This window comes from Allobosea sp. Leaf344 (genome assembly GCF_001426225.1).
GTDB lineage: Bacteria > Pseudomonadota > Alphaproteobacteria > Rhizobiales > Beijerinckiaceae > Allobosea.
This window is the reverse complement of sequence record NZ_LMRT01000001.1, coordinates 445,576-499,190: the sequence shown is the minus strand read 5'-3', so window position 1 is coordinate 499,190 and position 53,615 is coordinate 445,576. Positions and strand designations below refer to the sequence as shown.

Here is a 53,615-nt window from a genome sequence, read left to right as displayed (position 1 = left end):
CGCGGGCCGCGCCCTTCTTCGTCCCGCGCATGCCCGGCACCGGCAAGCCCTTCTCGGTGCGCATGACCAATTGCGGCGCGCTGGGCTGGGTGTCCGACGAGCGCGGCTATCGCTACCAGCCCGCCCATCCGCAGACCGGGCAGCCCTGGCCCGCCATGCCGCCCATCCTGATGCAGGCCTGGCGGGAGCTGTCGGGCTACCCACATCCGCCCGAGGCCTGCCTGGTGAATTTCTACGAGGCGAGCGCCCGGATGGGCCTGCATCAGGACAGGGACGAGCAGGATTTCGAGGCGCCGGTGCTGTCGCTGTCGCTCGGCGACACCGCCCTGTTTCGCATCGGCGGCACGCAGCGCGGCGGCCGCACGGTCTCGCTCAAATTGGCCTCGGGCGATGCGCTCTCGTTCGGCGGCGCGGCGCGCCTCGCCTATCACGGCATCGACCGCATTCTCGCCGGCTCATCGGCGCTGTTGCCGCAGGGCGGACGCCTGAACCTGACCCTGCGCCGCGTGACGCCGCCGCCTCAGCTGCCGTGACCCGGCAGCGGCGGGAACGACCAGCCGAACAGGATCGATCCCGCGCGCAGGCCGAAGCCGACTAGGAGCCCGCCCAGCATCACCACCGCGGGATGCACGCCGAAGCCGGCGAGCAGCGCCGTCGCGGCTGCGCCGGCGGCGGCGGCGGTGACGTAGAAATCCCGGCTCCACAGCACCATCGGCCGGTCGCCGGCCAGGATGTCGCGCAGGATGCCGCCGAAAGTGGCCGTCATCGCGCCCAGGGCCGTCGCCGACAGCATGGGCACGCCGCTGTCCAGGGCTTTCAGCGTGCCGATCACCGCAAACAGCGCCATCCCCGCGGCATCGGCCCAGACCAGCAGGCGCTTGCCCGCCCAGCCATCCATCAGCCCCGGCCTGGCATAGGAGAAGCACCAGGCCGCCAAGGCGACGCCGGAGCAGAGCAGCACGTCCGTCGGATCCTGCACCCAGAAGACGGTGCGGCCGAGCACGAGGTCACGGAGCGTCCCGCCGCCCACCCCCGTGACGATGCCGAGCAGGATGAAGCCGAACGGGTCCATGCCCTTGCGGGCCGCCACCAGCGCGCCGGTCAGGGCAAAGACGGCGACGCCCGCGGCCTCGACCACCGGTCAGTGACCGGCCGCGCCGTCGCCGGCCTCGCCGGTCGGAGCGGCTTCGCTGGGCTTCGGCGCGCCGGCGGAAACCCCCACCAGCGCCGGGCGCAGCACCCGCTCGCCGATCTTGTAGCCGCTCTGCACCACCTTCGAGACCATGCCCTTGGGGATCTCGGCATCCGGCGCCTCGAACATCGCCTGATGCATGTTGGGGTCGAATTTCTCGCCCTGCGGCTCGAGCTTCTTCACCCCGTGCCGCTCCAGGGTCTTCAGCAGGTCGCGCTCGGTCAGCTCGACGCCTTCGATCAGCGCCTTCAGCGCCGCCTCATTGCCGGCGCGCGCCGCATCCGGCACGCTTTCCAAAGCACGGCGCAGATTATCCGCCGAGCCCAGCATGTCCCGGGCGAAGCTGGTGACCGCATAGGCCTTGGCGTCGGAGACCTCGCGCTCGGTCCGCCGGCGAAGATTTTCCATATCGGCCAGCGTGCGCAGCAGCTTGTCCTTGAGGTCGTCGCGCTCGGCCTCGACGCGGGTCAGCTCCCCCGCCAGGAAAGCCTCGGGAGAGGCGGCCTGGCCGTCCTGCAGCTCGGGCGTGGGTTCGTCGGTCGCAGGGTTCTGCGTCATCGCATCATCCAATTCAAACTGTGTCGTGCCATCGCCAGTGGGGCCGCCCGCCTGCGGCATGCGGCGCCATTCGAGGCCGATATCGGACTTGTCGGCCGCGAAATCAAGCGCGGGCGGCAGCCTTGGCCCGCGCGGCGACGGTCCGCTCGGCATCCAGCGTGAAGACCTCGAGCAGCGCCTTGCGGATGGCGAGATGGCGCGCCGTGCTCACCACCTTCGCATTGGTCAGGTCGGTGACGTAGAACACGTCGACCGCCTTCTCGCCGAAGGTCGCGATATGGGCGGAGGCGATGTTGAGGTTGAGCTTGCCGATCGCGGTGGTCAGATCATAGAGCAGCCCCGGCCTGTCGAGGCCCGAGACCTCCAGCACCGTGTGCCGCGCCGACAGGACATTGTCGATGATCACCTCCGGCGCGAGCTGGAAGGTCTGCCCGCGCGGCGGCGGCGCCCGTCTCTGTGCGACCAGATCGGCGATCTTGATCTCGCCCTTCAGAGCCCGCTCGATGGCGGCGGCGATGCGTTCGGCCCGGCGCAGCTCGTCATCATCCTGCTCGAAGGCGCGCGAGACATAGATCGTGTCGAGCACCAGCCCGTCGGTGGTGGTGAAGATCTGCGCATCGACGATGTTGCCGCCGGCCGCGGCGCAGGCGCCGGTGACGATGGCGAGCAGGCGCGGATGGTCGGGGGCGAGGATGGTCAGCTCGGTCACGCCGCGGAACTGGTCGGTCTCGACGAGCGTCGCGGTGCTGCGGCCCTCGGTCTCGGCCTGGCGCAGGAAACGCGCATGCTTCTCCTGGCGCGGCAGATCGGTCTTGATCCAATAGGCGGGGTAATGCCTGGCGAGATAGGCCTTGCGTTCGGCCGCGCTCCAATCGGACAGCGTCGCCTTCAGCGCATCCTGCTTCTTCTCGACCCGCGCCTTGCGCTCGATGGCGGAATGCCCGCCCGCCAGCACCACTTCCGTCTCGTAATAGAGCGTGCGCAGCAGCTGACCCTTCCAGCCGTTCCAGACCCCGGGCCCCACCGCCTTGATGTCGGCGACCGTCAGGATCAGCAGCAGCTTCAGCCGCTCCAGCGTCTGCACCGTCGCCGCGAAGGTCTCGATCGTCTTGGGGTCGCCGAGATCGCGGCTCTGCGCCACGGTCGACATGTCGAGATGATGCTCGACCAGCCAGGCCACGGTCTCCGTCTGCGCGTCGCTCAGCCCCAGCCGCGGGCAGAGCTTGCGGGCGATGCGGGCGCCGGCCAGCGAGTGATCCTCCGGCCGGCCCTTGGCGATGTCGTGCAGGAACAGCGCGACATAGAGCGCGCGGCGGTTGGCGATGGTCGGCAGGACGACATTGGCGAGCGGATGCTCGGCCTCGAGCGCGCCGGCATCGATCTCGGCGAGCACGCCGATCGAGCGGATCAGATGCTCGTCGACCGTATAGTGATGATACATGTTGAACTGCATCATCGCCACGACCCGCCCGAAATCCGGGATGAAGCGGCCGAGCAGCCCGGATTCGTTCATCCGGCGCAGCACCACCTCCGGCGAGCGCCGCGCCGTGAGGATCTCGAGGAAGATCTTGTTGGCCTCGGCATCGTTGCGCATCTGCGTCGTCACCAGCCGCAGCGACTGCGTCACCAGCCGGCTGGTGTCGGGATGGATGGCGAGGTCGTCGCGGCTGGCGATCTCGTAGAGCCGGAGCAGGTTCACCGGGTCGCGCTCGAAAGCGTCGTCGTCGATCATGCTGAGCCGCTGACTCTTCAGGGTGAAATCGGGATGGCCGAGCTTGCGAACCCGGCTGCGCTTGGAAAACGAGCCGAGCAGCCGGCTGAGGCTGGCGCGCGGCTTCTGCTGGCGCGCTTCCAACGCCGCGCAGACGATGGCGGTGAGGTCGCCGACATCCTTGGCCACGAGGAAATAGGCCTTCATGAAGCGCTCGACCGGCGCCTGGCCGCTGCGCCCGGCATAGCCGATGGCCGCCGCCACCTGGCGCTGCAGATCGAAGGACAGCCGTTCCTCGGCGCGGCCGGTGATGAAATGCATCCAGCAGCGCACCCGCCAGAGAAACTCCTCCGAACGCTGGAACATCTGCAGTTCCTTGCGGTCGAACAGGCCGGCGCTGACCAGGGCGCGCACATCCTCGACGCGGTAGGCGTATTTCGCGATCCAGAACAGGGTGTTCAGGTCGCGCAGGCCGCCCTTGCCGTCCTTGACGTTCGGCTCCACCAGATAGCGCGAGGTGCCGGCCCGGCGCACGCGTGTCTCGCGCTCGGCGAGCTTCGCCTCGGTGAAGGCCTGGGCGCTGCCCTCCACCACCTCGGCCTGGTAGCGCCGCACCATCTCGCTGAACAGGGCGCGGTCGCCCGAGAGGAAGCGCGCCTCCAGCAGCGCCGTGCGGATCGTCATGTCGGCGCGCGCCTCGCGCACGCAATCCTCGATCGAGCGGACGGAATGGCCGACCTTCAGCTTCAGATCCCAGAGCGGGTAGAGCATCGCTTCCACCACGCTTTCTCCCCAGGCCGTCTGCTTGTGCGGGAACAGGAAGAGCAGATCGACATCCGAACCGGGGGCGAGCGTCCCGCGGCCATAGCCGCCGACCGCGATCACAGCGATGCGCTCGGAGGCCGAGGGGTTCTGCACTGGATAGAACTGGGTCACCGCGGCATGGTGCAGGCAGGAGACCACCGCATCCATCACCGCCGAAATTCGGATCGCGCAGGCCAGCCCGTTGCGCGGACCCTTCAGGATCTCCTTCGCCGTGGCATGGCCTTCGTCGAGCATGCCGCGCAGGACGCCGACAAGCGCCGGCCGCAGTTCCTCGCGCGGCTGCTCCGCCACCGCCTCGACCACGCGCTCGACCGCCAGCGCCGGCTTTTCCAGGAACAACGCCAGCGGGATCGGCGGCAAGGCAGCGGCGAGGGACACGAGGCGACACCTTATCCGAAGCTGGACGATCCGGTGCTCCTAGCACGGGGCCGATGCCGAGGAACGGGGAAAATTATACGCACCACAGCGTGAAATATATGATTGCCCGGAGATCGATGTGTTGTTTGACATACAGAACGGATCGACCTATAAGAAGGATACGCGCCGATTTGAGCAACAGCTTGCGGGCGCGAAACAAGTGCAGCTAAAGCGGGGGTGCGGCAGCGTCCGGTCCCTTGCGGATCAAGGATCGTCGGCCATGAAGATCATCACACGTCGCTTTGCCCTCGCCGCGCTGGCGGCCGGCTCTCTCGCCCTCACGACCGGCCCCGCGCCGGCCCAGGCGCCACGCGAAATCCGCGTCGATTTCGCGACCTACAACCCGATCAGCCTGGTGCTGAAGGAGCAGGGCCTTCTGGAAAAGGCGCTCGCGCCCTCCGGCGTCAAGGTCCGCTGGGTGCAGTCGGCCGGCTCCAACAAGGCTCTGGAATTCCTGAACGCCGGCTCTCTCGACATCGGCTCCACGGCCGGGGCGGCCGCCCTGATCGGCAAGATCAACGGCAACCCGATCAAGTCGATCTATGTCTATTCCCGCCCGGAATGGACGGCGCTGGTCACCGGCGCCAAGAGCGAGATCGGCAAGGTCGCCGATCTCAAGGGCAAGCGCGTCGCCGTGACCCGCGGTACCGATCCGCATATCTTCCTCGTCCGGGCGCTGGCCGAGGCGGGGCTGACGGAGAAGGACGTCAAGCTCGTCCTGCTGCAGCATGCCGATGGGCGCACGGCGCTGGAGCGCGGCGACGTCGATGCCTGGGCGGGGCTCGACCCGCTGATGGCCGCCGCCGAGATCGAGAGCGGCGCCAGGCTGTTCCACCGCAAGGCGGAGGACAATACCTGGGGCATCCTGAATGTCCGCGAGGCGTTCGCCGCCGCCAATCCCGAGCTCGTCCGCACGGTGATCGGCGCCTATGAGGAGGCGCGCCGCTTCGCTCTCGCCAATCCCGAGGAACTGAAGAAGGTTCTGGTCGGCTACACCAAACTCTCCGAAGCGGTCATCGAGCGGCAATTGACCCGCACCGAGCTGACCCATTCCGGCATCGGCCAGGCGCAGGCCGACACCATCCTCGCCGCCGGGCTGGCGCTGAAGCAGGCCGGGGTGCTGCCGGCCGAGACCGATGTGAAGGCGGCCGTCGACGCGCTGCTCGACCGCCGCTTCGCCGCCGCCTCGAACTGAGCGGGCGCGGGCTGGCAGCAGTGACGATGGGCAGCGATGCCGCTGACCGGGCCGCGCCGGCCGGGCCGGGCCGCTGGGGCCGGCTCGGCCTCGCCGGCCTGTTGCTGCCGATCGCCCTCGCGGCGCTCTGGGAAGGGGTGGCGCGGGCGGGCCTGGCCAATACCAGGCTGATGCCGCCGCCCAGCGCGGTCTTCCAGACGCTCTGGAGCCTTGCCGTCTCGGGCGAATTGCTCACCCACAGCGTCGCGACCCTGTCGCGCGTCGCCGCCGGCTTCGGCATCGGCGCCGGCATCGGCACCGCGCTCGGCGCCCTGACCGGCGCCCTGCCGGTGGCGCGCGGCCTGCTCGACCCGACGCTGCAGGCGTTGCGTGCCATTCCCTCGATCGCCTGGGTGCCGCTCTTCATCCTCTGGTTCGGGATCTTCGAGGCCTCGAAGGTCGCCCTGATCGCGGTGGGCGTGTTCTTCCCGGTCTATCTCGGGGTCGCCGCCGCGATCCACGACATCGACCGCAAGATCATCGAGGTCGGCCGTGTCTTCAGGCTGTCGCGGCTGCAGATGGTCCGGCGGGTCCTGCTGCCGGCCATCCTGCCGGCCTGGTTCACGGCCCTGCGCTCCGGCCTCGGCCTCGGCTTCATGTTCGTGGTCGCGGCCGAGATCATGGGGGCCAGCGAGGGGCTGGGCTATCTCCTCGTCGACGGCCAGCAGCTCGGACGCCCCGACACGATCATCGCCGCCATCATCGCCTTCGCCGTCCTCGGAAAACTGGCGGACGGCCTGCTCCTCGCCCTGACGCGTCCCTTCCTGGCCTGGCAGGATCTGGGCCGCGGCAAGCTCTGAAAGCCGTCTCATGCTGCGCTTCGACACGCTGTCCAAGACCTATGCCGATGGCACCCAGGCGCTCGCCGAGATCAGCGTGCGGGTCGGCACCGGCGAGATCCTCGCACTGCTCGGCGGCTCGGGCTGCGGCAAGACCACGCTGCTGCGCCTGATCGCGGGGCTCGACCAGGCCAGCGCCGGGCGGATCGTCCTGGAGGGCGAGGAGATCCGCGAGCCGCGTGCCGATGTCGGCGTGATCTTCCAGGAGCCGCGCCTGTTTCCCTGGCTCAGCGTCGCCGACAACGTCGCCTTCGGCCTGGCCCATCTCGGCGCCTTCGCCCGCGAGGGGCTGGTCGCCAACGCCCTGGTCCGCGTCGGGCTCGGCGGATATGAGAAGCGCTGGCCGCGGGAGCTCTCGGGAGGCCAGCAGCAGCGTGTCGCCATCGCCCGCGCCCTGGTGACCCGGCCGAAGCTGCTGCTGATGGACGAGCCGTTTTCGGCGCTGGACGCCACCAGCCGCACCAGCCTGCACGGGCATCTCCTGTCGCTCTGGGAGGAGAGCCGCCCGACCGTGGTGATGGTGACCCATGATGTCGAGGAGGCGGTGACGCTGGCGGACCGCATTTTGGTGATGCAGCCCAGGCCCGGGCGGATCTTCGACGAGATCGACAACCCGCTCGCCCGCCCGCGCGACCCGCTCTCGCCGGCCTTCGAGGCGTTGAAGCGCGAGGCGCTGCGCAGCCTGGGCGCATCGCTGCGCAAGGAGGCGCCGAACCAGCACAAGGCGGCGGAGACCGCCGGCATGTGGTGGTAGCCGGCCGCCGCCGCGTCACACCGGGCTGCCCGCTTCCCGAATGCCGGCGCCGCGGCTATCACCCCCCTGATTTCCCCTGTCACGTCGAACCGAGGTTTCTGCCATGGATGTCACCGCCCTCCGCGCCCTCCAGGCCCCGCTCAAGGAGCAGTACCGCGAGACGCCCGATGCGGCGGTGATCACGCTGAAGGCGCAGGGCGAGCTGGACGACCAGCACATCGCCTGCAAGGTCGAGACCGGCCGCGCCATCGCGCTGGCCGGGCTGCATCCGGCCACGGGCGGCTCCGGTGCGGAGCTCTGCTCCGGCGACATGCTGCTGGAGGCGCTGGTCGCCTGCGCCGGCGTGACGCTGAAGGCCGTGGCCACCGCGCTCGAGATCGAGCTGAAGAAGGGTGTCGTACGGGCCGAGGGCGATCTCGATTTCCGTGGCACGCTCGGCGTCGCCAAGGATGCGCCCGTCGGCTTCAGGGCGATCCGCCTGTCCTTCGAGGTCGAAACGGATGCGCCGCAGGACAAGCTCGACACGCTGCTGAAGCTGACCGAGCGCTATTGCGTGGTGTTCCAGACGCTGAACGTGAAGCCGGAGCTGTCCTCGGCGCTGGCCCGCGGCTAAGCCTCACTCGGCCGCCTTCTTCAGCGCCAGCCCCTTCTCGAAGGGCAGGGCCGGCTCGGATTTGGCGTCCTCGAAATCGAGCGCGCCGATCCGCTCGCCGCGGCTCATCACCTTGCCGGCGGAGGTGCGGATGCCCGAGACATCCTCCTGCGCCTGGCGGAAATGCGTCTCCAGTTTTTCGGCGCGATCGCTCAGCCGGCGGACATCGGCGAGCAGCTTGCCGACCTCGGACTGGATGACCTGCGCCTCCTCGCGCATCCGCGCGTCGCGCACCAGCGACTGCATCAGCTGGATCGCCAGAGCGAGCAGCGAGGGCGAGACGATCATGATCCGGGCGCGATGCGCCTTCTGGATCACATCGTCGAAATGCTCGTGCAGATCGGCATAGATCGATTCCGAGGGGACGAAGAGCAGGGCGAGGTCCTGCGTCTCGCCCGGCAGGAAATAGCGCTCGGCGATGTCCTTCACATGGACGCCGACATCGTTGCGCACCCGCGTCATCGCCGCCTTGCGCAGCTCCTCGCTGCGCGCCTCGCGCAGGAGGGTGAAGCTCTCCAGCGGGAATTTCGCGTCGATCACCAGGCCGCGCCCGTCTCCCGGCAGCGTCACCAGGCAATCCGGCCGCTTGCCGTTCGACAATTGCGGCTGGAACAGGAAGAAGGCGGCGGGCAGCCCGTCGCGGATGATCGCCTCCATCCGGCCCTGGCCATAGGCACCGCGCGCCTGCTTGTTCGACAGCACGTCCTTCAGCGTCACCACTTCCGAGGTCAGGTCGGTCAGGTTCTTCTGGGCGCTGTCGATCACGGCGAGGCGCTCCTGAAGCCTTCCCAGGCTCTCCGTGGTCTGCCGGACGTTCTGCTCCAGCCCCTGGCCGACCTTGTGGCTCAGCCCGTCCATGCGCTCCGCCACCAGCCGCGCGAGATCCCCCTGCCGCGTCGACAGGATCTCCGCCATGGATTGCAGCCGCCCGGCCAGCTCCGCCTGCGCCCGGTTCATCTCCGCCACCTTGTCGTCCATCTCGCGGGCCCGCTCGACGGCCAGCGCCTCGGTCAGGGCGCGCCGCGACGCGCCTCGCCAGATCGCGACGGTGGTGGTCAGCAGCAGCAGCAGGCTCAGCCCGGCGAAGGCGAGCGCGGCCTCGGCGAAGCTGAACGGGCGGTCGAGCAGGGTGAAGGCGATCTCGTTCATCGCCCCACGCTAGCCGATTCGCGCCGGGGAATCGAACGAAAGCGGAACGGTTTGACCCGCTGCCCACAAATGCTTATGTCCCGCCATCAATCCAGCATCCTGCAGAGCCCCCATGGCCATTCGCCCCCTCGTCATCCTGCCCGACGCCGTGCTGCGCCAGGTCTCCTCTCCCGTGGATTCGGTCACGCCCGAGATCCGGGCGCTGGCCGACGACATGCTGCAGACGATGTATGATGCCCCCGGCATCGGGCTGGCGGCCATCCAGATCGGCGTTCCCCGCCGGGTCGTCACCATCGACCTCGCCAAGGCCGAGGAGGAGAAATCGCCGATGGTCTTCATCAATCCGGAGGTCGTCTGGTCCTCCGAGGCGCTGAACGTCCATGAGGAGGGCTGCCTGTCGATCCCGGAATATTACGAGGAGGTCGAGCGCCCGGCTTCGGTCAAGGTGCGCTACCTCACCCTCGACGGGAAGACCGCCGAGATCGAGGCCGAGGGCCTGCTCGCCACCTGCCTGCAGCATGAGATCGATCATCTCAACGGCGTCCTCTTTATCGATTACCTCTCGCGGCTGAAGCGCGAGCGCGTGACCAAGCGGTTCGCCAAGCAGGCCAGACGCGAGAGCGCCGCGTGAGCGCGCCGCGACGCCATTCGGCCGGACGCTGCGCATGAGCCTGCGCGTCGTCTTCATGGGCACGCCGGATTTCGCGGTGCCGACGCTGACCGAGATCATCGGCCAGGGGCACGAGGTCGTGGCCTGCTACACCCGCGCCCCGGCCCAGGCCGGCCGCGGCCTCGACCTCAGGCCCTCCCCGGTGCAGAGCGCGGCCGAGCGCTTCGGCATTCCGGTGCTGACGCCCGCCTCGCTGCGATCGCCCGATGCCGCCGCGGCCTTCGCGGCGCATGATGCCGATGTCGCGGTGGTCGTCGCCTATGGCATGATCCTGCCCCAGGCGATCCTCGATCTGCCCGAGCTCGGCTGCCTGAATCTTCATGCCTCGCTGCTGCCGCGCTGGCGCGGCGCCGCGCCGATCCAGCGGGCGGTGATGGCGGGCGATGGCGAGAGCGGCGTCTGCGTCATGAAGATGGAGGCCGGCCTCGATACCGGCCCGGTCGGCATGGTCGAGAGACTGGCGATCGGGCCCGACATGACTGCGGGCGAGCTGCATGACCGGCTGGCCCCGCTCGGAGCGGATCTGATGGTGCGGGCGCTCGCGGCGCTGGGGCGCGGCGCCCTGCGCTTCACGCCGCAGCCGGAGGAGGGCGTCACCTACGCCGCCAAGATCGGCAATGCCGAATGCAAGGTGAACTGGGCGCGGCCGGCGAAGCAGGTCCATGACCTCGTGCGCGGGCTGTCGCCCTTTCCCGGCGCCTTCGCCGAGATCGATCTCGGCAAGGGGCCGGAGCGGCTGAAGATCCTGCGCACGGCCCTCGCCGGGGGGGCCGCCGAACCGGGCACCCTGCTCGACGGCGAAGGCAGCGTCGCCTGCCTCGAAGGCGCGGTGAAGCTGCTCCAGGTCCAGCGCGCCGGCCGAAGCCCGATGAGCGGCGGCGAATTCCTGCGCGGGTCCCGGCTCAGCCCCGGCTCCAGGCTCTGATGCCGCGCTTCAAGCTCGTCATCGAATATGACGGCACGCCCTTCTCCGGATGGCAGCGCCAGATCAACGGTCCCTCGGTGCAGCAGAGCGTCGAGGAATCGATCGAGGCCTTTTGCGGTCACCCGGTGCGGCTGCATTGCGCCGGGCGCACCGATGCCGGGGTGCATGCCACGCATCAGGTCGTCCATGTCGATCTCGACAAGGACTGGCGCACCGACGTCGTACGCGACGCGACCAATGCCAGGCTCAAGGCCCTGCCGGTCGCGGTGATCAGCGCCCATGCGGTCACCGACGCGTTCGACGCCCGCATCTCCGCGCGCCGGCGCTATTACATCTACCGCATCCTCGACCGGCGGGCCCAGCCAACGCTCGAGCGGGACCGTGTCTGGCACGTGCCGGTGAAGCTCGACCACGAGGCGATGGACCGCGCCGCCAAGGCGCTGCTCGGCCATCACGACTTCACCACCTTCCGTGCGGCGGAATGCCAGGCGAACAGCCCTTTGCGCACGCTCGACCGCTGCGACGTGGCGCGCGAGGGCGCGGAGATCGTGGTCTATGTCCATGCGCGGTCCTTCCTGCACCATCAGGTCCGCTCGATCGTCGGCTGCCTTAAGATGGTCGGCATGGGACGCTGGCCGGAGAACAAGATCGGCAAGGTCCTGGCCGCCAGGGACCGCTCGCAATGCGCGGCGCTGGCACCACCCTGCGGCCTCTACCTCGCCGGGGTGGACTACTGAATAATTCACCTTCAGGTTGCAATGACGTTTAGGAAATGCAACCATGACTCATTGCCTCAGGGGGGATAGGTCATGGGTTTGCAGATCGCGCGGATCGGCTGTTGCATCATACTCGGCCTGGGGCTCGCCGGGTGCCAGTCCAGCGACAAGACCCTGACGGATGTCGTCGCCTCCTATGGCTTCAGCCGCAACATCCCGCCGAACACCCTGTACGGGCCGGGCAGCCTGGTGCATCTCGTCCGATACGATCCCGCTGACAGGCGCCTGGCAGAGGTGCAGCTCGGCTATCTCTGCACCGATCGCTATTCCGTCGCGCTCTACCCGAACCCGCCGAGCAGCAGCGAGACCGAACGGCAGGGCATCAGCAGCCCGAAAGGCGGCAGCGTGTCGCTCGATATCCCGGCCTTGCAGAAGCTCTTCAATGTCAACCTCTCCGCCAGTGCCGCCGGCAGCGTCGTCGCGACGATCGCCGATACGAAGATCCTGGCCTATGCGCCCGACGAGCTGGCCGAGATCCGCGGCCTGCTGCGCTCGAAATGCCGGTCGCTGGTCCGCGACAACATCAGCACGGGCAATGCCTGGCAGGTCGAGCAGGTGCTGCAGGCGACGGTGGATCTCACCGTCACGCTGAAGGCCGGCGCATCGGCCGGCGTCAAGGCCGAGGCGGGACGGCAGCTCGTCAATGCCGGCTTCAACGCCGAGGCGGGCGAAACCTTCACCAGCAAGGGCAAGTCGCTCTATTACGGCGTCAAGCTTCGTCCCCTCACCGGGCTCTGAGCGATCGCGGGCAGCGGCGCCGAGGCCGGTCGCCGGGGTATCAGCCCGCCTCAGTGAAATACCGGCCGAGCAGCCGCTCGGTGATGCGCTGCAGCGCGATGAGGTCCGCGACCGCGACCCGCTCGTCGATCTGATGCATGGTCTGCCCCACGACACCATATTCCACCACGGGGCAGTAGCTCTTGATGAAGCGGGCATCGGAGGTGCCGCCGGTGGTCGAGAGCACGGGACGCGTCCCGGTTTCGGCCTCCACCGCATCGGCCACCATCGCCACGAAGGGCCCGGGCTCGGTGAGGAAGGCCACGGCGTTGGTGGCCCGGCAAATCAGCTCGTAGCGCACCGTATTGCCGGCGGCCTCGCGCAGGCGGCGCTCCAGCTCGGCCGCGAGCGTCTCCGGCGTCCAGATGTCGTTGAAGCGGATGTTGAAGACGGCCCGCGCCTGGGCCGGGACGACGTTGCTGGCGGCATTGCCGACATCGACGGTCGTCACTTCGAGATTGCTCGGATCGAAATAGGCCGTGCCGCTGTCCAGCGGGGTCGCATCGAGCGCGGCCAGCAGGCGCACCATGCCCCGGATCGGGTTGTCCGCCAGATGCGGATAGCCGACATGGCCCTGCTTGCCCTTGACCAGCAATTCGCCGGTCAGCGAGCCGCGCCGCCCGATCTTGATCATGTCGCTCATCGTCGCCGGATTGGTCGGCTCGCCCAGCAGGCAATGGTCGAAGCGTTCGCCACGGCGATGCGCCCAATCCAGCAGCTTCACCGTGCCGTTCACCGCCGGCCCTTCCTCGTCGCCGGTGACCAGAAAGGCGATCGAGCCCGGCGCATCGGGATTGTCGCGGCGGTAGCGCAGCGCGCCGGCGATCATCGCGGCGAGCCCGCCCTTCATGTCGCAGGCGCCGCGGCCGAACAGCGCGCCGTCGACGATCTCGCCGCCGAACGGGTCCCGCGTCCAGGAAGCGGCATCGCCGACCGGCACGACGTCGCTATGGCCGGCGATCACGAAGACCGGCGCCTGCGTCCCGATCCGCGCATAGAGATTCTCGACCGGCGGCGTATCGGCCTCGGTGAAGATCGGACGCTCGACCCGGTAGCCATGCGCGCCCAGCACCCGCGCCAGCAGATCGAGCGCCCCGCCTTCCTCCGGCGTCACCGAGGGGCAGCGCACCAGCGCCTGTGTCAGCGCTACGGGATCGAGCGGGTCGAAGGCGAGGGGAGGAGCGGCTGTGTCGGTCATCCCGCCCGTTTAGCATCGGGCGGCGGCTCTGCAACCGCTTCCTGGCGGCGGCTGCCCGGCAGCAGGCCGAGATCGACCAGCGCCACCAGCCAGAGCAGCGACGAGGCCGCCCCCAGCATTTGCCGCCGATCCGGCGCCACCACCGTCTCCGCCAGGTCGAGCAGCACGATCGCGCTGACCAGGACGATGCCGTAGAGCCGCGGACGCCCGCGATCCGCCGCGCGCTTGGCGGCGAGCGCGGCCCAGGGAAACAGGGCAAAGGCGCCGGCGAAGGCGCCGAGCCGGTCCCCCTCCAGCCCGCCGATCGCGGCCCCGACCTGCTGCAGGGCGAGCACGCCGAGCACGACCAGCACATTGCCCAGCCAGAAGGCGTTGAGTCCGATGCGGCCGTCGACATCGGTGAGGAGGCGGAACAGGGTCATGGTCGCTTGTCCCATATCCGTGCCGGCCGTTGAAGAACATGGTCAATGAAAGGTTAACGGCGGCGCGGCGGCCCGCGCGGCAGAAAGTGCTTGAATGCGTGAAAGCGGCCCGCTAGCTGCGGGAGAGGCGCTTGCGCCATTGAGGCGAGGGCCGAGACATGACCATCCGATTCCACCGCGGCGACCTGCCCGACGGATTCGATGCGGGCGCCAGCATCGCGATCGACACCGAGACGCTGGGGCTCAACCCGCATCGCGACCGGCTCTGCGTCGTCCAGCTCTCCCGCGGCGACGGCTCGGCCGATATCGTGCAGATCCTCAAGGACGGGCCGCGCCCCGAGCGGCTGATCCGTCTCCTGGCCGATCCGGCCGTGCTCAAGCTCTTCCATTTCGCGCGGTTCGACGTCGCCGTGCTGAAACACGCTTTCGGCGTCGTCACCGGCCCGGTCTACTGCACCAAGATCGCCTCGAAGCTGACCCGGACCTATACCGATCGCCACGGGCTGAAGGATCTGGTGCGCGAGCTGCTCGGGATCGATCTTTCCAAGCAGCAGCAATCCTCGGATTGGGGCGCCGAGACCTTGAGCGAGGCGCAGCTCGCCTACGCCGCCTCGGATGTGCTGCATCTCCACGCGCTGCATGCCCGGCTGGAATCGATGCTGGCGCGGGAAGGCCGGACGCATCTGGCAAAAGCCTGTTTCGCCTTCCTGCCCTTCCGCTCGGAACTCGATCTCGCGGGCTGGGCCGAGACGGACATCTTCGCCCACACTTGACAAATTTCGAACTGTCTTGCGTCAGTCTGCACATCAGCCGAAGGCGCAGGGTGTTCGCAGCGACGCCCGACATGAAAAAGCCGTCTGCGACTGGCATTGCGCGGGACATGACTGTGGCGATGACGGCAAATGACTGGACCGCGCCGAGCGCGCGCGATGGGCGACGGCAGAAGGCCTTCCGGGCGGCCCGGCGGCACACGCTGCTCGTGCGCGTCCTGCGCAAGGCGATCCCGATCACGGCCGTCGCCGCCGTGGCCGTGCTGATCGTCACGCCCTTCCTCAGCCCGATGCAGCGCCTCGCCAATGTCTCGATCGACGCCGTCGGCATCTCCAACGGCAAGGTCAGGATGGAGACGCCGCGGCTCTCGGGCTATCGCAAGGATAATCGCCCCTATGAGGTGACGGCCGAGAACGCCCTGCAGGACATCCGCAACCCGACCCAGGTCGAACTCGTCGCGCTGCGCGCGCGGCTGCAGGTGGAGCGGGAGGGCGAGGTCACGGTCTCGGCCAAGACCGGGCTGTTCGACACGCAGAAGGAGAAGCTGCGTCTGGTCGATTCCGTCGAGGTGAAGACGCAGACCGGCTATGTCGCCTCGATGAAGACGGCCGATGTCGACTTCAAGGGCGGCACAGTTCAGTCCAAGGAACCCGTCAAGGTCAGCCTCGGCACGACGACGATCGATGCCGATTCGCTGAACGTCACCGAAAACGGCGCCCTCATCGTCTTCCAGGGGCGGGTGCGCGCCTATATCCCCAATGCGCCGGCGCGGACGATCGCGGGGCCCGAGCGCGAAGGCAGCACCCCGGCTCCGGAACTGCTGGCGCCACGTCCCGTTGTCCCGCAGGATAAGGCGGCCGACTCGCGCAGCGACCCCGCGGGTCCCAGATTATAGGATGCGTCACGTGATCCCGCCCCTCGTCATCTCGCTCTCGCGCTCGGCCCGTCGCCTGGCCTGGCTCGGCGTCTCGGCGGCTGCCATCGCTTTGGCGATGCCGCAGGCGCAGGCCCAGCAGCCGGCACCGGGCGTCACCAAGCTCGCCCAGGCGGCGCCGGCGGCCCGCAAGCCGCGCGGCGGCAGCGGCGATGCGCTCGGCGGGCTCGGCGGCGACAGCAAGGAGCCGATCAAGATCGACGCCGACAAGCTCGACGTGCTCGACAAGGAGAACAAGGCCGTGTTCAGCGGCAATGTCGTCGCCGTCCAGGGCGAGACGACGGTGCGCTGCTCGAAGATGACGGTGTTCTACGAGGGCCGCGGCGGCCAGGGTGGCGGCGCCGCCACGGCGCGCGCCGCGGCGCCCGCGCCGCAGCCGGGCGCTCAGCCGGGGCAGGGCAACGACAGCAGCATCAAGCGCATCGAATGCGCCGGCCCCGTCACCATCGTCTCGAAGACGCAGGCCGCCACCTCCGACAATGCGGTGTTCGACCGGGCCAACAACGTCGTGATCATGACCGGCAACGTCGCCCTGAACGACGGTCCCAACATCACGCGCGGCGAGCGGCTGGTCTATAATACGGTCACTGGCGTCGCCAATGTCGAGAACAACAAGGGCCGCGTCCAGGGCTTTTTCGTCCCGAATTCCGGCGACGCCAACAAGCCCGCCGCGGGGACGCCCGCCCGTCCTGCCGCCCCGACCAACTGATCGAAGCGCTCGCAGTGTCTCTGGCCGATCCGACCCCCGCGATGACCGCGCCCCCGCGTGAGCCCGCCGCCCCGTCTTCCCGCCGCAGCGGCCTGTTCGGCTGGTTCAGCACGGCCCGCAGCCGCAGCGACGACGCCACCGCCGCCGCCATTGGCGGGCCGGGCGTGCTCGCCGTCAGCGGGCTGCGCAAGAGCTATGGCGGCCGGACGGTGGTGTCCGAAGCGAGCCTGAATGTCCGGCAGGGCGAGGCGGTGGGGCTGCTCGGCCCCAATGGCGCGGGCAAGACGACGATCTTCTACATGATCACCGGGCTGGTCGCGGCCGATCTCGGCGTGATCTCGCTGGAAGGCAACGACATCACCGGCCTGCCCATGTACCAGCGGGCGCGGCTCGGCATCGGCTACCTCCCGCAGGAGGCCTCGATCTTTCGCGGCCTCTCGGTCGAGGACAATATCCGCTCGGTGCTCGAGGTGGTCGAGCCCAACCGCAAGGCGCGCGAGCGGCAGCTCGACACGCTGCTCGACGAGTTCAACATTTCCCGCCTGCGCAAGGCGCCGTCCATCGCCCTGTCGGGCGGCGAGCGGCGGCGCTGCGAAATCGCCCGCGCTCTCGCCGGCAAACCCTCCTTCATCCTGCTCGACGAGCCTTTCGCGGGCATCGATCCGATCGCCGTCGGCGACATCCAGGCCCTGGTCCGGCAGCTGACGGATCGCGGCATCGGCGTGCTGATCACCGACCACAATGTCCGCGAGACGCTGGGCCTGGTCGACCGCGCCTACATCATCCATTCCGGACGGGTGCTGACCGAGGGCTCGCCGGCCGAGATCATCGCCAATGCCGATGTGCGCCGGGTCTATCTCGGCGAGGATTTCCGGCTCTGAGCAGCCGGCCGCGGCGGATCCGCGGCCCATTGCTGCACTGCATTAACTTCGCGGCCAGACGGGCGCCTCTCCCCTTTGACGGGGGGCTCCAGCAGGGTTAGGCTTCGCTTCGAAGGCAAGAACTGTGCCGAACCGGCACGCTTGCGCGAAGGGAGTCGAGAGCGCAATGGCGATGATGCCGCGCATGGAGCTGCGCCAGGGCCAGTCCCTGGTGATGACGCCGCAGCTGCTGCAGGCGATCAAGCTCCTGCAGTTGTCGCATCTGGAGCTGCAAAGCTTTGTCGAGACCGAGCTGGAGCGCAATCCGCTGCTGGAGCGCGACGACGCCTCGGACGGCCCGCTCCAGCTCAACGGCGCCGGCGACGGCCCGCTCGCGGCCGATCCCGAGAGCTATGCGCGGGCCGAGAGCCTGAACACGCAAGAGGGGATGGAGAACCGGCTCGGCACCGGGCTCGACAATGTCTTTCAGGGCGAGCAGCCGAGCGTGGCGCGGCTCGATACGCGAGGCGCCGACAGCCTGCCGATCGTCGGCGGCTCCTATGGCGGCGCCGGCGGCTCCTTCGAGGACGGACCCGACGGGTTCGAGAGCGGGCTCACCGCCGAGACCTCCCTTCACGAACATCTCAGCCAGCAGCTCGACCTAGCGGTGACGGAGCCGGTCGACCGCATCATCGGCCGGCACCTGATCGATGCGGTCGACGATGCCGGCTACCTCTCCGAACCCATCACCGACATCGCGGAGAGGCTCGGCATCGGGCTGGACAGGGTCGAGCAGGTGCTGCGCGTCATCCAGGGCTTCGATCCCTCGGGCGTCGCGGCCCGCGACGTCCGCGAATGCCTGTCGATCCAGCTGCGCGACCGCGACCGCTTCGACCCGGCCATGCAGGCGCTGGTCGCCAATCTCCACCTCGTCGCCAAGCGGGATTTCGCCGGGTTGAAGCGGATCTGCGGCGTCGATGACGAGGATATCGCCGATATGGTCGCCGAGATCCGGCGGCTCGATCCCAAGCCCGGCCGCGGCTTCGGCGGCGCCATGGCGGAGACGGTGGTGCCGGACGTCTTCATCCGCGCCGCGCCTGACGGATCCTGGCTCGTCGATCTCAACCCCGACACCCTGCCGCGCGTGCTGGTCAACCAGACCTATCATGCGCGGGTGTCGCGCGCGGCGCGCAACGACGAGGACAAGGCCTTCATCGCGGAATGCCTGCAGACGGCGAATTGGCTGACGCGCTCGCTGGAGCAGCGGGCCCGCACCATCCTGAAGGTCGCCAGCGAGATCGTGCGCCAGCAGGACGGTTTCTTCGCCCATGGCGTCGAGCATCTGCGCCCGCTCAACCTGAAGACCGTGGCCGACGCGATCGGCATGCATGAATCCACGGTCTCGCGGGTGACGTCGAACAAATACCTGACCTGCGCGCGCGGCGTCTTCGAGATGAAATATTTCTTTTCGGCCGCCATCGCCGCCACCGGCTATGGCGAGGCCCATTCGGCCGAGGCGGTGCGCTTCCGCATCAAGCAGATGATCGACGAGGAGGCACCGAGCGAGGTGCTCTCCGACGACGCGATCGTCGCCCGGCTGAAATCGAGCGGCATCGAGATCGCGCGCCGCACCGTCGCCAAATATCGGGAATCCCTGCGCATTCCCTCATCGATGGAGCGGCGCCGGGAGAAGGTGGCGATGGCCATGGGCCGAGGCTGAAGCGCTCCTCCATCCGCCGCGCGACCGCCCAGCATCGAACCGCAATGTGTCCGAACGAGGGCCCGATGACCTTGGGGCAATCGGCCTGCCGCGCTGCGCCGGGCGGCCGCCCGAAGGAATGTCGGCAGCGTCATTGACAGGGCGGGGGACCAGTTCTTAGCTCCGATACATGGCCGTTCACTGGCCATGGCAAATGAGGGGTCACACTCCATGAGCTTGCGGATTTCCGGCAAGAACCTCGATGTCGGCGAGGCCCTGCGGGGCCAGGCCGAAGCCCGCGTCGCAGCCGCCCTGAGCAAATATTACGAAGGCGGCTATCAGGGCCACGTCACGGTCGGGAAGGACGGAACGGCGTTCAAGACCGATGGTGTGCTGCATCTCTCCTCGGGAATCACCCTGGAAGCATCCGGCACCGCCCATGACGCCTATGCCAGCCTGGACAAGATGGCCGAGCGCATCGAGAAGCGCCTCAGGCGCTACAAGCGCCGGCTGAAGGACCGTTCCGCCGCCAATGGCCGCGAGCCGGGCATCGAAATCCCCAGCTATGTCATTGCCGCTCCGGATGACGATATCGAGGAGATCGAGGCGACGGGCGAGGGCGACAACCCGGTTATCGTGGCCGAATCCACCAAATCCCTGCATAATCTGACCGTCAGCGACGCTGTCGCGGAGCTCGACCTGACGGGCGCGCCGGTGATCGTTTTCCGTCACGCTGGCCATGGGCGGGTGAACATCGTATACCGCCGGCGCGACGGGAATATCGGCTGGATCGATCCGCCGGCGTCGCTTTCGTAAGACGGGCGCCGCTATTGCCCGGTCACCACGGTTGACTCGTGCCGGACGCTTCCGGCCGGCACGGGACATGCATGGACTGGCGCATGACGCTGATCGATCTCCTGACGCCGGCCGCGGTCATCTCGCCGCTGCGGGCCAACAGCAAGAAGCAGGCGCTGCACGAGCTGGCCCAGCATGCCGCGCTCCTGACGGGTCTGCCGGAGCGCGAGCTCTTCGAGGCGCTGCTGCAGCGCGAGCGGCTGGGTTCCACCGGCATCGGCGACGGCATCGCCATTCCCCATGGGCGCATGCTCGGCATCGATCGGTTGGTCGGGCTGTTCGCGCGGGCGGAGAAGCCGATCGAGTTCGAGGCGCTCGACGGCCAGCCGGTCGACATCATCTTCGTGCTGATCGCGCCCGAGGGGGCCGGCGCCGATCACCTCAAGGCGCTGGCTCGTGTCGCGCGCGTGCTGCGCAACCAGTCCGTGCTCGATCAGGTGCGCCATACGCGCGACCCCGAGGCGATCTACGCCATCCTCGCCGAATCCGCCGCCAAGGCCGCCTGACGCCTCGGCTGGAACCTTTCCAGCCTGGGCTTGGATGCGGCTCCACGAGCGGCTATGACGCCCGCGACGGCGCCGTCCGCCTCGTGCGGGACAGGCGCGCTTTCTGCTCCGGAGCCTGACTTCCATGGCCTATCAGCATGTCGAACTCTTCCCGCTCGGCGAGGACACGACGCCTTACCGCAAGCTCGGGACGGAGGGCGTCTCGGTCACGATGCTCGGCGACCAGGAGGTGCTGAGCGTCTCGCGCGAGGCGATCCGCCGCCTCAGCGAACAGGCCTTCATCGACATCAACCATCTGCTGCGCCCGGGCCATCTCGCGCAGCTGGCGAAAATCCTCGACGACCCCGAGGCGACCTCGAACGACAAATTCGTCGCCTATGACCTGTTGAAGAACGCCAATATCGCCGCCGGCGGCGTGCTGCCGATGTGCCAGGACACCGGCACCGCCATCATCATGGGCAAGAAGGGCCGCAAGGTCTGGACGCAAGGCGATGACGAGGCCGCGCTCGGCCAGGGCGTCGCCGATGCCTATTACAAGCGCAATCTGCGCTATTCCCAGGTGGCGCCGCTCTCGATGTTCGAGGAGAAGAACACCGCCACCAACCTGCCGGCGCAGATCGACATCTATGCCGAGGGCGAGGACGCCTATAAATTCCTGTTCGTCGCCAAGGGAGGCGGCTCGGCCAACAAGACCTTCCTGTTCCAGGCGACGCCCTCGCTGCTCAGCAGGGAGCGCATGATGGCGTTCCTGAAGGAGAAGATCCTGACGCTCGGCACCGCCGCCTGCCCGCCCTACCATCTCGCCATCGTCATCGGCGGCACCTCGGCCGAGCAGAATCTGAAGACGGTGAAGCTCGCCTCGACCCGCTATCTCGACGCGCTGCCGACGCAGGGCTCGGAAAGCGGCCATGCCTTCCGCGATCTCGAGATGGAGGCGGAGGTCCACAAAATGACGCAGGCGCTGGGCGTCGGCGCGCAATTCGGCGGCAAGTATTTCTGCCATGACGTGCGCGTCATCCGCCTGCCGCGCCATGGCGCCTCGCTGCCGATCGGCCTCGGCGTCTCCTGCTCGGCCGACCGCCAGGCCAAGGGCAAGATCACGCGCGACGGCATCTATCTCGAGGCGCTGGAGACCAATCCGGCGACCTATCTGCCGGAGGTCGAGGACGCGTCGCTCGGCGGGGCTGTGGTCGAGATCGACCTCAACCGGCCGATGAGCGAGGTTCTCGCGACCCTCTCGCAATATCCGGTGAAGACGCGGCTGTCGCTGACCGGCACCATCATCGTCGCCCGCGACGCGGCCCATGCCAAGATCCGTGAGCGGCTGGAAGCGGGGCAGGGGATGCCCGATTATTTCAAGAACCATCCGGTCTATTACGCCGGCCCGGCCAAGACCCCGGACGGCATGGCGTCGGGCTCCTTCGGACCGACCACGGCCGGGCGGATGGATTCCTTCGTCGATCAGTTCCAGTCCTTCGGCGGCTCGATGATCATGCTCGCCAAGGGCAACCGCTCCTCGGCGGTGCGCGATGCCTGCGCCCGCCATGGCGGCTTCTATCTCGGCTCGATCGGCGGGCCGGCTGCGAGGCTGGCGCAGGATTGCATCAGGAAGGTCGAGGTGCTGGAGTATCCGGAGCTCGGCATGGAAGCCGTCTGGCGCATCGAGGTCGTCGATTTCCCGGCCTTCATCGTCATCGACGACAAGGGCAATGATTTCTTCAAGGAGCTGAACCTCGGATGAAGCATGTCTCGCTGATGCTGCTCGGCCTGCTGCTGGCCGCCGGCCCCGCCGCTGGCCAGGCGCGGCCGGTCACCTGCTCGCGCGACCTGCTGCAGAACGAGGCTGGCATGAACCGCCAGCTCCGCCTGCTGCGCGACGGCGGCACGGCCGATCAGCCGACGCAATGCCGGCTGTGGCGCGAGCATGTCGGCTTCCTGCAACAGGCCCGCTCGGTCTTCGCCAGCTGCCAGAGCGGCGCCGAGCGCGAGCGCAACGTGGCGCAGATGGATGCGGAGCTCGCGGAATTTCGCGGCCTCGTCGCCAATCGCTGCAGGCGCTGACCCCGAGGGAATAAACCGATGTCCGACCAGACAAAGCCGCCGCTCGGCATCGCCGTCGTGCCGGTGACGCCCTTCCAGCAGAACTGCTCCATCGTCTGGTGCACGCGCACGATGCAGGCGGCGATCGTCGACCCCGGCGGGGATCTCCCGCTGATCATGGGTGCGCTGAAAGAGATCGGCGTCACGGGAGCCGCGATCTGGCTCACCCATGGCCATTTCGATCATGCGGGGGGAGCGTCCGAGCTGGCCGAGACCCTCGGCCTGCCGATCATCGGCCCGCACGAGGCCGACCGGTTCCTTCTCGACGACCTGCCGGCCTCGGGGATGCGCTTCGACATCAGAGGCATGCGCCCGGTCACGCCGACGCGCTGGCTCGCCGAAGGCGACGAGGTCGCGATCGGGGATATCCGGTTTTCCGTGCAGCACGTGCCCGGCCACACCCCCGGCCATGTCACCTTCTTCCAGAAGGATCTGCGCTTTCTGCTGGCCGGCGACACGCTGTTCGCCGGATCCGTCGGCCGCACCGATTTTCCCTATGGCAGCCATGACCAGCTGATCGCCGGTATCAGGACGAAGCTCCTGCCGCTCGGCGACGATGTCCAGTTCCTGCCCGGCCATGGCCCCGCCGGCACGCTGGGCGAGGAGCGGCTGAACAACCAGTTCCTGGCCGGCTGAGGGCAGAAGCCGCCATGTGATCGCTGGCCCTGTGATCGCCGGCCGGCGAAGTCCGAATACGAAAAGACCCGCAGCGAGTGATCGCTACGGGCCTCGGAAGAACCAACGGCCAAGGCCCTGAACGGTGCGCGTACATCCGGCGTCACAGTTCGGCCAAGGCCGTCTTCTCGACGGTGGAGGACAGTGGAACGCCCTCGACATCGCCGTGACCCTGATATGGGGGGCCGCGCGGCGCTTACAAGGGCCGCCGTTCAGCTATCGAGCACGCCCAGCAGAAAATCCTGCTTGCCGATCTGGATGCCGTTCTCGCGCAGGATCGCATAGGCGGTCGTTGCGTGGAAATAGAAGTTCGGCACGGCGAACAGCGTCAGATATTTCTCTCCCCGCATCGTCACCGTGGCGCTGGGGCCGCGCGGGAAGGTGACGTCGCGGGTCAGCCCCGCCTCGAAGCTCGCATCGTCCACCGCGCCGATGAAGGCCAGCACCTTGGCGATGCGCGCCTTCAGCTCGTCGAAGCTCGTCTCCTCATCCGCATGGCGGGGGTTCTCGCCGCCGGACAGCCGCGCGGCGGCGTTCTTGGCGAAATCGCAGGCGAGCTGGATCTGCCGGGTGAAGGGCAGCATGTCGGGCGCGAGCCGGGCGTCCAGCAACACCTCGGGCTGGATCTTGCGGGAAGCGGCCTGTTCGACCGTCTTGTCGAGAATGGCGTCGAGCGCCTTGAGCGTCTGGACGAAGCCGGCGAGTGCGGCGGAGCGGGCTGAGATGGGCATTGTGCGAGTTCCCTCAACGGAAAACGGGCCCGGTCGGGCCCGCTTGCGTTGCCGATATAGGCGCTCCCGCGCCGATTGCAGCAGGGACGTCCTCAGTCCTTGGCGCGCTCGACATAGGAGCCGTCGGCGGTCATCACCACGATGCGGACGCCGGGGCCGATATGCGGCGGCACGGCGGTGCGCACGCCGTTGACCAGGATGGCGGGCTTGTAGGAGGAGGAGGCGGTCTGGCCCTTGGTCACGGGCTCGGTCTCGGCGACCTCGACGGTCACCCGCTGCGGCAGCTCGATCGCGACGGCCTTGTCCTCGAACACCGAGAGCGAAACCTTCATGCCTTCCTGGAGATAGGGCGCCATGTCGCCGACCACGTCGCCATCGACATTGATCTGGTCGAAGGTCTCGGGGTTCATGAACACGTATTGCTCGCCATCCTGGTAGAGATAGGTGAAGTCGCGATCCTCGACATAGGCGCGCTCGACCTGCTCCGTCGTCTTGTAGCGCTGGGTCATCTTCACGCCGTCGGAGATGCGGCGCATGTCGATCTGCGTCGTCGGCGTGCCCTTTCCGGGGAAGAAGCTTTCGGCGGAGAGGACCGAGCAGAGATGCCCGTCGAGCTCGAGCACATTGCCCTTTCGGACGGAGGAGGCGATGACCTTGACCACGGCGATGTCTTCCTTGCTGCTGCGCGGCATCCGCGCGATCGAATTCATTGCCGCGCCACTACCGCATCGGGGCCGAAAACGGAAGCGTTTCGCGCGCGGGCCCTGCATCGAGCGCCCGGAGCGCGCTCTCCGATCATCGCCCGCTGGACCCTGCGGCGCTTCCCCTTCATCTTGCGCGCGGCGCTGCCCGGGAGTGCGCCGGCTGAAGGACGCGACATGGCCGAACGGAGACCGCCCTTCTGGCGGCCGGATATCCACGCCGACCGGCGGCCGGCGCTGCTGGCCCGCAACCGGATCAGGAGGGCGCTGCGGCACTGGTTCGAGGCGCGCGATTTCATCGAGGTCGAGGCGGCGATCCTGCAGGTCTCGCCGGGCAACGAGACGCATCTGCACGGTTTCGCCACCAGCCTGATCGACGATGCAGGGCTTTCCCACCCCTATTATCTCCACACCTCGCCGGAATTCGCGGCCAAGAAGCTCTTGGCGGCGGGCGAGCCGCGGCTCTTCGAATTCGCCCGCGTCTTCCGCAATCGCGAGCGCACGGCGCTGCATCATCCGGAATTCACCATGCTCGAATGGTACCGGGCGGGCGAGAGCTATACGGCGCTGATGCAGGATTGCGCGGCCCTTCTCGCCGAGGCGGCAGAGGCTGCCGGCGCGTCGCGTCTGACATGGCGCGGCCGCAGCGTCGATCCGTTTGCGCAGCCCGAGCGCCTCACTCTGCAGGAGGCCTTCCTCCGCCATGCCGGCATCGATCTCCTGCGCACGGTGACGGCCGATCACGATGTCGATCGCGACGGGCTGGCGGCGGATGCGGTGCAGGCCGGCATCCGCGTCGCCGCCGATGACAGCTGGTCCGATATTTTCAGCCGCATCCTGTCGGAGCGGATCGAGCCGCATCTCGGACAGGACCGCGCCACGATCCTGATGGAGTATCCGATCTCGGAAGCCGCCTTGGCGCGGCCGAAGCCGGGGGATCCGCGTGTCGCCGAGCGCTTCGAACTCTATGCTTGCGGCGTCGAACTGGCCAATGCCTTCGGCGAATTGACCGACCCGGCCGAGCAGCGCCGCCGCTTCGAGGCCGATATGGACGAGAAGGCCCGGATCTATGGCGAGCGCTATCCGATCGACGAGGATTTCCTGGCGGCGCTGGCGCTGATGCCGCAGGCCTGCGGCATCGCTCTCGGCTTCGACCGCCTGGTGATGCTCTGCACCGGCGCGCGCCGCATCGACGATGTGCTCTGGACGCCGGTGGCGGAACCGGGCAGGGAACCGCCATGACCGCTCATACCCCGCTACGCAGCATCGACGCCCTGATCGCCCGGGGCCTGGCCGATCCGGCCGGGCGCGCGGCGCTCGACGCCGTCGCCGCGCGTTACGCCGTCGCCGTGACGCCGGCCATGGCCGGGCTGATCGACCCTGCCGATCCGGCCGACCCGATCGCGCGCCAATTCGTCCCGACCGCCCGCGAACTGGAGGCCGCGCCGCAGGAACGTGCCGACCCGATCGGCGACGCGGCGCATTCCCCGGTCGAGGGCGTGGTGCATCGCTACCCCGACCGTGCCCTGCTGAAGCTCGTCCATGCCTGCCCGGTCTATTGCCGCTTCTGCTTCCGCCGCGAGATGGTCGGGCCGGGCGGCGATGCGCTGACCGGCGACAGGCTCGAGGCGGCGCTGGCCTATCTCGCGGCGCATCCCGAGATCTGGGAGGTGATCATGACCGGCGGCGACCCGCTGATCCTGTCGCCACGGCGCATCCGCGCGGTCACGGCGCGGCTCGCCGCCATCGCGCATATCAAGGTGGCGCGCTGGCACAGCCGCGTCCCGATGGTCCAGCCCGAGCGGATCACGGCGGAATTCGCCCGGGCGCTGCGCGTGCCGGGCAAGGCGAGCTATATCGCCATCCACGCCAACCACCCGCGCGAGTTCACCGGCGAGGCCCGCCTGGCGCTGGCGCGGCTGGCCGATGCCGGCCATGTGCTGATCAGCCAGAGCGTTTTGCTCAAGGGCGTCAATGCCGATCCCGACACGCTCGCGGCGCTGATGCGGGCCTTCGTCGAGAACCGGGTCAAGCCCTATTACCTGCATCACCCGGATCTCGCCCCCGGCACCGGCCATTTCCGGCTGTCGCTGGACGAGGGGCAGGCGCTGGTCAAAAGCCTGCGCGGCCATCTTTCGGGGCTGTGCCAGCCCACCTATATCCTCGATATCCCCGGCGGCGCCGGCAAGGTGCCCGTCGGGCCCTCCTACCTGTCCGGCTGCGAGATGCCCGGTGCCGAGGCGGCCGTCGAGGACAGGCTAGGCGTCAGCCATGCCTATCCGCCCCCCGGCGGCGAGACGCCCCGGTGACGGAGGACGTCCCGACCGGGACGCTTCCGATAGCAAGGTCGGGCTCCGGCCCCTCGAACACGCAGCGCGGCACCAGCAGAACGAAAGCCCATCATGCAGGACAAACTCCCGATCGCCATCGTCTCCGACATCGTCTGCCCCTGGTGCTTCATCGGCAAGGCGAGGCTCGAGGCGGCGCTGCGCGCCCATGGCCTGACCGACCGCGTCGCCATCACCTGGCTGCCCTATGAGCTCAATCCGGACATGCCCGAGGAAGGCATGGACCGGACGGCCTATCTCGACGCCAAATTCGGCCCCGGGAAACGCAAGGAGATCGAGCTGCGCCTCTCGGAGGCGGCGCTGGAGAGCGGGGTCACCTTCAACTGGGGCAGGGTGACCAAGAGCGTGAACACCCGCCGCGCCCATATGCTGGTCGCCGCCGCCTCCACCGTGCAGCAGGGCAGCGAGATGACCGCGGCGCTGTTCCGTGCCTATTTCCAGGAGGGCCGCGACATCGGCGATCTCGAAACCCTGGTCGCGATCGCCGTGGAGCAGGGTTTCGACGAGCAATCCGCTCGCGACGAGCTCGACAACGAGGAATTGCGCGAGACCATCATCGGGCTGGAAGCCCATGCCCAGAAGGTCGGCGTCACCGGCGTGCCCTTCTTCATCATCGACGGCAAGCTCGCCGTCTCGGGCGCGCAGACCGGCGATGTCTGGGCGCAGGTCTTCCAGCAGGTGCTGGGGCAGGGCGGCGGGACCTGAAGCCGCGCTCGCGCCGGTCGAGCGCCCGTTCCTGCGACCCGTCTTGCATCCCTTCTCGAATCATGGCCCATCGCGGCAGCCGCCGGAGGGATGCCGATGACCCGCAAGATCAACGACATGCGCGACAGGATGATCGTCGCGCTCGACGTCCCCACCATCTGGGACGCCTATCGCATCGTCTCGACGCTGGGGGACGGGGCGAGCTTCTACAAGATCGGCTATCGCCTGGCCTTCGCCGGCGGGCTCGACCTGTCGCGCCAGCTGGTCGCCGAGGGCAAGAAGGTCTTCCTCGATCTCAAGCTGCACGATATCGGCAACACCGTCACCGAGGGCGTGGATTCGCTCACCAAGCTCGGTGTCACCTTCCTGACCGTGCACGCCTATCCCCAGACCATGCGCGGCGCGGTCGAGGGCCGAGCCGACAGCGATTTGAAGCTGCTCGCGGTCACCGCCTTGACCTCCTATGACGATGGCGACCTCAGGGATGCCGGCTATGGCCTGGCGATCCGCGATCTCGTGCGCCTGCGGGCCGAGCAGGCCCGCACCACCGGCATCGACGGCATCGTCTGCTCCGCGGCCGAAACCGAGATCGTGCGGGATGTCGTCGGCGCCGACATGGTGATCGTCACCCCCGGCATACGGCCGGCCGGCGCCGATGTCGGCGACCAGAAGCGCACGCTGACGCCGGGCGAGGCGATCCGGGCCGGCGTCGACCATCTCGTGGTCGGGCGTCCCATCATCCGCGCCCCGGACCCGCGTGGCGCGGCCGCCGCGATCATGGACGAGATCGCCGCCGCCTCCTAAGCTCGCTGTCCCATCGGAATCAGGAAACGACCATGCCCAAGGGATATGTGATCGCCCGCGCCAAGGTGACCAATGCGACGCAATGGGCCGCCTATGCCGCGAAAGCCGGCGAAGCCATGAAGATCTATGGCGGCACGCCGATCGTGCGCGGCGGCCAGATGACGGTGGCCGAGGGCGAGGGCCGCGCCCGCAACGTGGTGATCGAGTTCAAGGATTTCGACGCGGCCAAGGCCTATGCGAATTCCCCGGAATATGCCGAGGCGCGCAAGCTGCGCGAGGGCGCCGGCGAGATCGACATCGTCGTCGTGGAGGGCATGTGACCATGGCCAAGGGTTACTGGATCGCGCGCGTCGATGTCGAGAACCAGGCGGCCTATGACGCCTATCGCTCGCTCAACGCCATCGCCTTCGCCAAATACGGCGGGAAATTCCTGGTGCGCGGCGGCGACTACAAGCTCGCCCGCGGCGAAGGCCGCAAGCATAATGTGGTGATCGAGTTCAAGGACGAGGCCACCGCGCGCGCCTGCTACGAATCGGCGGAGTATCAGGAGGCGGTGAAGCATCTCGCCCAGGCCGGCAAGACCGACCTGGTGATCATCGGCGGCTATGACGGCGCGCAGCCCGGAGATTGAAGGTCATGCGGCGTCCCGCTCGTCGCGCTGACGGGGCGCCCGGCAGCCATCGGGCGGAGCGGATCAGCCGCGAAACGCGCCGCCGCCATCGATGTCGAGCACGGTGCCGCTGACATAGCCGCAGGCCGGGGAGGCGAGGAAGGCGGCCGCATTGGCAATCTCCTCGGGCTCGATCAGCCGGTCCAGCGGCAGGTTGGCCAGCATCTCCTCCCAGCGCGTCTCGTCGCCGAAGGCGGCCTTCGCCCGCATCCTGCTGAGCGAGACGATGCGGTCGGTGCGGGTCTGCGAGGGGTTGATGCCCATCACCCGCACGCCCCAATCCGCCGATTTGCCGCCGACCGCCCCGGTGAAGGCCATCAGCGCGGCATTGCCGGTGCCGCCGCAGACATAGTCGTAGCGCGGGCTGCGGCCGGCGGCGCCGATGATGTTGACGATGCAGCCGGCCTGCCGTTCCTTCATCCCGGCGAGATAGAGCTTGGTCAGGTGGATATAGCCCATCACCTTGAGCGCCCAGGCCTCTTCCCACGTCTCCATCGAGAGATCGAGCAATCCGCCGCCCGGGATCGCCCCGGCATTGTTGATCAGGATGTCGATGTCCGGGAAGCTGGCGGCGACCCGTTCGCGCTCCGCCCCGTCGGAGAGATCGGCCGCGCAGGTGGCGACGCGGTTGCCGGCGCCGAGCCCGGAGGCGCAAGCGGCGAGACGGGTCGCGTCCCGCGCCACCAGCACCACCGAACAGCCCTCGGCGAGGAAGATCCGGGCGCAGGCCTCGCCGATGCCCTTCGAGCCGCCGGTGATCAGCACGCGGCGCCCGCTCAGTTTCAGGTCCATCTCGATTTCCTCGGTCGCTTCAGGCGCCGCGCAGCGGTTCCGCCTGGATGTACCAGTCGCAGATCTCGCTGCCGGTCACGAAGATCACCTCGCTGCTGGCGTGCAGCATCTCGATCATCTGGACGAGTTCGTGGAAGCGATGCGGCACCGAGATCAGATGCGGATGCAGCCCGATCGCCAGTACGCGCGGGTTCTCGCTGACCTCGTCCTCGAACAGCCGCAGCGTATGCGCCAGTCGCTTCGCCATCTCGCCGGTAGCGTGACGCTCCACCGCATAGATGATCGAATCGTTGATCTCGAGATTATAGGGCATCGCGACCATCGGCCCGTGGCGCGTCGCCATCCAGCTCGGCAGATCATCCACCACCCAGTCGCAGACATAGTCGATGCCGTTGCGCTTCAGCAGGTCCGGCGTGTCGACCGTCTCGCGCAGGCCGGGCGAGAGCCAGCCGCGCGGCCGGCTGCCGGTGAAGGCGGCGATCTTGTCCAGCGCGCCCTGGATGACGGCCTCCTCGCCGCCCTCCGCATGGTTGATCGCCTTCTGGTGGATGCCATGGCCGATGAACTCCCAGCCCGCTTCCAGCATCGCTTCGGCGGCGGCGGGATAGGCGTCGATCACCCCGGCGTTGAAGCTGGCCGAGGCCGGCAGCCCGCGCTCGTAGAACAGCTTGAGGATGCGCGGCAGCCCGGCACGCATGCCGTAATCCGCCCAGGAGAAATTCGGCACGTCCGGCACCGTCTCGCGGCCATGCGGCGGCGTGATGATGGTGCGCGGCATCGGCTGGTCGAACTGCCAATGCTCCACATTGACGACGAGATGCACGAAGATCCGCTTGCCGCGCAGCGCCGGCAGTTCCGGCCGCTGCGAGGAGAGGCGGTAGGGTATCCGGGGGTTGGCCATGGGATCAGCCTCGTCAGTGATGGCCGGCGCGCATCTCGGCCATGATCATGGCCTTGAACCGCGTGAAATCGGAGGTGGTGAGGTCGTCGAGCGACCGTGGCCGCGGCAGGGTGATCGGAATGTCGCGGGTGATCCGGCCCGGCCGCGCGGTCATCACGCAGACCCGGTCGGCGAGCAGGATCGCCTCGTCGATGTCATGCGTCACGAACAGCACGGTGGTCTTCAGCCGCTGCCACACCTCCAGCAGCAATTGCTGCATGGAGAGCCGCGTCTGCGCGTCGAGCGCGCCGAAGGGCTCGTCCATCAGCAGCGCGCGCGGCTCCATCACCAGCACGCGGGCGATGCCGACGCGCTGGCGCATCCCGCCCGAGAGCTGCACCGGCAGCGCCTGGTGAAAATTCTCCAGCCCGACGATCTTCAGGATGTCGCGGGCCTTGTCCTCGTATTCCGCGGCGCTGCGGCCCTGCACCTTCGGCCCGAACACGACATTCTCCCAGACGCTGAGCCAGGGCAGCAGAGCCGCCTCCTGGAACACCACGCCGCGATCGGGGCCCGGCCGGCTGATCGCCTGCCCGTCGAAGGTCAGCACCCCGTCGCTCAGCGGCTCGAACCCCGCCAGAAGGTTCAGCAGCGTGGATTTTCCGCAGCCGGAGGGACCGAGCAGGGCGACGAACTCGCCCTCGCCGATCTGGAAATCGACATTGTCGAGCGCCCGCACCCCGGCCGGTCCGCCATAGACCTTGGAAACGGCGTTGAAGGAAATCGTGCCCATCTGCGCGCTCAACCGTTGAAGTTCTGCAGGCGGCGCCAGCGCAGCACCCACATCTCGAGCCTGACGATCAGCCAGTCCGAGAGGAAGCCGACGAGGCCGATCGAGACCATGTCGGCGATGACGATATCCATGCGGCCGACGTAATAGGCATCCCACAGCACGTAACCGAGGCCGGATTTCACCGCGACCATCTCCGAGACGATCACCGCCGTCCAGCCGATGCCGAGCCCGATGCGCAGCCCGGTGAAGATCGAGGGCAGGGCGGCGGGCAGGACGATGCGGCGCAGGATGTCCAGCCGCCCGGCGCCCATCATCAGCGCGGCGCGGATCCAGTTCTTCTCGACGTCACGGGCGCCCTGGGTGGTGTTGATCACGATCGGATAGAAGGCGCCGATGGTGATCAGGAAGACCGCGCCGAAATCGGCGATGCCGAAGATCGCGATCGAGATCGGCAGCCAGGCGGTGATCGGGACCGGCCGCAGCCACTGGATCGTCGGGTCGACCATGGCCTGCGCCAGCTTCGACCAGCCGATCAGGATGCCGAGCGGCACGCCGACCAGGATCGCCAGCGCGAAGCCCTTCGCCACGCGCTGGGCCGAGAACAGCACGCTCTCGGCCCAGGTGCCGACATAGGGCGAGAGGCTCATGCCGCTCGGCGTGCCGAAGGCCCAGATCTTCCACGCCGCCCAGACCCGGTCCGGCGTCGGCAGCGCGCCGCCGGCGAGCGAGCCGTCCTTGCCGGCGAGCTGCCACAGGACGACCAGCGTCAGCGGCAGCAGGATCGCGGCGCCGTATTGCCGCAGCCGCGCGCCGAGATAGCGCAGGCTCTCGCCGGAAGCGGAGGGCGGGGGAGAGGTTTCGGCCGTGGCGGTCATCGGATGTTCCAGTCTCGACCTCGAGGAGAAGGGGGCGGCAGCCGGGGCGATCGGTGCCGGGCTGCCGCCTTCAGTCGGAGTCTCTCGCGGCGGCCGGGCCGCCTCGGCTCAGCTCTTGTCCGCCTCAGCTCTTTGGCCGCTCAGCTCTTGGCCGCCTGCTCCAGGAAGCTCGCATCCCAATATTTCTCGATATCGCCGGAGACGTCCTTGGGGATCACGCCGAGCTCGTTGAAGGCCTTGGCCTGGCGCTTGATCTGATCGACGGTGATCACCGGCCCGAGCTTGATCACCTTGGCGATCTCGGCCGAGACGGCCTCCTCCAGCCCGGTCAGCTTTGCGATCGCCGTGCCGAAGGCGGCGGGCGAGCTCTCGAGCTCCTTCATCTTCCTGACATAGGCGGTGACGACGCGCTGCACCGCCTCGCGCTTGCCGTCGACGGCGGCTTTCGACGCGGCGAGCATGCCGAGCTCGGCGCCGACCGCCTTGGAGGCGGAATAGTCGAGATTCTTGGCGAAGAAGCCATAGCCCTTCATCACCGGGATCGATTCGAACGGCTCCCAGGTCACGATGGCGTCGACCTCGCCCTTCTCCAGCGCCTGGTTGAAATTGGCGCCGCCGCCCTGGATGTTGATGGCGTTGAAGGCGTTGTAGGGGATGCCCTTCTCGATCAGCGTCGCCGCATATTGGAACCAGACGGCCGAGCCCGGCGCGATCGCGATCTTCTTGCCCTTGATGTCGTCCCAGCTGTCGAGCTTCACGCCCTTGCGGCCGATGACGTATTTCGGCGAAGCCCCGACGCCCATAATGCCGACCATCCCGGTCGAGCCGTTGGCCAGCGCGATGGCGAGGTCGGCGGGGCCGACCGAGGCGACGTCGAGCGAACCCGCGAGCAGGGCGGTGCGCGCATCGGCATAGCGGGCGAATTCGACCAGCTTGATCTCGACGCCCTGCTTCTTCAGCTCCTCCTCGATCAGCGTGATCGGCGCGAGATGGCCGACCTTCTGATAGCCGACGGTGAGCTGGACCGGCGGGGAGAGGGGCGTCTGCGCCTGCGCCGGAGCGGCGAAGGCGAATGTCAGCGCGGCAAGGCCGCCACAGAATGTCCGGCGCTTCATGGTCTCAACCTCCACTGTCGCGGGCAAACCCGCTTTCTGCACGATCTTGGCCCCTTCGGGCCTATTCCCCGATGAATGCGGGTTCCCGCTTTTCCCGGAAGGCTCGCTGGCCTTCCTTGTAATCGGCGCTGGTGAAACAGGCGGCGATCGCCCGGTCCGCCGCGTCGATGTCTCTCTCCTGCTCGCCGGCGAGGAGCGCGTTCAGCGTCTGCTTGACGGCGCGCAGGGTCAGCGGCGCATTGGCCGCGATCCGCCCGAGATAGGCCTGCGCCTCCTGCTCGAAACTGTCGGCGCCCCACAGCGCGTTGACGATGCCGAGCCGCAGCGCCTCCTCGCCTGCGATGATCCGGGCGCTCAGCAGCAGATCGGCGACCGGGCCGGCGCCGAGCTTGCCGAACAGCGCGCGTACGCCCTCATAGGCATAGCCCAGCCCGAGCCTGGCGGCCGGGACGCAGAAGCGGGCGTCGCTGCGGGCGAGCCGCAGATCGCAGCTCATCGCCAGGCCGAAGCCGCCGCCGAAGCAGACGCCGCGGATCACCGCGACGCTCGGCTTGCTCGCCTTGGCGATGGCGGCGCAGCCGCTGAGATAGGCCTGGTCATAGGCGCGGGTCGCGTCCTCACCGTCGCGCTGCGATCCGAATTGCGAAATATCGGCCCCGGCGCAGAAGGCGCGCCCGCCTTCGCCCGTGACGAGGATGGCGCGGACCGACGCATCGGCCTCCGCACGCGCCACCAGCCCTTCCAGGCTCGCCCACATCTCGTAGGTCATGGCGTTGAGCCTGTCCGGCTGGTCGATGACCAGCGTGGCGATGCCGTTTTCGCTGCTGTAGCGGACGCTGCCCATCAGATCGCCCCCGCTTCGCGCAGCCTGGCGATGTCGGCGGCGGAATAGCCGATCTCGCGCAGCACCGCCTCGGAATGCTCGCCCTTCTCCGGCAGTGGGGTCTCGAGCACCGCCGGCGTCCGCGACAGCGTGACCGGCTGGCCCACCAGCCTGATCTCGCCGCGCGCGCCATGCGGCACCGGCTGGGCGATGCCGAGATGGCGCACCTGCGGATCGTCGAAGACCTCGTCCATCTTGTAGATCGGCCCCGCCGGCACCCCGGCGGCGGCCAGCCGCTCCAGCCATTCATCGGATGTCGCGGCGGAGAAGATCTGCGTGAGCAGCCCCATCAAGGCCGGCCGGTTGCGCAGCCTGTCGGGCATTTTCGCGTAATCCGGATGGTTGGCGAGGTCGGGCCGGTCCAGAACCCGGCACAGCGCCTGCCACTGGCCCTCGCCGCCGACGCCGATATTGATGTAGCCATCGGCCGTGGCGAGCACGCCCATCGGCGTCGCATAGGGATGGTCGTTGCCGGCCTGGGCGGGGGCGACGCCGTCGACGAGGTAGCGCGCCGCCTGGAAATCGCAGAGCGCGATCTGCGCCTCGAGCAGCGAGGTATGGACCCATTGCCCCTCGCCGGAGCGCTCGCGCTCGGCCAGCGCCACGAGGATGCCGGTGACCGCATAGAGCCCGGCCGTCGAATCGGCCACGGCGGCCCCGGCCCGGACCGGTCCCTGGCCCGGCAGCCCGGTGATCCACATCAGCCCGCCCATCCCCTGGGCGATCTGGTCGAAGCCGGCGCGCTCGCGATAGGGCCCGTCCTGCCCGAAACCCGACACCGACGCCAGGATGATCCGCGCATTGACGGCCCGCAAATCCTCATAGGCGATGCCGAGCCGCTCCTTCACGTCCGGCCGGTAGTTCTCGACGACGATATCGGCCGTCTCGACCATGCGCATGAACACCGCCAGACCCTGCGGCGTCTTCAAGTTGAGCGTCATCGAGCGCTTGTTGCGGTGCAGGTTGAGCATGTCGTAGCCGTCGCGCGCGCCCGACATGCCCTCATTCGGATCGACCCCGTCCGGCGCCTCGATCTTGATGACGTCCGCGCCGAAATCGGCCAGCACGCGGCAGCAGGTCGGCCCCGCCCGCACACGCGTCAGATCGAGCACGCGCAGATGCGACAGCGCCTTGGCGGATGATGCGCCGGGATGGATCATGCGGCCTCCAGAAGTCCAGCGAGTGCCGAGGGTTCGCGGCCATGCCAGGCGGTTTCACCCTGTATCCGTGCCGCCAGGGTGAGCAGAGCGAGATCGCTGCCGCGCGGCCCGACCAATTGTGCGCCGATCGGCAGGCCATGGCCATCGAAACCGCAGGGCAGGGCGACGGCAGGCAGCCCGAGCCCGTTGACGAAGCGGGTGAAGGACGAGAGCGCATAGAGCGAGCGCGGGGCGAAGCCCGGGGACTCCGGGTCGCAGCTGGCGATATCGGGCGTCTCGATCGGCATCACCGGCAGCAGGACGGCGTCGTGATGGCGGAACAGGGTCAGCGCCCGCGCGATCGCCTGCAGGCGCTCTCGCGCCTCGGCGAGCCGCTCCTGCGGCATCGACAGGCCCTTGCGCAGCCGCGTCTCGAGCGTCGGGTCGAGCGTTCCGCTGCCGATCCGCCAGCCATGCTCGGCCGCCATCTCGCCCTGCAGTACGTCGAGCACCAGCCTGTCACAGGCCTGCAGCAGCGCGCCGAGCGGCTCCTCTTCCAGCTGCAGCCCGCTCGCCTTCAGCTGCCCCGCCAATCCGCTGCAGGCGGCGGCGATGGAAGTGGCCGCGGCGGCGCTCACATCCGCGGCATGGGCGATCCGGCGCAGCGGGGCGGGCGCCGGCTGCGGCAGCAGGCAGCGCGCCAGCCTCACCAGCGTCTCGGCATCGCGCGCCAGGAACCCCAGCACGTCCAGCGAGGGAGCGAGCGCCATCGCGCCCTCGACCGGCAGCAGGCCGAAGCTCGGCTTCCAGGCGGTGACGCCGCAGCAATGCGCCGGGATGCGCAGCGAGCCGGCAGTATCCGAGCCGATGGCGAAATCGACCAGCCCTGCCGCCACCGCGACAGCGGAACCGGAGGAGGACCCTCCGCAGATCCGGGACGGATCCCAGGGGTTGAGCGGCCTCTGCCGCAAAGGGTTGCCGCCCGAGGGTTCGCAGGCCAGCGCGGTCATCTCGCAGAAGCCGAGACGTTGCGCGCCGGCCCCGTCCAGCGCGGCGAGCAAAGCGGCCTTCATCTGCGACGGCGGCGAGTTCGCCTGCGCCAGCCCCAATGTCGGCGCACGGCCGGGTGTCGCGAACAGATCCTTCGCCAGATAGCTCAGCCCCGCCAGCACGCCCTGCGCGGGCGCCGCCGCCTCCGCCTCGACCAGAAGCCGCAGACGCTTCGCCGCCTCGCCGAAGCGGGTCGTGGCAGCCTGGGCGTCGAGCGCGGCAACGAGCATGGCTGGTGAAGCCCTCCTGCAAGGAGACTGTGACAGAAACCGCCTTTGCGGAATGAGAAATCCGACAATTCTGATTTCGACTAATCAGAAATCGTCGTGGCGTTGTCCTGCAGCGCGGCGAGCAGGCGGGCGGTGGGCGGATCCTGCTCTCCGGCCTGCGGCACGCAGATGTCGATATGGCGCCGCGCCCAGCTTTCGTCGAGGCGGATCAGGCGCAGACCGAGCGCCTCGGCCAGCGGCCGTAGCGCCGCCTCGGGCAGCACGCCGATGCCGAGCCCCTGGCCGACCATCTGGCACATCACCTCGAAGCTGCGGACCTGGACGCGCAGCCGCATCACCGCCGCCTGCTCGCGCGCCTTCTCGACCAGCAGCCGATGGATCGCGGTCCCGGCATCCAGCGCGACGAATTCCTCGTCCAAAATCTCGCCGAAGCGCACCGAGGCGCGTTCGAACAGCCTGTGTTCCGGAAACACTGCCACGGCCAGCCGGTCCTGCGAATAGGGCAGGGTGGTCAGCCCATGGGTGACGATGCCGCGCACGATCACGCCGAGATCGGCCTGGCCGCGGGTCAGCGCCTCCATGGTCTCGGCCGTCGGCCGCTCCTCCAGATCGACCTTGATCTGCGGGTTGTCGCGCATGAAGGACGCGAGATCCTGCGCCAGCCTCTGCACCAGGGCCGAGCTCGAGGCGAAGACGCGGACGCGGCCGCGCACCCCGGAGCGGTGCTCGTCCATATTGGACACCAGCTGGTCGGCGAGGCGCAGCACCGATTGCGCATAGCGCAGCGTGGTCACACCGGCATGGGTCGGCTCCACCCCATGCGGCAGCCGCTTCATCAGCTGCGCCCCCACCTCCTGCTCCAGCAGAGCGAGCCTGCGGCTCGCCGCCGAGATCGCGATGTTCATCCTGTCCGAGGCGCGGCTCAGGCTGCGCAGCTCGCACAGCGCGACGAAGAGCCGGAGCGATTGCAGATCATGATGCAGCAAGGTGGTTTGATCCCCTCGACCCGGTCGGGCCGCGGCCGATCATAGGGCCGCGCGCGACCGCGCGACAGTCGCGCGCCTTTTCGCGACGATGCGGAGGTTTCTGGGCCCGGCGGCACAGCGTCGCCGGCCACCCGGCGGTGGCTCGCCGGCGCGCGGCCGGTCAGCCCGCCTCATTCCAGAACGAGGCCGCCTCGGCGGGCAGGGCCGACAGGCAGGCCTGCAGCGCCGCCCGGTCGACCACCTGCCACAGGGCGAAGGCGACATCGGCGATGGCGGTGTCGGGCGCGAAATTATGGTCGCGCCTTAAGGACTGCACCTCCCTCGTCATCGCCGCGCGGGCGCCGAAGGGCAGCGCCGGCGCGTCGAGATCCCAATCGGCGACGAAGATCGCCCGCAGCACGGGCGGCAGCACGGCGGCGAAGGCGATGGCCTGGCGCATGTCGAGCCGGCGCCGGAAGACCTGCAGCACCGCCTGCACCATCGTATAGGTCTGGTTGCGGGTGGACAGCCCGGCCCGCTCCCGCGCGAGGCCGAGAAACCGCTCGAACTCCTCGGAAGCGCGTTGATACTCCATCGGCATCGGCACGGGACAACTCCTCCGGCAGGCGAGACGACGAGCCGGGACAGCACCAGGCACCCCGGCGCGGGCTCCAGAGGCAGGAACGCGCGCAAATCCGGCGATATCGAGGAGGATGAGCGAGGCTGGTGCTGCGAGAGAGGATTGAATTCAGAATAGCTATTATAAATCAATATTTTACAATAGACATTGCGGTAGTGTGATGGGTAGTTTTTGCGGTAAATGCGCTGGGAGCGGGCGCGCGTTCGCCTTGACTCTCCCACTGTTTGTGTTCCTATTTCGTTCTCATAACGAGGACAGAGGTCATGTCAGCCAAGCCAGCCGAAATCGATAACGATCAGGGTTCGACGAGTGGGAGCTGATCGAGCTAGTCGAAGAGCACGGCAGCGAACGACAGGCGCTCCGGGCGCTCCTGCATGACTTCCATGTGCTGTTGGCGGACGCCGACAAGGCCGTCTCGCGGGGCTTCCTGCGCGGTGTGTTCTCCGAGGGCGCCCGGCGCCTAGGTGACGCCGGGGAGGATGTGTGATGGTCCAGCGATCGAAGCGCTCTTTGTCACTCGGCAAGGTCGACGAAATGCAGCGCGAGGTAAGGGCCTTCGAATGGAAGGTGCGCGGCTGGGCCGCCGAAGTGCCGATCGGCAGCGCTGTCTATCTTGGACTGGACCCGCTCAACCACTCGCTTGGGTTGATGATGCGCATCTTGAACAGGGAAAAGGATGGCGGAGACTTTGAGCGCCGCTATGGTGAGGGGGGGATTGAATGAGCCCCCGCAGCCCGGTCGAATCTGTCGAGTAAGAGGCACTGTGCATGAAAGAAGCGATGCAGTGGCTGGGCTGGGCCGTAAGTATTGCCCTATCCATATATTTTTGGATTGATACGAAGCCGTTTGGCGTATTGGCCTACGATTCAAGCACGAGGCTTGTATTTGAACGCGGCGACATGCCGGTAAGCATGTTAAATGATACTGACAAGAAAATGATCTTGGATAAGGTGAGTGAAACCGTTTTCAGTTTTTGGAATGCAGGAAATGTATCTTTAAAACTAGAAGATGTGCGGAGAAAATTGACAATAGCGCCTAGTGAAAATATATCTGTATTGCATACGGTAATTTCGAGTCAGGCGCGTCCGATTGACAACAATATCAAGCTATCCATAGATAAAGATATATATTTCGATTGGAAAGTTTTCGACCCCGGGATGGGATTCAAGGTCTCAGTTCTTCACACTGGCTCACCAAAGCAATTTGTAGTCTCGGGAAATTTCGGCCCGCAAATTTCTTTAACAAACAAAACAGAAAGATATCATACAGCTTCACTAGTATTTAGTGGTATTATTTTATTAATAACGGCGGCAATGTCATTTTTCTCATATCGACAAGCCAGGTATAGTGGCATGCAGCGAATGTGGCCTGCCTACGTTACCGTTGTATTGGTCGCCGGATTGGGATTTGCTTTCATTTATTTCGCTGAATTCAAGTATCCGGGCTGATCCATTGTGAAGGCCCGCAGATCTGCACCGGCGGGCCTCATGTCGTTGATCGTCCTGGGCTTCGGCGCTACTGCGCTTCGAGGGCGAGCGTCGTCCTGATGATGCCTAACAGATCGGCCTTCGTTGCCCGGTCAAGGGCGAACTCGATCAGTTCTGAAGCAAGCAGCGAAGCCGGCAGCTCAACGGGGTTCGGGCCGTCAACGTAGTTGTCGGGCGGCTGATACCTTGCGGCCGCTGCTGCTATCAGGGTGCGAAGGGCGGGATTGAGCGCCGTCACTTGGCTGCCCTCCTGATCTCGCTTGCAAGCATGGCCGCCACCACTGCGCCGGACAATTCGCCCTGATGGGTCGCCTTTTCGACGTAGCCCTTGCCGATCCTCAGATAGACATAGACCATCGGATGGCTGTCGCCGCGAACCTCGTAGTTGCCGCCGCCCTCGATAGCGCCCGTCTCGATCAGCGGGCCATAGTCCTTTACGATGCTCATCACGCGGCCTCACTCTCGAAAGTCACTGCGACCTCACCGGGGGAGCCGGAACGCGAGTCGGTATCCGGACGCATCAGATCTACAAGCTGATGGTCAATTCCGACGAAGCCGTGATGCGCAGCGATTATCAATCCGGCCGGCGAGTGGCTGAACACTTCGATGTAAAAGTCTTCCGACGTATAGCACGCGTCGGCGGTTACATCGTTCCGGCCAGAGCACCCATAAAGGTCATAGAGGAAGGAATTGAACTCCTTCCGTCCCATGCGCGTGATGGTCTTGTCCAGCGAAGCCGTTTTCGCTTCGCTGGTATGCGTGGTAAGGTTGCTGGTCATCGCTTGTCCTTTGCTTGCGATGGTCACGGATGGCCGGCCTGACGAAGTGTGGTAGCGGAGTCGGGCCGGTCGCTGCTTGGGGCTCAATCGCCCGCCACCTTCCATTGCGGGAAGGTCCACCGAACCTGCTTCGATAGCTGGTCCAGCATCTTCTGAAGCCGCACGATGTCTGCGAGCGCCTGCTTCTTGGCGATCGGGTCCGACAGGTCGGCTTGTTCGATTTCAGCGATCCGGGCTTTGATCTCGGATTGCTTGTATCGGTGCACGATGCCGGCCAGCGCGCCGGCGGCATCTAGCAGGCACTCGATCGTCAGTTCCGCGCGAGCTATCGAATTCGAGGCCGCCGGTAGATCAACGCCGGCGAGATCGTGCGGAAACTGCGCCGGCTGGTCGTTCAGAAACTCGGGCGGCTTGATGCCGGCAAGCCGCAGCGGAATGACCACGCCATCCGTATTCCCGTCCTCGACATAGAACTGGAAGAACGGGACGGCCTGCGCGGCCACGCTGGCATCGCCAGGACCTTTGGTCGCGGCGCGCTTGCGGTCGCGGTAGCGCTTCTGTTTCTCTGCGGGTGAAAGTGCCATCTGCCTGAATCTCGGTAACGCGATGCCGTTACCTAAATCGCTGCACCTTAACAATCAACCCCTATTTTTCGCCGTTGTCCTTTTTCTCGCGCTCAAGGCGCCGACGCCGTTCGTCCAGGCGATCCTCTAAGCAGGAGATCGGCCAGACACCGGCCGCGCCCAATATTTCGACAAGGCGGGTGCGGAGGTCATGGCCGGGTGCGGCAGGGGCGACCATGAGCTGGTCGACCATCGCGCGGTAAATGTTAGTGGGGATGTAGGCGGGGATGTTGATCGGGGACATCGTGGGTTCTCTGCTGCGTCGGGATGAGGCGAAGCAGAGAATCGCACGCAGGAACTAAATCGCGCAAGAGTTGTTTTACGCGCAGCGCTACAATTTAAAGTAAGTAAGCTCTTATTTACTTCCCGCTGAAGCAAAAGCCCTCGCGGGTGACTAGTCCGCGAGGGGCTTCTATTTGGCGCCTCGCGGTGCGCTTACTCTGAAGGTCCGCGAGGCGCCGCGCCAGCCTGCCGCTTCTAACTGGGGCTGGCATGTTCGTTATAGCGGGACACCGGAGACGGTGCAGAACGTCGTGAGCGCGATCAGAACTTGCCGAAGTTCGGATCATCCTGCATGCGCGGCGCCGGCGCGCTGGCCTCGGCCTGCGCCTCCCTATCCTTCTTCCGCTGGTAGCTCGCGGCAGCGCGCTCCCGCGCGGCAATCTTGTCGGCCTCGATCTTCTCAGGGGTGCGACGCGCGCGCTCGTCTTTCGACTTCGCCGCCTTCTTTTCCTTGCGGCGCGCAGGCGTCATGTTCCGCTCGTAACCGCGAACGTCACGGCCTTCAGTAGTTCGGATCAATTCGACATAAGCGAGCCGCTGTTCCTCGCGCATCGGCTCAAACCTCGCGTTGCGTTCAACAGCAAATTTGTTCTGCCAAGCTTCGATCGCGGCCCGGAAAGGAAGTTTAGCGCAGCCGGGAGGTTGCATATTATTGTTGTCAGCCATACAATTACATATCGCTTTGGTGGTCGTGTTGATTGGATCTAGAGAATATGAGGCTCGAACGTTCCCGCGTTCGAGCCTTTTCTCTTAAGCTGCGGCTTTCTCGATCAAGTCGGCCAGGTCTTCGGCCAGATCCACCGGGAACGAAGGCGAGTTGTCGAACTTCTGCGCGCCGGTGCCATGGAAGGGCAGCATGAGGCGAATACCCGGCCCCTTCTTCACGACGCCATAGGGGACAGCCTCAAACGGTTCGATCGTGCCCGCGCCGGTCTTGATAGCGCGGCGCAGGGCGCCGACCACCTTGCCGGTCATATCCGGGTCGAGCGTCACCGGGGTCGCGCCGTCGATGGCGATGGTCACGCCTGCCGGAACCTTGTCGATGACAATGCCGGGAATATCGGGGGCGATGATGCCCTGATCGGTGCAAGAGCGAATCCACTGCGCGATGACGCCGGCCGAGGTCGTGCCAACGGCCTCGGCGATGGCCTTCAACTGGGCGACCCGGCGAGGATCAAGGCGAACGGCGTTCGCGGACGGCGAGAACGGGTTAGGCATCTGGGCTCCTGTTTCAACTGGTTAAGTTTATAACATGTTAACTAGATGAAAGCAAGCTGTGTGTTCTGCGTTCTGCGAGGCCGATTTCCCATATAGGTATATCAATAACTAGATACACATAATCAAATACAGATAAACGTCGGAAAAAGGCCTCGCAGAGAGCGGACTGTGTTTGCAGCATTACGAGGGGCTCCGCCCCTCGCGCTCCCCGGCGCGGTCGCTACGCTCCCGCGACGGTTTTCTCACGCGCCCGGAGAGAGTTTCAGGGAATGCTCCTCCGGTAGCCGAAGGCGTCGGGCATCCCATGTCGGGACAGAGAGGGCTCCGGGGACGGTCGCTTCGCTCCCTGTCCCCGGAAGCCCGATCTCAAGGCGAGCGGGGACCGTTCCGGCCCGAACGGTTTGGAGAGTCACCAGCGGCCGGCAGATTTCGACCGCGTCACAGTGCCGGCCACACCGGCGATGGCCGCCCTGGGTCTTCCCAGAGTCAGGGCGGGGCTATCGCGAACGGGTCTGTAGAAACGCGCCGGGCCTGCTCATGCGCCGAACCTCGTCCGCGACCACCGACCGCAGCGAAATTTCCATTTCGCGAGCCATCTTGGCAGCCAAATCTGCATTGTCTTCCGGCGTCCCACCGCTTGCGTTCACCGTCACGGGTGCGTTGATACTGATGGTCTGCATCGGTGCGGCGTTGGCGCTGGCAACGTCCGGCCTGCGGATTGCGGGCGCGTCGCCGACATAGCCTCCGGCAGCGAAGCCCTTCAGGGCGCCCCGGTGCAGGGATTCGAGATTGCCGACGCCGATCCGGTTCGTCGCGGCCTTGGACATCACATACTCGCCCCTATGGACGATACCGGCCGGCTCATACTTGCCACCGTGCCCGGTGTAGCCACCGTCCGCGAAGCCGAGCCCGCCAAAGAGCGAGCCGAAGATGCCGCCGCCGAAGAGCTTGCCGAACGGGCCGGAGCCCATAAGCGCACCCTGAAGCGCGGCCTTCAGCATCGCCTTGCCGAGCGACTGGATAACCTCGGTCGCGGATTTACCCTCAACCACCATATCGACAAGGCCGTCGGTGATCTCCTGGCCGAAGAACTTCGCCGCGTCCCGGGTGCCTTCCATGGCGTTCTTCAGGTCTTCGACCCTGAGCTTCGCGTTGGCGTAACCCTGCGCGGCTGCGTCGATCGCCGTTCGCATCTGGTCCGTAATCGTGATGCCGTCGCGCTTCGCTGCCTGCTCCAGCTGAAGGGCGATCTTGGACTGCTCAACCTCCCGCTTGCTCTTGCCGACCATCTCGGCTTCAAGGCGCAGGGCTTCGGTGCGACGCTGGATTGCCTCAAGGTCGCGATCATAACGGCCCTGTTTCTCAGCGCCCGAACCACCACCGCCACCGCCGCCCTTACCTTCGTTATCGGGGACGGCGTAGTCGGCGAGGCTGATGGGCTTGATCGCGCTTCCGGCCCCCTTAGGACGCGCGGGCGGCAGCGGCGCTTCGCGAAGGCGATTGGCGTAATCGATCTCAGATGCCCGGAAGCTAGACACGGCCTGACGGCTGCGCTGCGTCGCTGCGCTATCGGCGGCTGCGCGCTCCGGCGCGAGCTTGTCCCGGCCACCGGCGTTCGCCAGCCCCATCTCGCGCGCTGCGGCGACACGATCAGCGCGCTCGTTCTGATAGGTGAGAGCCTGCGCGCGCTGCGCGCCGGCATGGGCCTGTGCCAGATCACCGACTGCTTTGATGAGCGATTGCACCCCGACAACGGCGCCGGTTGCTGCACGGCCAATCCCGCCGATGCTACCCGCAAGACCGTCGATGGCGCCAGCGAGCGCAGCGCTGGCGCCGGTCGCCTTGTCGAACTCGCCAACGGCCTTGACCAGCTCGTTCTGCAAGCTCTGCCATGCCTGTTCCGTCGTGATCGCGGCACCGGCCAGCTTTTCTTCAAGGATCGCGGCGCCGGCCTGAATTGCGCGGAAGAACGCTTCGCTCGAAACCTGCCCATCCTTCACAAGCGAGGTTAGCTTGGCAACGTCGCCACCGGCTTCCACCATGCCGGCCGCTGCCGCTTCCAAGAGCGGGCGCATGCCGTCGAGCAGGCTGTTGTATTCCTCTGCCTGCACCTTGCCGCCCGCGAGTGCCTGGCCGAGTTGAAGCAGGGCGCCAGACGCCGCTGATGCCGACGTGCCGCCGACGCGAAGCGACTGTGCGACGATGTCCGTCATCTGCATGACTTCCTGCGAGGAAGCCTTCAGCGTGGTCTGGGCAGCTGAGACGCGGCCGTAGAGGGTCGCGAGCGCGTCCAGCGGCGCATAGTTGCGCTGGGCGCTGGCGAAGAGCTTATCGAAGGTGCTGCCGAGATCGGCGTCCTTCACGCCGGCCACCTTTAGCGTGTTCATGATCTTGGTGTATTCGTCGGCCGTTTTGCGGAGCTCGTTTAAGCCGGCGCCGGCCGTGATCGCGGCAAAGGCCGCGCCGACCTTGCCAGCGGCAGCCCTGCCGAAACCGTCCAAGCTGCGCGTCATGGCGTTGCTGCTGGTCGCCATCGCGCTTTCGAGGTTCTTCCCGGCCGTGCGGGCACGCCGCTCGATGCTGCGGAAGTTGTCGTTCGCCGTGCGGTTCGCGCGCTGGAAATTGCGTTCAAATTCGCGGATGCGCGCTTCAAGGCTTACGACAAGCTGTTCTGCCTCACCGGCCATTGATCTTAGTTCCTATGCTGCTTCGGACCAGAGCCGGTCCAGTTCGTCGGGGTCCATGTCGAGGAAGCTGCGCCGGTTGTCGTTCATGGCGGCGCGGGCCACGGCCATCGCAGCGGCGACGGCGCCGTCAATGCGATCGGTATTCTTGCCCTTGTGCATGCGGACAAGGCCGGTGTCGTTGCGGCTGGCGACGACGCTATCGAAGTGATGACGCAGGACGGGGTGCCCGCCGTGGCGAAGCATCCGGCCGTTGACGATGCGCTCAAGCGTGCCGATCGCCGGCCCCATCGTGAGCGGCCCCTGCCGCATCTCGATTGCCGGCAAGCCGTCGTCGTGAAGGCGCTGCATGGTCATGCGGGCAAGGTGCGGATCGAAGGCGATCTCCTGCACGTTGTCGTTCGCCGCACACAGCTCGCGGATATGGGCTTCGACCGTCTCCGGATCGATGACCGGGCCGGGAACGGCGATGACATGGCCGTCATCGCGCCACTGCTCATAGGGCACGCGGTCGCGCTCTGAGCGGCCCTTCAGGTCGTTTCCGGGAATGAAGAACCACGGATGCACACTGATGCGGCCGTCGCCGTGACGCCACGCGGCGACGACGGCCGTGAGATCGCCGTTCACCGACATATCGACGCCTATGAAGCACGGCAGATCGGCGAGGTCGGCAAGGTCGAGATCGTCCTGGCCTTCGTCATAGACGCCCATGTCGAACAGAGGGTCGCGCGAGTGCGCCATCCACACATTGAGGTTAAACTGCTTGAAGGCGTAGCGGTCGGCGGGCCGGTGCTCAGCTTCCTTCGCGGCCGTGCGCAGGGCGTTGAGATTCGGGAAGCCGTGCTTCAGGCCGGGATTGACGCGATGCCAATCGGCTTCGTCCTGCCAATCGGCAGCCGGATCGGCCTCAAAAATGATCGGCAGATAGGCCCGATTATCGATCTCGCCGCACGCAACGCGCCGGGCGTAGTCATACTGTTCGAAGCCGATGTTCTCGGCACCGCGCCCGGCCGTGGTCGCGATGACCATGAGTGTGCCGCTCGTCTTGACCATCCCGGACTTGAGCGCTTCCCATAGGTCGCGGCCTTTCCAGACATGGATCTCGTCTACCAGCACGAATGACGGCGTCTTGCCATGCTGGGCAGCGCCGTCGCTGGAGATCGCCTGAAGCTCGGCGCCCAACTTCGGATAGACGATCTTTTTCGCGCTGTTGTGGGCGTCATAGATGCGCGTCGCTGCGACAACGCGCTTGTCCATGCGGACGATGTTGGCCGCTTCCTTGAAGCCGAGCCCGGCCTGTTCGCGATCGGACGCCGCGAAGATGACTTGCCCGGCCGGAACAGCTTCCGGCCCGATGGTGTGAAGCAGGGCCAACGCTGCGGCGAGGCTGGTCTTCCGGTTGCCGCGGGGAATCATCCAAAAGACGGTTTCTACGATACGCCGGCCGTCAGCATGACGCGGGCCGTAAATCCGGCGCACGATCCGCTCTTGCCAGTCGTGAAGCTGGAAAGCGTTCTTCGGCGCGGTGCTGCTGGGATGCTTCAGGGCGCGCAGGAAGCGCACGGCGCGCTCGCCATAGCCGAACGGGTCGTCGATCGGGCTGCCGTCAAAAATCCATGCCGGATAGGTGCTCGCCATCAGCGCACCGCCAGCGGGTTGTCGTCGTCATCGTCATCGGTCGCACCGCTGCCGACGCGGGCACGCGACACCGGTGACAGGCCATATTCGGCCGCGAGCTGCCGGGCGGTCTGCATGGCCCGGTTCTGCATGCCGAAAAGCGTCTTATCGAGCGTGCCGGACGCAGCGAAGATGGCCTCGATCTCGCGAACGCGGCCCGTCGCAACGCAGTAGTTCTCAACGCCGGTGAGGTCGGCTCGCGTGATGATGCGGCCGGCAATGAGGCGCGGCATGATCCGCTTCCACTCTGCGCGCGCCTCTGCCGTCATCCACTTCGGCGCTGCCGGGGACTTCGTCAGGGGCTCGCGATCGGGGGAGAGGGCCGGCTTCACGCCGCGAAGATGCGTCACGACGTAGCCACCGCGCGCAGCTTGAGGCCGCGACGGCGCCCGATCTCGGCGATCTCCTTGATGTCGTGGGCGACGCCGTCATGAACGATGCGGTCTGCGGTCGTGATGTCGGCGCGCCAGCGGATGCGGAAGACTGCGCTGCCGTTCTCGGCCTCGCCGAAGCCAGTCAGGAACTCGCTCGCCGACTGCTTCACGATCTCAGCGCGCGGCGTGGCAATGATCGTCCAGGCGGTTACGGTGCCACCGGAAGGCGTCACGGTCTTCGTCTGCCGTTCGATGGTGATGATGCGATCGAGCTTCCCGGCCTGCATGTCAGATGCTCCACCGGACAACGGCTTCGATCGACAAGACGCCGTGCCCGAACTTCGGATCGGGATCGCGCGGCCAAACCGTGCGGCTGTGCTTGAAATCGTCCAGGGCGAAGCCGTCGCCAGTCGGCCAATCCATCAGGCGACGCGCTACAGCGGCGCCGATGTGCTTGGCCCGGTCGAGGCCGTCTTCGATTGCCCACACATGCAGGTCTAGGAACACCGTCGCGACGAACTGCCCACCGGAGGCCCTGCCGTGCATCATGATCGAGCCGGCGCCGAACAGGATCGCCGGCAGCTCATCGGGACGCATGGCGCCGTCGCGGATGCTCGCGGGATCGACAAGCGGAGTGACGGCCGGGTCGGCGATGAGGTGCGCCCGCAAGGCGGTCTGAAGGGCAAGGCTGGGGTCGATCACGGCGCGTCCCATCCGGTGCGGACGGCCTTACTGATGGCGCGCTTGATCCGGTCCTGCGCCCGCTTCCGCTTCAGCCGGAAGCCCGGCCAGAAGAACGGCTGCGCGGGCGCATCAGAGGTGCCGTATTCGACAAGGTGCGGATACCGGACGGCGACATTGCCGGCCGTGACCAGCGCCTCGCCGTCCTTCGCCGTGCGGCTCCCGCCCGGCTGGGAATAGGCCGGCGTCGTCTGGCCGGGCGGGGTGACGGTGATGGAATCCTTCAGTGCGCCGGTATCTTCGGGCGCAAGCTGGCGCTGCGTCGCGGCGATCTCTTCCGCGCCCTTCACAAGGGCCGGCTGCACCACCTCGCGGACATTCGCCAGCACGGCAGCGAAGCGGCGATTCATGCGATCGAGGCCGTTGTCAATCACGCGGCATCCTCCCCGAACCACCGATCGCGGTAGGAATTGGCGATGCTGAGCACGCCATAGGGCGCCAAACGCATCGCATCGCCGAATGAAACGGCCTCGCGGTGCTCGTAATAGAAGGCGACAAGCCGCAGCGCCGCGAGCTTGAGGTCAGCCGGGACGGTGCCGAGATCGGCAAGGGCCTTGCCGATGTAGTTGCCGAGATAGGCTTCAGCGGCGTCGATATAGAGCTGAAGAAGCTCGTCATCGGTGGAATGGTCGATATTCAGATGCGCCTTCGCGAGCGAAAGCGTGACGCTCCTCATGAGGAATTAGCCTTCTCAGAAAAAGTTATTTCGGTCGTCTCTTGCGCGGTGCTCCCCGCGCCGGTCCCCGCAACCACGTCGAAATTGGAGACCACCCCCCTGGGGATTAGCTCGACAGCTTGTGCGGTCGTGGCGAACATGCCGCGGGGGCTGAGGAGGATTCGATGACCTGGGACTACCAGCGAGGCCGCATTTACAACCGCAAGAAGGATATCCACGGTCGCTTTGGAGGCAGCGAGCAAGCCGGCATCATCACGTTCGGCCGGTATCCGCTGATTGTCGCGATCACATCCGAGATCGGTATGACGCATGGTTATGCGGACAGGACGCGTCCTGACGGCGTGTTCGAATATTTTGGCCAGGGCCAGGCTGGTCCGATGAAATTTGAACGCGGGAATAAGGCGATCCGCGACCACTTGATCGACGGCAATGACCTGTTGGTCTTCAAAAAGGTGCGTGATGGCCACCAGTTTGAGGGACAATTTGTGTGCGAGGGGCATCGTATCGAGATCGCGCCCGATAGTCTTAAGCAGATGCGCGAAGCGATCGTTTTTGAGCTGCGACCCATCGAGGCGGTGATTGAGGCAACTGAAGCTAGCGAGCCTGTTGTCTTGCCGTTGGAAGAACTTCGGGCCCGTGCGCTGGCGGCGGCGAAATCTGAGCCGACGCGAAGCCAATCGACCCGCACGATATTTGAGCGCAGTCGCGACGTCCGTGACTACGTTGTCGCGCGGTCGGTCGGCATCTGCGAGGCATGCGCGAATGCGGCTCCCTTCGTCCGGGCGAATGGGCAGCCGTATCTTGAGCCACATCATATCCGTCGTCTTAGTGACGGCGGGCCCGATGACCCCAGGTTTGTGATTGCGCTTTGCCCGAACTGCCATAGGCGGGCGCATTCGAGTTTCGATGCCATGCAGTTCAATGCCGAATTGTTTCGCAAGATGGCAGTTATCGAAGGCTAAGGCTTGGCTCACCGGCTAGGGCTCCGCTCAAGGCGCTGCTTCGCGCTATTGTGGCAATGGGTGCAGAGCGGCTGCCAATTCGCGCAGTTCCAGAATAGGGCGCGATCGCCGCGATGCGGGATGATATGATCGACGGTCGTGGCCGTGGCATCGCAACCGGGCATGGCGCAGTTCGGACGCGTCGCGAGATATTCGATACGGGCCTTGCGCCATTCATGGTCATAGCCGCGCTCACGGGCCTGCGGGCGCCGTCGATCGTGACGCGCAACACGCAGCCGAGTGGCCTCACGCTGGCAACGGCAGGGGATGCCACGCGGAACGCGATTGCCGCAGGCGCAGATGCGGGCGGGCCGGCTCATTGCCGCGTCCCCTGATGGCGGGCCTTGAGGGCGTGCAGGCCAGCTCGGTCAAACTCAGGATCGAGGCCATCGGCGACGTTGCGCGCGGCCTGTTCGGGGCTGGGCTGGCGCTCGGCGGGCTCGTCGTCTTCGCCACCGTGAAGGGCCTTCAGCATGGCGACGTGGCCGGCAAAGGCTTCGTTGATCTCGGTCGGCGTGGAGTTCCATGCAGCTTCCGGCGTCCAGTGAAGCCAGCCGGTCGCGGTGCGGAACAGCTCACGATAAACCTCACGCCACGGCATGGGTTTGGCGTTCGATGACGGCGTGGCGTTGGAATCGGATGCCGGGATGAAGCCCGCACAGAGCCGGAACAGCGGTGCCTGGGCGATCTCGACAAAGCGCCGAAGCGGCTCCCGCGACATAGCAGTGAGGAAGGCAGCGGCGTCCTTGCGGTCGGTTGCTGCCGTCGTGATAATCTCGCGGAGGGTGCCGGTGTGGAACTCGTCAATGCGACGGGCCAACAGTGCGAAGCTGTCATGCGAGCGCTCAAGGGTGCTCGCGGCCCGCAATGACGGGCGCAGGATCACGACATTGCTGCCGTGCTCCAAAACGATCTCGTCATACGCGGGCCGGAAGCTCATTGCTTACGCCACCTTCAGCTTCGTCAGGGCCTCGCCCATGACGATGCGGCCACCGACGCGGCGCCGGGCGCGCAGCTTGATGATGCCGTTGTCGGCGCCGGTGTATTCGTCGCGGAAGATGTCGAACCCGACGCGGTCAGCGATGGCATAGCCAGTCGCGAAGTCGCCGAAGACGATCGCCGTATTGCCGGCGGCCGGATCGGGCATATCGACGGCCTCATAGACGGGGCGCCCGAGGATCAGCGGCGGCTGGCCAGCCGCGATGCTGCGCTCCCAGATGTAGGCGCCATCAGCGTCCTTGAGCTTGCGGACCACGGCCATGGTCTTGCGGTTCATCAGCCACGCGCCGTTGCTCGAATAGGCGGTCTTGATACTGTAGAAGAGGTCGATGAGGTCATCGCCGGTAATGTCGGCTTCGACTTCGGCAACGTCGCCGGAAGTGAGAACGCCTTCAGCCTGCGTCGTGCCGTTTCCGTTGACGAACCAAGCCGCTTCCTTCTGGCCGAAGCGACGGGCGATGTGATTGCCGAGATAGCTGGCGAGGTCGATCTGAGCGTCTTCGAGCAGAATGCGCGTCACCGGCACGGTCACGGCCATCTCGAAGGCCTTCAGGTCGATCTGGTCGAAAGACGGCTCGCTTGACGGGCGCGTCGCCGTCTCGGCAACCTCACCAACGGCAACCTCATCGACCAGCCGGGGAAGCTGGAGCAGCGGGCCGGCCATGCTGATGGTCTGCGCCAGCGAGCGAACCGGCGAGAACTCCGCGACCTTTTCGAGGATCGAGGTCGCGACCTTTTCGGGCGCCAGAATGCCACCAGTCGAGGGCGAACTGTAGCCGAGCGACTTCACCTCGCTTGCATCGCCCGAGCGGACGAAGTCGGCGAAGGCCTTGGTCTGGTGATTGTCGTTGTCGGCGCGAAGGTTGTCGTTCGCAGCAGGCAGGCGGTTGCCCTTGGCTTCCAGCTTGTCGAGACGGGCCTGAAGGGCGTCGAACGCCTTCTGGTCGAACGCCGGGGCGTCCTTGGTTTCGGTCTTCTCTTCCTGATTCACGTTCTGTTCCTGTGCAGTAGCCGGGCCATCAATCGCGGCTTTCATTGAGGTGATGGTCGCGCCGGGATGGCAGGGAACGGCGACGATGGAGATTTCGTGCAGGTCGAGCTTGCTGATGGTCCGGCCGCCGCGAGCGCGGGCCGTGGCCTTCTGACTGACGAAGCCGATCGAGAGGCCGGAAACGGCGCCCTCGCGGACAAGGGCGCGAACCTCGCGGGCACGCGCCACGTCATCGATGAGCAGCCGGCCCTTCACGGTGAGGCCGGCGTCGGTTTCGGTGACGGAATCCCAGACGCCGATCGCCTGGGCTTGATCGTGTGCCCAAAGCATCGGGAGCCGGGCCGGCGCACCGAAGGCGCCTTTCTCGATCACGTCATTGACTCTATCCGGGGTGCCGAACGGCCATGCCGTGCCGGTGATGGTGCCTGCGTCGTCAACGCTGATGCTGGCCTTGATCTCTAGCCGCTCAGACATCGGCGTCGTCCTGGGCTTCGTCGGCGGTGGTCTCGCCACCCCAACGGGCGATCAAAATGTCCAGTGCGAGCGGCACAGTCTCAGCAAGCGGCCGGTCGGTCGCGTAGGTATCGACAAGACGCTGAGCATCGGAGGGGGACGTGCCGGCTCCGATGAGGCCAAGCCGGATCGTCTCGACAAGGTCGGTGACGAAGAACTGCATGGCGACGACGCGCTGATAGAACAGGCCGATGCCGACGCCTGCCTTGTGCTCAAGCTCGCGGATCATGGTGTCGGTGAGGGCGAAGCTGTGCTCGCCGTCACCGAAGTAGGCGACGTGCTTCACGCGGCTTCCTTGTCAGTGCTGGGATTGTCGTTGGCGCCGGCAGCAGGGCCGGTCGTGGTGTAGGGATTTGCCAGTTCGTCGCCGCCCTCGATCGCGGGGAGGTTCATCGCGGCGCGGACTTCGTTGGGGGTCATGGCGCGCATCGCGACCAGCTTGCCGAAGATCTCGGCCCGGCCCGCCGCATCGGCGCGCTGAAGGTCGTCGATGACGAACTCGAAATAGAGGATGTCCTGTTCGTCTTCGGTGAGCAGCACGGTCGCGTAGGCGTCCTGCCAACGGTCCAGCCACGGGCGAAGGCAGAGCTGAAGGAAGCTCGCGGCCATCTGCTCCGCGTTGGACCAAGTGGCCCGGCTCAGTTCGAACAGCATGGAAGGCGGGACGCCGAAGATGCGGGCGATCTCGCGGACCTGCTCGAGGCGATGCTCAAGGAACTGGGCATCGGTCGAGGTCATGGCCGGCTGTTCGTATTTCCAGCCGGCGTCCAGAATGAGTGGATCGCTGCTGCCACCGGCGAGCCAGTTGCGGAACGACTTGCGGATGTTCGTGATGGTCGTGGCGCCCTGTTCGCCGCCCTGCGGCTTCTCATTCGAGAGGACGGCAGCGGGACGGGCACCAGAGCCGAAGAACTGCGCGGCGTGGCGCTCCAAGAGCATCGCGACGCCAATGGCTTCCTTGCCGAGCTGCACGGGGGAGACTTCGCCGAAGGTGGGAATGTAGAGCACGTCGCTGAAGGCGAGCCGGCGCTGCCGGTTCTG

The 53,615-nt window shown here is 66.8% G+C and carries 65 protein-coding genes (2 of these 65 only partly in view); 28 read left to right on the top strand and 37 right to left on the bottom strand.

Features of this window, described 5'->3' with window-relative positions; genetic code table 11:
• On the top strand, positions 1-533 hold the 3' portion of the coding sequence (locus ASG72_RS02345) for an alpha-ketoglutarate-dependent dioxygenase AlkB (RefSeq protein WP_056708398.1). It extends 94 nt beyond the left edge of the window; 533 of the gene's 627 nt are visible here — the last part of the coding sequence; its start codon lies beyond the left edge, outside the window; the stop codon is at positions 531-533.
• Here the strand turns inward: ASG72_RS02345 and ASG72_RS02340 are convergent.
• From ASG72_RS02340 to ASG72_RS02330, 3 genes are all read right to left on the bottom strand, one after another.
• A complete protein-coding gene (locus ASG72_RS02340) occupies positions 521-1,138 on the bottom strand; it encodes a TRIC cation channel family protein (RefSeq protein WP_056708395.1) in 618 nt (205 codons plus the stop codon). The genes ASG72_RS02345 and ASG72_RS02340 overlap by 13 nt on opposite strands.
• A 3-nt stretch (positions 1,139-1,141) precedes the next feature.
• The gene (gene grpE, locus ASG72_RS02335; RefSeq protein WP_056709897.1) at positions 1,142-1,750 is read right to left on the bottom strand and encodes a nucleotide exchange factor GrpE; all 609 of its coding nucleotides are present in this window, start codon (positions 1,748-1,750) and stop codon (positions 1,142-1,144) included.
• A gap of 103 nt (positions 1,751-1,853) precedes the next feature.
• The gene (locus tag ASG72_RS02330; protein WP_244488707.1) at positions 1,854-4,604 is read right to left on the bottom strand and encodes a [protein-PII] uridylyltransferase; all 2,751 of its coding nucleotides are present in this window, start codon (positions 4,602-4,604) and stop codon (positions 1,854-1,856) included.
• Positions 4,605-4,923: 319 nt separating this feature from the next.
• On the opposite strand from ASG72_RS02330, the gene ASG72_RS02325 reads away from it, so the two are divergent.
• The 4 genes from ASG72_RS02325 to ASG72_RS02310 all read left to right on the top strand — a co-directional run bounded on the left by ASG72_RS02325 (position 4,924) and on the right by ASG72_RS02310 (position 8,143).
• The gene (locus ASG72_RS02325) at positions 4,924-5,898 is read left to right on the top strand and encodes an aliphatic sulfonate ABC transporter substrate-binding protein (RefSeq protein WP_056708392.1); all 975 of its coding nucleotides are present in this window, start codon (positions 4,924-4,926) and stop codon (positions 5,896-5,898) included.
• Positions 5,899-5,924: 26 nt separating this feature from the next.
• Positions 5,925-6,737 (top strand): ABC transporter permease, encoded by an 813-nt coding sequence (locus tag ASG72_RS02320; protein ID WP_082540009.1) that lies wholly within the window; start codon positions 5,925-5,927, stop codon positions 6,735-6,737.
• Positions 6,738-6,747: 10 nt separating this feature from the next.
• Entirely contained in the window at positions 6,748-7,530 is a 783-nt protein-coding gene (locus tag ASG72_RS02315; protein ID WP_056708385.1) for an ABC transporter ATP-binding protein, read from the top strand.
• A 103-nt stretch (positions 7,531-7,633) separates the two neighbouring features.
• A complete protein-coding gene (locus tag ASG72_RS02310) occupies positions 7,634-8,143 on the top strand; it encodes an OsmC family protein (protein WP_056708382.1) in 510 nt (169 codons plus the stop codon).
• 3 nt (positions 8,144-8,146) lie between these two features.
• Here ASG72_RS02310 and rmuC read toward each other — a convergent pair whose 3' ends face one another.
• Positions 8,147-9,331 carry a DNA recombination protein RmuC gene (gene rmuC / locus ASG72_RS02305; protein WP_056708378.1) on the bottom strand — a complete coding sequence of 395 codons (1,185 nt, stop codon included), beginning with the start codon at positions 9,329-9,331 and terminating at the stop codon, positions 8,147-8,149.
• A gap of 112 nt (positions 9,332-9,443) precedes the next feature.
• On the opposite strand from rmuC, the gene ASG72_RS02300 reads away from it, so the two are divergent.
• The 4 genes from ASG72_RS02300 (at position 9,444) to ASG72_RS02285 (ending at position 12,440) form a co-directional block, all read left to right on the top strand.
• Positions 9,444-9,962, top strand: a complete 519-nt coding sequence (locus ASG72_RS02300; protein WP_056708377.1) for a peptide deformylase — start codon at positions 9,444-9,446, stop codon at positions 9,960-9,962.
• A gap of 34 nt (positions 9,963-9,996) precedes the next feature.
• Positions 9,997-10,926: a methionyl-tRNA formyltransferase gene (fmt, locus tag ASG72_RS02295; RefSeq protein ID WP_056708374.1), complete on the top strand. Its 930-nt coding sequence runs from the start codon at positions 9,997-9,999 to the stop codon at positions 10,924-10,926.
• Positions 10,926-11,663 carry a tRNA pseudouridine(38-40) synthase TruA gene (truA, locus tag ASG72_RS02290; protein WP_056708371.1) on the top strand — a complete coding sequence of 246 codons (738 nt, stop codon included), beginning with the start codon at positions 10,926-10,928 and terminating at the stop codon, positions 11,661-11,663. The genes fmt and truA overlap by 1 nt, the downstream gene beginning before the upstream one ends.
• A gap of 72 nt (positions 11,664-11,735) precedes the next feature.
• A complete protein-coding gene (locus ASG72_RS02285; protein ID WP_056708368.1) occupies positions 11,736-12,440 on the top strand; it encodes a hypothetical protein in 705 nt (234 codons plus the stop codon).
• Positions 12,441-12,480: 40 nt separating this feature from the next.
• Here the strand turns inward: ASG72_RS02285 and dapE are convergent, their stop codons facing one another.
• The gene (gene dapE / locus ASG72_RS02280; protein ID WP_056708366.1) at positions 12,481-13,677 is read right to left on the bottom strand and encodes a succinyl-diaminopimelate desuccinylase; all 1,197 of its coding nucleotides are present in this window, start codon (positions 13,675-13,677) and stop codon (positions 12,481-12,483) included.
• A complete protein-coding gene (locus tag ASG72_RS02275) occupies positions 13,674-14,099 on the bottom strand; it encodes a DUF805 domain-containing protein (protein WP_156395754.1) in 426 nt (141 codons plus the stop codon). Before ASG72_RS02275 ends, dapE begins: the two co-directional genes overlap by 4 nt.
• 158 nt (positions 14,100-14,257) lie before the next feature.
• Between ASG72_RS02275 and ASG72_RS02270 the strand changes: the two genes are divergently transcribed.
• From ASG72_RS02270 to ASG72_RS02225, 10 genes are all read left to right on the top strand, one after another.
• On the top strand, positions 14,258-14,872 hold the full coding sequence (locus ASG72_RS02270) for a ribonuclease D (RefSeq protein WP_056708360.1): 615 nt from the start codon (positions 14,258-14,260) through the stop codon (positions 14,870-14,872).
• A 119-nt stretch (positions 14,873-14,991) separates the two neighbouring features.
• The gene (gene lptC, locus ASG72_RS02265) at positions 14,992-15,765 is read left to right on the top strand and encodes an LPS export ABC transporter periplasmic protein LptC (protein ID WP_056708357.1); all 774 of its coding nucleotides are present in this window, start codon (positions 14,992-14,994) and stop codon (positions 15,763-15,765) included.
• A 10-nt stretch (positions 15,766-15,775) separates the two neighbouring features.
• Complete coding sequence (locus ASG72_RS02260; protein ID WP_244488664.1) at positions 15,776-16,513, top strand: LptA/OstA family protein; 738 nt, start codon at positions 15,776-15,778, stop codon at positions 16,511-16,513.
• A gap of 41 nt (positions 16,514-16,554) precedes the next feature.
• Positions 16,555-17,394 (top strand): LPS export ABC transporter ATP-binding protein, encoded by an 840-nt coding sequence (gene lptB, locus ASG72_RS02255; protein ID WP_056708351.1) that lies wholly within the window; start codon positions 16,555-16,557, stop codon positions 17,392-17,394.
• Between the two features lie 166 nt (positions 17,395-17,560).
• Positions 17,561-19,093: an RNA polymerase factor sigma-54 gene (gene rpoN, locus ASG72_RS02250; RefSeq protein ID WP_056708347.1), complete on the top strand. Its 1,533-nt coding sequence runs from the start codon at positions 17,561-17,563 to the stop codon at positions 19,091-19,093.
• Positions 19,094-19,303: 210 nt separating this feature from the next.
• On the top strand, positions 19,304-19,888 hold the full coding sequence (raiA, locus tag ASG72_RS02245; protein ID WP_056708343.1) for a ribosome-associated translation inhibitor RaiA: 585 nt from the start codon (positions 19,304-19,306) through the stop codon (positions 19,886-19,888).
• Between the two features lie 83 nt (positions 19,889-19,971).
• The gene (ptsN, locus tag ASG72_RS02240; protein WP_056709895.1) at positions 19,972-20,433 is read left to right on the top strand and encodes a PTS IIA-like nitrogen regulatory protein PtsN; all 462 of its coding nucleotides are present in this window, start codon (positions 19,972-19,974) and stop codon (positions 20,431-20,433) included.
• Positions 20,434-20,557: 124 nt separating this feature from the next.
• The gene (locus ASG72_RS02235) at positions 20,558-22,174 is read left to right on the top strand and encodes a fumarate hydratase (RefSeq protein ID WP_056708341.1); all 1,617 of its coding nucleotides are present in this window, start codon (positions 20,558-20,560) and stop codon (positions 22,172-22,174) included.
• Entirely contained in the window at positions 22,171-22,494 is a 324-nt protein-coding gene (locus tag ASG72_RS02230; protein WP_056708336.1) for a hypothetical protein, read from the top strand. Before ASG72_RS02235 ends, ASG72_RS02230 begins: the two co-directional genes overlap by 4 nt.
• 18 nt (positions 22,495-22,512) lie before the next feature.
• Positions 22,513-23,169 carry an MBL fold metallo-hydrolase gene (locus ASG72_RS02225; RefSeq protein ID WP_056708333.1) on the top strand — a complete coding sequence of 219 codons (657 nt, stop codon included), beginning with the start codon at positions 22,513-22,515 and terminating at the stop codon, positions 23,167-23,169.
• A 251-nt stretch (positions 23,170-23,420) separates the two neighbouring features.
• Here the strand turns inward: ASG72_RS02225 and ASG72_RS02220 are convergent, their stop codons facing one another.
• Together ASG72_RS02220 and efp are read right to left on the bottom strand one after the other, a co-directional pair.
• On the bottom strand, positions 23,421-23,939 hold the full coding sequence (locus ASG72_RS02220) for a DUF1993 domain-containing protein (RefSeq protein ID WP_082540008.1): 519 nt from the start codon (positions 23,937-23,939) through the stop codon (positions 23,421-23,423).
• A 92-nt stretch (positions 23,940-24,031) separates the two neighbouring features.
• Positions 24,032-24,631, bottom strand: coding sequence for an elongation factor P (efp, locus tag ASG72_RS02215; RefSeq protein WP_056709892.1), 600 nt, complete (start codon positions 24,629-24,631; stop codon positions 24,032-24,034).
• A 186-nt stretch (positions 24,632-24,817) separates the two neighbouring features.
• On the opposite strand from efp, the gene epmA reads away from it, so the two are divergent.
• From epmA to ASG72_RS02185, 6 genes are all read left to right on the top strand, one after another.
• On the top strand, positions 24,818-25,882 hold the full coding sequence (epmA, locus tag ASG72_RS02210) for an EF-P lysine aminoacylase EpmA (protein ID WP_056708331.1): 1,065 nt from the start codon (positions 24,818-24,820) through the stop codon (positions 25,880-25,882).
• Positions 25,879-26,949 carry a lysine-2,3-aminomutase-like protein gene (locus ASG72_RS02205; RefSeq protein WP_056708328.1) on the top strand — a complete coding sequence of 357 codons (1,071 nt, stop codon included), beginning with the start codon at positions 25,879-25,881 and terminating at the stop codon, positions 26,947-26,949. Before epmA ends, ASG72_RS02205 begins: the two co-directional genes overlap by 4 nt.
• Positions 26,950-27,042: 93 nt before the next feature.
• On the top strand, positions 27,043-27,693 hold the full coding sequence (locus ASG72_RS02200; RefSeq protein WP_056708324.1) for a DsbA family oxidoreductase: 651 nt from the start codon (positions 27,043-27,045) through the stop codon (positions 27,691-27,693).
• 96 nt (positions 27,694-27,789) lie between these two features.
• Positions 27,790-28,497 (top strand): orotidine-5'-phosphate decarboxylase, encoded by a 708-nt coding sequence (gene pyrF / locus ASG72_RS02195; protein WP_056709890.1) that lies wholly within the window; start codon positions 27,790-27,792, stop codon positions 28,495-28,497.
• A gap of 32 nt (positions 28,498-28,529) precedes the next feature.
• Positions 28,530-28,817, top strand: coding sequence for a DUF1330 domain-containing protein (locus ASG72_RS02190; protein ID WP_056708321.1), 288 nt, complete (start codon positions 28,530-28,532; stop codon positions 28,815-28,817).
• Positions 28,818-28,819: 2 nt separating this feature from the next.
• Complete coding sequence (locus tag ASG72_RS02185; RefSeq protein WP_056708318.1) at positions 28,820-29,128, top strand: DUF1330 domain-containing protein; 309 nt, start codon at positions 28,820-28,822, stop codon at positions 29,126-29,128.
• A gap of 63 nt (positions 29,129-29,191) precedes the next feature.
• Here ASG72_RS02185 and ASG72_RS02180 read toward each other — a convergent pair whose 3' ends face one another.
• The 10 genes from ASG72_RS02180 to ASG72_RS02135 form a co-directional block, all read right to left on the bottom strand.
• Positions 29,192-29,959 carry a short-chain dehydrogenase/reductase gene (locus ASG72_RS02180; RefSeq protein WP_056708315.1) on the bottom strand — a complete coding sequence of 256 codons (768 nt, stop codon included), beginning with the start codon at positions 29,957-29,959 and terminating at the stop codon, positions 29,192-29,194.
• Positions 29,960-29,978: 19 nt separating this feature from the next.
• Positions 29,979-30,860 carry a polysaccharide deacetylase family protein gene (locus ASG72_RS02175; RefSeq protein WP_056708313.1) on the bottom strand — a complete coding sequence of 294 codons (882 nt, stop codon included), beginning with the start codon at positions 30,858-30,860 and terminating at the stop codon, positions 29,979-29,981.
• A 13-nt stretch (positions 30,861-30,873) separates the two neighbouring features.
• Positions 30,874-31,632, bottom strand: a complete 759-nt coding sequence (locus tag ASG72_RS02170; RefSeq protein WP_056708310.1) for an ABC transporter ATP-binding protein — start codon at positions 31,630-31,632, stop codon at positions 30,874-30,876.
• An 8-nt stretch (positions 31,633-31,640) separates the two neighbouring features.
• Positions 31,641-32,507 carry an ABC transporter permease gene (locus ASG72_RS02165; RefSeq protein ID WP_082540007.1) on the bottom strand — a complete coding sequence of 289 codons (867 nt, stop codon included), beginning with the start codon at positions 32,505-32,507 and terminating at the stop codon, positions 31,641-31,643.
• Positions 32,508-32,647: 140 nt separating this feature from the next.
• Positions 32,648-33,622 (bottom strand): ABC transporter substrate-binding protein, encoded by a 975-nt coding sequence (locus ASG72_RS02160; RefSeq protein WP_056708307.1) that lies wholly within the window; start codon positions 33,620-33,622, stop codon positions 32,648-32,650.
• Positions 33,623-33,683: 61 nt separating this feature from the next.
• A complete protein-coding gene (locus ASG72_RS02155; RefSeq protein ID WP_056708304.1) occupies positions 33,684-34,466 on the bottom strand; it encodes an enoyl-CoA hydratase in 783 nt (260 codons plus the stop codon).
• Positions 34,466-35,665, bottom strand: coding sequence for a CoA transferase (locus tag ASG72_RS02150; protein WP_056708300.1), 1,200 nt, complete (start codon positions 35,663-35,665; stop codon positions 34,466-34,468). Before ASG72_RS02150 ends, ASG72_RS02155 begins: the two co-directional genes overlap by 1 nt.
• Positions 35,662-36,924, bottom strand: a complete 1,263-nt coding sequence (locus ASG72_RS02145; RefSeq protein ID WP_056708297.1) for an amidase — start codon at positions 36,922-36,924, stop codon at positions 35,662-35,664. The genes ASG72_RS02150 and ASG72_RS02145 overlap by 4 nt, the downstream gene beginning before the upstream one ends.
• An 80-nt stretch (positions 36,925-37,004) precedes the next feature.
• On the bottom strand, positions 37,005-37,910 hold the full coding sequence (locus ASG72_RS02140; protein ID WP_056708294.1) for a LysR family transcriptional regulator: 906 nt from the start codon (positions 37,908-37,910) through the stop codon (positions 37,005-37,007).
• A gap of 160 nt (positions 37,911-38,070) precedes the next feature.
• Complete coding sequence (locus ASG72_RS02135) at positions 38,071-38,490, bottom strand: DUF2267 domain-containing protein (RefSeq protein ID WP_244488706.1); 420 nt, start codon at positions 38,488-38,490, stop codon at positions 38,071-38,073.
• A 525-nt stretch (positions 38,491-39,015) separates the two neighbouring features.
• On the opposite strand from ASG72_RS02135, the gene ASG72_RS02130 reads away from it, so the two are divergent.
• Positions 39,016-39,252, top strand: a complete 237-nt coding sequence (locus ASG72_RS02130) for a hypothetical protein (protein ID WP_056708289.1) — start codon at positions 39,016-39,018, stop codon at positions 39,250-39,252.
• Positions 39,253-39,296: 44 nt separating this feature from the next.
• Positions 39,297-39,977, top strand: coding sequence for a hypothetical protein (locus ASG72_RS20525; protein ID WP_156395752.1), 681 nt, complete (start codon positions 39,297-39,299; stop codon positions 39,975-39,977).
• Between the two features lie 67 nt (positions 39,978-40,044).
• On the opposite strand, the gene ASG72_RS02125 is transcribed toward ASG72_RS20525, so the two are convergent.
• From ASG72_RS02125 to ASG72_RS02060, 14 genes are all read right to left on the bottom strand, one after another.
• Complete coding sequence (locus ASG72_RS02125) at positions 40,045-40,254, bottom strand: hypothetical protein (RefSeq protein WP_056708284.1); 210 nt, start codon at positions 40,252-40,254, stop codon at positions 40,045-40,047.
• A complete protein-coding gene (locus ASG72_RS02120; RefSeq protein ID WP_056708283.1) occupies positions 40,251-40,463 on the bottom strand; it encodes a hypothetical protein in 213 nt (70 codons plus the stop codon). The genes ASG72_RS02125 and ASG72_RS02120 overlap by 4 nt, the downstream gene beginning before the upstream one ends.
• The gene (locus ASG72_RS02115) at positions 40,463-40,795 is read right to left on the bottom strand and encodes a hypothetical protein (RefSeq protein WP_056708280.1); all 333 of its coding nucleotides are present in this window, start codon (positions 40,793-40,795) and stop codon (positions 40,463-40,465) included. Before ASG72_RS02115 ends, ASG72_RS02120 begins: the two co-directional genes overlap by 1 nt.
• An 83-nt stretch (positions 40,796-40,878) precedes the next feature.
• Positions 40,879-41,379 (bottom strand): hypothetical protein, encoded by a 501-nt coding sequence (locus ASG72_RS02110; protein ID WP_056708277.1) that lies wholly within the window; start codon positions 41,377-41,379, stop codon positions 40,879-40,881.
• A gap of 61 nt (positions 41,380-41,440) precedes the next feature.
• Positions 41,441-41,662, bottom strand: a complete 222-nt coding sequence (locus ASG72_RS02105; protein WP_056708274.1) for a hypothetical protein — start codon at positions 41,660-41,662, stop codon at positions 41,441-41,443.
• A gap of 299 nt (positions 41,663-41,961) precedes the next feature.
• Positions 41,962-42,366, bottom strand: a complete 405-nt coding sequence (locus tag ASG72_RS20520) for a hypothetical protein (protein WP_156395751.1) — start codon at positions 42,364-42,366, stop codon at positions 41,962-41,964.
• An 84-nt stretch (positions 42,367-42,450) separates the two neighbouring features.
• Entirely contained in the window at positions 42,451-42,918 is a 468-nt protein-coding gene (locus tag ASG72_RS02095; protein ID WP_156395750.1) for a hypothetical protein, read from the bottom strand.
• 497 nt (positions 42,919-43,415) lie between these two features.
• Entirely contained in the window at positions 43,416-45,605 is a 2,190-nt protein-coding gene (locus tag ASG72_RS02090) for a tape measure protein (RefSeq protein ID WP_056708264.1), read from the bottom strand.
• Positions 45,606-45,617: 12 nt separating this feature from the next.
• On the bottom strand, positions 45,618-47,240 hold the full coding sequence (locus ASG72_RS02085; RefSeq protein WP_056708262.1) for a terminase TerL endonuclease subunit: 1,623 nt from the start codon (positions 47,238-47,240) through the stop codon (positions 45,618-45,620).
• The gene (locus tag ASG72_RS02080) at positions 47,240-47,629 is read right to left on the bottom strand and encodes a phage terminase small subunit P27 family (RefSeq protein ID WP_056708259.1); all 390 of its coding nucleotides are present in this window, start codon (positions 47,627-47,629) and stop codon (positions 47,240-47,242) included. Before ASG72_RS02080 ends, ASG72_RS02085 begins: the two co-directional genes overlap by 1 nt.
• Complete coding sequence (locus ASG72_RS02075) at positions 47,626-47,940, bottom strand: phage head closure protein (protein WP_056708256.1); 315 nt, start codon at positions 47,938-47,940, stop codon at positions 47,626-47,628. The genes ASG72_RS02080 and ASG72_RS02075 overlap by 4 nt, the downstream gene beginning before the upstream one ends.
• Before the next feature lies 1 nt (position 47,941).
• Positions 47,942-48,355 carry a DUF3168 domain-containing protein gene (locus tag ASG72_RS02070; RefSeq protein WP_162246176.1) on the bottom strand — a complete coding sequence of 138 codons (414 nt, stop codon included), beginning with the start codon at positions 48,353-48,355 and terminating at the stop codon, positions 47,942-47,944.
• Entirely contained in the window at positions 48,352-48,765 is a 414-nt protein-coding gene (locus ASG72_RS02065) for an HK97-gp10 family putative phage morphogenesis protein (protein ID WP_244488705.1), read from the bottom strand. The genes ASG72_RS02070 and ASG72_RS02065 overlap by 4 nt, the downstream gene beginning before the upstream one ends.
• The gene (locus ASG72_RS02060) at positions 48,765-49,070 is read right to left on the bottom strand and encodes a head-tail connector protein (RefSeq protein WP_056708249.1); all 306 of its coding nucleotides are present in this window, start codon (positions 49,068-49,070) and stop codon (positions 48,765-48,767) included. Before ASG72_RS02060 ends, ASG72_RS02065 begins: the two co-directional genes overlap by 1 nt.
• Before the next feature lie 164 nt (positions 49,071-49,234).
• Here ASG72_RS02060 and ASG72_RS02055 point away from each other — a divergent pair, with 164 nt between their 5' ends.
• Complete coding sequence (locus ASG72_RS02055) at positions 49,235-50,032, top strand: HNH endonuclease signature motif containing protein (RefSeq protein ID WP_056708246.1); 798 nt, start codon at positions 49,235-49,237, stop codon at positions 50,030-50,032.
• An 8-nt stretch (positions 50,033-50,040) separates the two neighbouring features.
• Here ASG72_RS02055 and ASG72_RS21445 read toward each other — a convergent pair whose 3' ends face one another.
• The 5 genes from ASG72_RS21445 to ASG72_RS02035 form a co-directional block, all read right to left on the bottom strand.
• Complete coding sequence (locus ASG72_RS21445; protein ID WP_348271565.1) at positions 50,041-50,196, bottom strand: HNH endonuclease; 156 nt, start codon at positions 50,194-50,196, stop codon at positions 50,041-50,043.
• Positions 50,197-50,387: 191 nt separating this feature from the next.
• Positions 50,388-51,011, bottom strand: a complete 624-nt coding sequence (locus tag ASG72_RS02050; protein WP_056708242.1) for a hypothetical protein — start codon at positions 51,009-51,011, stop codon at positions 50,388-50,390.
• Positions 51,012-51,014: 3 nt separating this feature from the next.
• Positions 51,015-52,535 carry a phage major capsid protein gene (locus tag ASG72_RS02045; protein WP_056708239.1) on the bottom strand — a complete coding sequence of 507 codons (1,521 nt, stop codon included), beginning with the start codon at positions 52,533-52,535 and terminating at the stop codon, positions 51,015-51,017.
• Positions 52,528-52,860, bottom strand: a complete 333-nt coding sequence (locus tag ASG72_RS02040; protein WP_056708237.1) for a gene transfer agent family protein — start codon at positions 52,858-52,860, stop codon at positions 52,528-52,530. Before ASG72_RS02040 ends, ASG72_RS02045 begins: the two co-directional genes overlap by 8 nt.
• On the bottom strand, positions 52,857-53,615 hold the 3' portion of the coding sequence (locus ASG72_RS02035; RefSeq protein WP_244488663.1) for a phage portal protein. It continues 432 nt past the right edge of the window; the window shows 759 of its 1,191 coding nt (coding positions 433-1,191); its start codon lies beyond the right edge, outside the window; its stop codon occupies positions 52,857-52,859. The genes ASG72_RS02040 and ASG72_RS02035 overlap by 4 nt, the downstream gene beginning before the upstream one ends.

Excerpts from the sequence above, each read along its gene's own strand:
- ASG72_RS02325 (WP_056708392.1), top strand. The coding sequence starts at position 4,924 with ATGAAGATCATCACACGTCGCTTTGCCCTCGCCGCGCTGGCGGCCGGC.
- ASG72_RS21445 (WP_348271565.1), bottom strand. The coding sequence starts at position 50,196 with ATGCCCGGTTGCGATGCCACGGCCACGACCGTCGATCATATCATCCCG.
- pyrF (WP_056709890.1), top strand. The coding sequence starts at position 27,790 with ATGACCCGCAAGATCAACGACATGCGCGACAGGATGATCGTCGCGCTC.
- ASG72_RS02150 (WP_056708300.1), bottom strand. The coding sequence starts at position 35,665 with ATGATCCATCCCGGCGCATCATCCGCCAAGGCGCTGTCGCATCTGCGC.
- ASG72_RS02190 (WP_056708321.1), top strand. The coding sequence starts at position 28,530 with ATGCCCAAGGGATATGTGATCGCCCGCGCCAAGGTGACCAATGCGACG.
- ASG72_RS02200 (WP_056708324.1), top strand. The coding sequence starts at position 27,043 with ATGCAGGACAAACTCCCGATCGCCATCGTCTCCGACATCGTCTGCCCC.
- ASG72_RS02165 (WP_082540007.1), bottom strand. The coding sequence starts at position 32,507 with ATGACCGCCACGGCCGAAACCTCTCCCCCGCCCTCCGCTTCCGGCGAG.
- lptB (WP_056708351.1), top strand. The coding sequence starts at position 16,555 with ATGACCGCGCCCCCGCGTGAGCCCGCCGCCCCGTCTTCCCGCCGCAGC.
- ASG72_RS02160 (WP_056708307.1), bottom strand. The coding sequence starts at position 33,622 with ATGAAGCGCCGGACATTCTGTGGCGGCCTTGCCGCGCTGACATTCGCC.
- ASG72_RS02130 (WP_056708289.1), top strand. The coding sequence starts at position 39,016 with ATGGTCCAGCGATCGAAGCGCTCTTTGTCACTCGGCAAGGTCGACGAA.
- ASG72_RS02180 (WP_056708315.1), bottom strand. The coding sequence starts at position 29,959 with ATGGACCTGAAACTGAGCGGGCGCCGCGTGCTGATCACCGGCGGCTCG.
- ASG72_RS02320 (WP_082540009.1), top strand. The coding sequence starts at position 5,925 with ATGGGCAGCGATGCCGCTGACCGGGCCGCGCCGGCCGGGCCGGGCCGC.
- efp (WP_056709892.1), bottom strand. The coding sequence starts at position 24,631 with ATGCCGCGCAGCAGCAAGGAAGACATCGCCGTGGTCAAGGTCATCGCC.
- ASG72_RS02060 (WP_056708249.1), bottom strand. The coding sequence starts at position 49,070 with ATGAGGAGCGTCACGCTTTCGCTCGCGAAGGCGCATCTGAATATCGAC.
- ASG72_RS02225 (WP_056708333.1), top strand. The coding sequence starts at position 22,513 with ATGTCCGACCAGACAAAGCCGCCGCTCGGCATCGCCGTCGTGCCGGTG.
- ASG72_RS02205 (WP_056708328.1), top strand. The coding sequence starts at position 25,879 with ATGACCGCTCATACCCCGCTACGCAGCATCGACGCCCTGATCGCCCGG.
- ASG72_RS02110 (WP_056708277.1), bottom strand. The coding sequence starts at position 41,379 with ATGGCACTTTCACCCGCAGAGAAACAGAAGCGCTACCGCGACCGCAAG.
- ASG72_RS02055 (WP_056708246.1), top strand. The coding sequence starts at position 49,235 with ATGACCTGGGACTACCAGCGAGGCCGCATTTACAACCGCAAGAAGGAT.
- ASG72_RS02105 (WP_056708274.1), bottom strand. The coding sequence starts at position 41,662 with ATGTCCCCGATCAACATCCCCGCCTACATCCCCACTAACATTTACCGC.
- ASG72_RS02235 (WP_056708341.1), top strand. The coding sequence starts at position 20,558 with ATGGCCTATCAGCATGTCGAACTCTTCCCGCTCGGCGAGGACACGACG.
- rmuC (WP_056708378.1), bottom strand. The coding sequence starts at position 9,331 with ATGAACGAGATCGCCTTCACCCTGCTCGACCGCCCGTTCAGCTTCGCC.
- truA (WP_056708371.1), top strand. The coding sequence starts at position 10,926 with ATGCCGCGCTTCAAGCTCGTCATCGAATATGACGGCACGCCCTTCTCC.
- ASG72_RS02300 (WP_056708377.1), top strand. The coding sequence starts at position 9,444 with ATGGCCATTCGCCCCCTCGTCATCCTGCCCGACGCCGTGCTGCGCCAG.
- ASG72_RS20520 (WP_156395751.1), bottom strand. The coding sequence starts at position 42,366 with ATGGCTGACAACAATAATATGCAACCTCCCGGCTGCGCTAAACTTCCT.
- ASG72_RS02270 (WP_056708360.1), top strand. The coding sequence starts at position 14,258 with ATGACCATCCGATTCCACCGCGGCGACCTGCCCGACGGATTCGATGCG.
- grpE (WP_056709897.1), bottom strand. The coding sequence starts at position 1,750 with ATGACGCAGAACCCTGCGACCGACGAACCCACGCCCGAGCTGCAGGAC.
- ASG72_RS02145 (WP_056708297.1), bottom strand. The coding sequence starts at position 36,924 with ATGCTCGTTGCCGCGCTCGACGCCCAGGCTGCCACGACCCGCTTCGGC.
- lptC (WP_056708357.1), top strand. The coding sequence starts at position 14,992 with ATGACGGCAAATGACTGGACCGCGCCGAGCGCGCGCGATGGGCGACGG.
- ASG72_RS02170 (WP_056708310.1), bottom strand. The coding sequence starts at position 31,632 with ATGGGCACGATTTCCTTCAACGCCGTTTCCAAGGTCTATGGCGGACCG.
- ASG72_RS20525 (WP_156395752.1), top strand. The coding sequence starts at position 39,297 with ATGAAAGAAGCGATGCAGTGGCTGGGCTGGGCCGTAAGTATTGCCCTA.
- fmt (WP_056708374.1), top strand. The coding sequence starts at position 9,997 with ATGAGCCTGCGCGTCGTCTTCATGGGCACGCCGGATTTCGCGGTGCCG.
- epmA (WP_056708331.1), top strand. The coding sequence starts at position 24,818 with ATGGCCGAACGGAGACCGCCCTTCTGGCGGCCGGATATCCACGCCGAC.
- ASG72_RS02315 (WP_056708385.1), top strand. The coding sequence starts at position 6,748 with ATGCTGCGCTTCGACACGCTGTCCAAGACCTATGCCGATGGCACCCAG.
- ASG72_RS02310 (WP_056708382.1), top strand. The coding sequence starts at position 7,634 with ATGGATGTCACCGCCCTCCGCGCCCTCCAGGCCCCGCTCAAGGAGCAG.
- ASG72_RS02155 (WP_056708304.1), bottom strand. The coding sequence starts at position 34,466 with ATGGGCAGCGTCCGCTACAGCAGCGAAAACGGCATCGCCACGCTGGTC.
- ASG72_RS02120 (WP_056708283.1), bottom strand. The coding sequence starts at position 40,463 with ATGAGCATCGTAAAGGACTATGGCCCGCTGATCGAGACGGGCGCTATC.
- ASG72_RS02230 (WP_056708336.1), top strand. The coding sequence starts at position 22,171 with ATGAAGCATGTCTCGCTGATGCTGCTCGGCCTGCTGCTGGCCGCCGGC.
- ASG72_RS02085 (WP_056708262.1), bottom strand. The coding sequence starts at position 47,240 with ATGGCGAGCACCTATCCGGCATGGATTTTTGACGGCAGCCCGATCGAC.
- ASG72_RS02045 (WP_056708239.1), bottom strand. The coding sequence starts at position 52,535 with ATGTCTGAGCGGCTAGAGATCAAGGCCAGCATCAGCGTTGACGACGCA.
- ASG72_RS02115 (WP_056708280.1), bottom strand. The coding sequence starts at position 40,795 with ATGACCAGCAACCTTACCACGCATACCAGCGAAGCGAAAACGGCTTCG.
- rpoN (WP_056708347.1), top strand. The coding sequence starts at position 17,561 with ATGGCGATGATGCCGCGCATGGAGCTGCGCCAGGGCCAGTCCCTGGTG.
- ASG72_RS02285 (WP_056708368.1), top strand. The coding sequence starts at position 11,736 with ATGGGTTTGCAGATCGCGCGGATCGGCTGTTGCATCATACTCGGCCTG.
- ASG72_RS02135 (WP_244488706.1), bottom strand. The coding sequence starts at position 38,490 with ATGCCGATGGAGTATCAACGCGCTTCCGAGGAGTTCGAGCGGTTTCTC.
- dapE (WP_056708366.1), bottom strand. The coding sequence starts at position 13,677 with ATGACCGACACAGCCGCTCCTCCCCTCGCCTTCGACCCGCTCGATCCC.
- ASG72_RS02075 (WP_056708256.1), bottom strand. The coding sequence starts at position 47,940 with ATGCAGGCCGGGAAGCTCGATCGCATCATCACCATCGAACGGCAGACG.
- ASG72_RS02175 (WP_056708313.1), bottom strand. The coding sequence starts at position 30,860 with ATGGCCAACCCCCGGATACCCTACCGCCTCTCCTCGCAGCGGCCGGAA.
- ASG72_RS02050 (WP_056708242.1), bottom strand. The coding sequence starts at position 51,011 with ATGAGCTTCCGGCCCGCGTATGACGAGATCGTTTTGGAGCACGGCAGC.
- ASG72_RS02220 (WP_082540008.1), bottom strand. The coding sequence starts at position 23,939 with ATGCCCATCTCAGCCCGCTCCGCCGCACTCGCCGGCTTCGTCCAGACG.
- ptsN (WP_056709895.1), top strand. The coding sequence starts at position 19,972 with ATGACGCTGATCGATCTCCTGACGCCGGCCGCGGTCATCTCGCCGCTG.
- ASG72_RS02185 (WP_056708318.1), top strand. The coding sequence starts at position 28,820 with ATGGCCAAGGGTTACTGGATCGCGCGCGTCGATGTCGAGAACCAGGCG.
- ASG72_RS02095 (WP_156395750.1), bottom strand. The coding sequence starts at position 42,918 with ATGCCTAACCCGTTCTCGCCGTCCGCGAACGCCGTTCGCCTTGATCCT.
- raiA (WP_056708343.1), top strand. The coding sequence starts at position 19,304 with ATGAGCTTGCGGATTTCCGGCAAGAACCTCGATGTCGGCGAGGCCCTG.
- ASG72_RS02275 (WP_156395754.1), bottom strand. The coding sequence starts at position 14,099 with ATGACCCTGTTCCGCCTCCTCACCGATGTCGACGGCCGCATCGGACTC.
- ASG72_RS02090 (WP_056708264.1), bottom strand. The coding sequence starts at position 45,605 with ATGGCCGGTGAGGCAGAACAGCTTGTCGTAAGCCTTGAAGCGCGCATC.